This window comes from Wylensekiella montiformis, from assembly GCF_009697385.1.
Classification (GTDB): domain Bacteria; phylum Bacillota; class Negativicutes; order Selenomonadales; family Selenomonadaceae; genus Selenomonas_A; species Selenomonas_A montiformis.
Window position 1 is genome coordinate 1 of sequence record NZ_VUNL01000017.1, and the last position, 47,710, is coordinate 47,710.

The 47,710-nt window shown below is 57.1% G+C and carries 45 protein-coding genes and 1 other annotated feature; of the genes, 33 read left to right on the forward strand and 12 right to left on the reverse strand.

Features of this window, described 5'->3' with window-relative positions; translation table 11 throughout:
* Positions 1-324: 324 nt before the first annotated feature.
* The 6 genes from rpmE to FYJ78_RS11870 all read left to right on the forward strand — a co-directional run bounded on the left by rpmE (position 325) and on the right by FYJ78_RS11870 (position 5,501).
* A complete protein-coding gene (rpmE, locus tag FYJ78_RS11845; RefSeq protein ID WP_154621641.1) occupies positions 325-525 on the forward strand; it encodes a 50S ribosomal protein L31 in 201 nt (66 codons plus the stop codon).
* A gap of 134 nt (positions 526-659) precedes the next feature.
* Entirely contained in the window at positions 660-1,571 is a 912-nt protein-coding gene (locus FYJ78_RS11850) for a DUF1385 domain-containing protein (protein ID WP_154621642.1), read from the forward strand.
* 26 nt (positions 1,572-1,597) lie between these two features.
* Positions 1,598-2,665 (forward strand): peptide chain release factor 1, encoded by a 1,068-nt coding sequence (prfA, locus tag FYJ78_RS11855; protein WP_154621601.1) that lies wholly within the window; start codon positions 1,598-1,600, stop codon positions 2,663-2,665.
* A gap of 3 nt (positions 2,666-2,668) precedes the next feature.
* On the forward strand, positions 2,669-3,562 hold the full coding sequence (prmC, locus tag FYJ78_RS11860; RefSeq protein ID WP_154621602.1) for a peptide chain release factor N(5)-glutamine methyltransferase: 894 nt from the start codon (positions 2,669-2,671) through the stop codon (positions 3,560-3,562).
* 60 nt (positions 3,563-3,622) lie between these two features.
* On the forward strand, positions 3,623-4,684 hold the full coding sequence (locus tag FYJ78_RS11865; RefSeq protein ID WP_154621603.1) for an L-threonylcarbamoyladenylate synthase: 1,062 nt from the start codon (positions 3,623-3,625) through the stop codon (positions 4,682-4,684).
* 139 nt (positions 4,685-4,823) lie between these two features.
* Positions 4,824-5,501 (forward strand): hypothetical protein, encoded by a 678-nt coding sequence (locus FYJ78_RS11870; RefSeq protein WP_154621604.1) that lies wholly within the window; start codon positions 4,824-4,826, stop codon positions 5,499-5,501.
* Positions 5,502-6,234: 733 nt separating this feature from the next.
* On the opposite strand, the gene FYJ78_RS11875 is transcribed toward FYJ78_RS11870, so the two are convergent.
* Positions 6,235-8,067: a DUF8508 domain-containing protein gene (locus tag FYJ78_RS11875; protein WP_154621605.1), complete on the reverse strand. Its 1,833-nt coding sequence runs from the start codon at positions 8,065-8,067 to the stop codon at positions 6,235-6,237.
* A 535-nt stretch (positions 8,068-8,602) separates the two neighbouring features.
* Between FYJ78_RS11875 and FYJ78_RS11880 the strand changes: the two genes are divergently transcribed.
* From FYJ78_RS11880 to FYJ78_RS11890, 3 genes are all read left to right on the forward strand, one after another.
* The gene (locus tag FYJ78_RS11880) at positions 8,603-9,514 is read left to right on the forward strand and encodes a 5'-nucleotidase, lipoprotein e(P4) family (protein WP_154621606.1); all 912 of its coding nucleotides are present in this window, start codon (positions 8,603-8,605) and stop codon (positions 9,512-9,514) included.
* A 130-nt stretch (positions 9,515-9,644) separates the two neighbouring features.
* Positions 9,645-10,775 carry a hypothetical protein gene (locus FYJ78_RS11885; RefSeq protein ID WP_154621607.1) on the forward strand — a complete coding sequence of 377 codons (1,131 nt, stop codon included), beginning with the start codon at positions 9,645-9,647 and terminating at the stop codon, positions 10,773-10,775.
* Positions 10,776-10,864: 89 nt separating this feature from the next.
* On the forward strand, positions 10,865-11,659 hold the full coding sequence (locus FYJ78_RS11890; RefSeq protein ID WP_154621608.1) for a hypothetical protein: 795 nt from the start codon (positions 10,865-10,867) through the stop codon (positions 11,657-11,659).
* Between the two features lie 129 nt (positions 11,660-11,788).
* Here the strand turns inward: FYJ78_RS11890 and FYJ78_RS11895 are convergent, their stop codons facing one another.
* Positions 11,789-12,427, reverse strand: coding sequence for an HAD family hydrolase (locus FYJ78_RS11895; RefSeq protein ID WP_154621609.1), 639 nt, complete (start codon positions 12,425-12,427; stop codon positions 11,789-11,791).
* Positions 12,428-12,578: 151 nt separating this feature from the next.
* Between FYJ78_RS11895 and FYJ78_RS11900 the strand changes: the two genes are divergently transcribed.
* The 3 genes from FYJ78_RS11900 to aroF all read left to right on the forward strand — a co-directional run bounded on the left by FYJ78_RS11900 (position 12,579) and on the right by aroF (position 15,568).
* On the forward strand, positions 12,579-13,238 hold the full coding sequence (locus tag FYJ78_RS11900; protein ID WP_154621610.1) for a 3'-5' exonuclease: 660 nt from the start codon (positions 12,579-12,581) through the stop codon (positions 13,236-13,238).
* Between the two features lie 94 nt (positions 13,239-13,332).
* Positions 13,333-13,574 (forward strand) — a binding site (T-box leader).
* A 34-nt stretch (positions 13,575-13,608) separates the two neighbouring features.
* Positions 13,609-14,457: a prephenate dehydratase gene (gene pheA, locus FYJ78_RS11905; protein ID WP_154621611.1), complete on the forward strand. Its 849-nt coding sequence runs from the start codon at positions 13,609-13,611 to the stop codon at positions 14,455-14,457.
* Positions 14,458-14,536: 79 nt separating this feature from the next.
* Positions 14,537-15,568 carry a 3-deoxy-7-phosphoheptulonate synthase gene (gene aroF, locus FYJ78_RS11910; protein WP_154621612.1) on the forward strand — a complete coding sequence of 344 codons (1,032 nt, stop codon included), beginning with the start codon at positions 14,537-14,539 and terminating at the stop codon, positions 15,566-15,568.
* Positions 15,569-15,873: 305 nt separating this feature from the next.
* Here aroF and clpX read toward each other — a convergent pair whose 3' ends face one another.
* Positions 15,874-17,157, reverse strand: a complete 1,284-nt coding sequence (gene clpX, locus FYJ78_RS11915; RefSeq protein ID WP_154621613.1) for an ATP-dependent Clp protease ATP-binding subunit ClpX — start codon at positions 17,155-17,157, stop codon at positions 15,874-15,876.
* A 154-nt stretch (positions 17,158-17,311) separates the two neighbouring features.
* Between clpX and FYJ78_RS11920 the strand changes: the two genes are divergently transcribed.
* The 7 genes from FYJ78_RS11920 (at position 17,312) to FYJ78_RS11950 (ending at position 25,006) form a co-directional block, all read left to right on the forward strand.
* The gene (locus FYJ78_RS11920; protein WP_154621614.1) at positions 17,312-18,118 is read left to right on the forward strand and encodes a Cof-type HAD-IIB family hydrolase; all 807 of its coding nucleotides are present in this window, start codon (positions 17,312-17,314) and stop codon (positions 18,116-18,118) included.
* A 48-nt stretch (positions 18,119-18,166) separates the two neighbouring features.
* Complete coding sequence (gene rapZ / locus FYJ78_RS11925; RefSeq protein ID WP_154621615.1) at positions 18,167-19,102, forward strand: RNase adapter RapZ; 936 nt, start codon at positions 18,167-18,169, stop codon at positions 19,100-19,102.
* A gap of 6 nt (positions 19,103-19,108) precedes the next feature.
* Positions 19,109-20,425 carry a gluconeogenesis factor YvcK family protein gene (locus tag FYJ78_RS11930; RefSeq protein WP_154621616.1) on the forward strand — a complete coding sequence of 439 codons (1,317 nt, stop codon included), beginning with the start codon at positions 19,109-19,111 and terminating at the stop codon, positions 20,423-20,425.
* 21 nt (positions 20,426-20,446) lie between these two features.
* Positions 20,447-21,391 carry a DNA-binding protein WhiA gene (gene whiA, locus FYJ78_RS11935; RefSeq protein WP_154621617.1) on the forward strand — a complete coding sequence of 315 codons (945 nt, stop codon included), beginning with the start codon at positions 20,447-20,449 and terminating at the stop codon, positions 21,389-21,391.
* 22 nt (positions 21,392-21,413) lie between these two features.
* A complete protein-coding gene (locus tag FYJ78_RS11940; RefSeq protein ID WP_408014471.1) occupies positions 21,414-22,199 on the forward strand; it encodes a polysaccharide deacetylase family protein in 786 nt (261 codons plus the stop codon).
* 22 nt (positions 22,200-22,221) lie between these two features.
* A complete protein-coding gene (locus FYJ78_RS11945) occupies positions 22,222-23,502 on the forward strand; it encodes a copper amine oxidase (protein ID WP_154621619.1) in 1,281 nt (426 codons plus the stop codon).
* 241 nt (positions 23,503-23,743) lie between these two features.
* Positions 23,744-25,006, forward strand: coding sequence for an S-layer homology domain-containing protein (locus FYJ78_RS11950; protein ID WP_154621620.1), 1,263 nt, complete (start codon positions 23,744-23,746; stop codon positions 25,004-25,006).
* Positions 25,007-25,085: 79 nt separating this feature from the next.
* On the opposite strand, the gene FYJ78_RS11955 is transcribed toward FYJ78_RS11950, so the two are convergent.
* Positions 25,086-25,595, reverse strand: coding sequence for a Gx transporter family protein (locus FYJ78_RS11955; RefSeq protein WP_154621621.1), 510 nt, complete (start codon positions 25,593-25,595; stop codon positions 25,086-25,088).
* A 45-nt stretch (positions 25,596-25,640) separates the two neighbouring features.
* The gene (locus tag FYJ78_RS11960) at positions 25,641-26,027 is read right to left on the reverse strand and encodes a NusG domain II-containing protein (protein WP_235900053.1); all 387 of its coding nucleotides are present in this window, start codon (positions 26,025-26,027) and stop codon (positions 25,641-25,643) included.
* Between the two features lie 92 nt (positions 26,028-26,119).
* On the opposite strand from FYJ78_RS11960, the gene alr reads away from it, so the two are divergent.
* The gene (gene alr, locus FYJ78_RS11965) at positions 26,120-27,238 is read left to right on the forward strand and encodes an alanine racemase (protein ID WP_154621622.1); all 1,119 of its coding nucleotides are present in this window, start codon (positions 26,120-26,122) and stop codon (positions 27,236-27,238) included.
* 45 nt (positions 27,239-27,283) lie between these two features.
* Here alr and FYJ78_RS11970 read toward each other — a convergent pair whose 3' ends face one another.
* Complete coding sequence (locus tag FYJ78_RS11970) at positions 27,284-27,769, reverse strand: hypothetical protein (RefSeq protein WP_154621623.1); 486 nt, start codon at positions 27,767-27,769, stop codon at positions 27,284-27,286.
* Complete coding sequence (locus FYJ78_RS11975; protein ID WP_235900055.1) at positions 27,766-28,410, reverse strand: Crp/Fnr family transcriptional regulator; 645 nt, start codon at positions 28,408-28,410, stop codon at positions 27,766-27,768. Before FYJ78_RS11975 ends, FYJ78_RS11970 begins: the two co-directional genes overlap by 4 nt.
* A gap of 245 nt (positions 28,411-28,655) precedes the next feature.
* Here FYJ78_RS11975 and FYJ78_RS11980 point away from each other — a divergent pair, with 245 nt between their 5' ends.
* Both FYJ78_RS11980 and FYJ78_RS11985 read left to right on the forward strand, forming a co-directional pair.
* On the forward strand, positions 28,656-29,936 hold the full coding sequence (locus FYJ78_RS11980; protein WP_154621625.1) for an NCS2 family permease: 1,281 nt from the start codon (positions 28,656-28,658) through the stop codon (positions 29,934-29,936).
* A gap of 135 nt (positions 29,937-30,071) precedes the next feature.
* Positions 30,072-30,725, forward strand: a complete 654-nt coding sequence (locus tag FYJ78_RS11985) for an HAD family hydrolase (protein WP_328597721.1) — start codon at positions 30,072-30,074, stop codon at positions 30,723-30,725.
* A gap of 18 nt (positions 30,726-30,743) precedes the next feature.
* On the opposite strand, the gene FYJ78_RS11990 is transcribed toward FYJ78_RS11985, so the two are convergent.
* On the reverse strand, positions 30,744-31,016 hold the full coding sequence (locus FYJ78_RS11990) for a hypothetical protein (protein WP_154621627.1): 273 nt from the start codon (positions 31,014-31,016) through the stop codon (positions 30,744-30,746).
* 336 nt (positions 31,017-31,352) lie between these two features.
* Between FYJ78_RS11990 and FYJ78_RS11995 the strand changes: the two genes are divergently transcribed.
* The 4 genes from FYJ78_RS11995 to sucD all read left to right on the forward strand — a co-directional run bounded on the left by FYJ78_RS11995 (position 31,353) and on the right by sucD (position 35,912).
* On the forward strand, positions 31,353-32,420 hold the full coding sequence (locus tag FYJ78_RS11995) for an aldose epimerase family protein (protein ID WP_154621628.1): 1,068 nt from the start codon (positions 31,353-31,355) through the stop codon (positions 32,418-32,420).
* A 12-nt stretch (positions 32,421-32,432) separates the two neighbouring features.
* Positions 32,433-33,512: an iron-containing alcohol dehydrogenase family protein gene (locus tag FYJ78_RS12000; protein WP_154621629.1), complete on the forward strand. Its 1,080-nt coding sequence runs from the start codon at positions 32,433-32,435 to the stop codon at positions 33,510-33,512.
* A gap of 277 nt (positions 33,513-33,789) precedes the next feature.
* The gene (sucC, locus tag FYJ78_RS12005) at positions 33,790-34,983 is read left to right on the forward strand and encodes an ADP-forming succinate--CoA ligase subunit beta (RefSeq protein WP_154621630.1); all 1,194 of its coding nucleotides are present in this window, start codon (positions 33,790-33,792) and stop codon (positions 34,981-34,983) included.
* Positions 34,984-35,006: 23 nt separating this feature from the next.
* A complete protein-coding gene (gene sucD / locus FYJ78_RS12010) occupies positions 35,007-35,912 on the forward strand; it encodes a succinate--CoA ligase subunit alpha (RefSeq protein WP_154621631.1) in 906 nt (301 codons plus the stop codon).
* 136 nt (positions 35,913-36,048) lie between these two features.
* On the opposite strand, the gene FYJ78_RS12015 is transcribed toward sucD, so the two are convergent.
* Positions 36,049-36,513 carry an Hsp20/alpha crystallin family protein gene (locus tag FYJ78_RS12015; RefSeq protein ID WP_154621632.1) on the reverse strand — a complete coding sequence of 155 codons (465 nt, stop codon included), beginning with the start codon at positions 36,511-36,513 and terminating at the stop codon, positions 36,049-36,051.
* A 256-nt stretch (positions 36,514-36,769) separates the two neighbouring features.
* Between FYJ78_RS12015 and FYJ78_RS12020 the strand changes: the two genes are divergently transcribed.
* The 7 genes from FYJ78_RS12020 to FYJ78_RS12050 all read left to right on the forward strand — a co-directional run bounded on the left by FYJ78_RS12020 (position 36,770) and on the right by FYJ78_RS12050 (position 43,641).
* Complete coding sequence (locus FYJ78_RS12020; protein WP_154621633.1) at positions 36,770-36,979, forward strand: hypothetical protein; 210 nt, start codon at positions 36,770-36,772, stop codon at positions 36,977-36,979.
* A 172-nt stretch (positions 36,980-37,151) separates the two neighbouring features.
* Positions 37,152-38,426, forward strand: a complete 1,275-nt coding sequence (locus FYJ78_RS12025; RefSeq protein WP_154621634.1) for a sensor histidine kinase — start codon at positions 37,152-37,154, stop codon at positions 38,424-38,426.
* 35 nt (positions 38,427-38,461) lie between these two features.
* Positions 38,462-39,910 (forward strand): aminotransferase class I/II-fold pyridoxal phosphate-dependent enzyme, encoded by a 1,449-nt coding sequence (locus tag FYJ78_RS12030; RefSeq protein ID WP_154621644.1) that lies wholly within the window; start codon positions 38,462-38,464, stop codon positions 39,908-39,910.
* Positions 39,907-40,605 (forward strand): dTMP kinase, encoded by a 699-nt coding sequence (locus FYJ78_RS12035; protein WP_154621635.1) that lies wholly within the window; start codon positions 39,907-39,909, stop codon positions 40,603-40,605. Before FYJ78_RS12030 ends, FYJ78_RS12035 begins: the two co-directional genes overlap by 4 nt.
* The gene (gene rnmV / locus FYJ78_RS12040; RefSeq protein ID WP_154621636.1) at positions 40,602-41,150 is read left to right on the forward strand and encodes a ribonuclease M5; all 549 of its coding nucleotides are present in this window, start codon (positions 40,602-40,604) and stop codon (positions 41,148-41,150) included. The genes FYJ78_RS12035 and rnmV overlap by 4 nt, the downstream gene beginning before the upstream one ends.
* The gene (rsmA, locus tag FYJ78_RS12045; protein ID WP_154621637.1) at positions 41,147-42,049 is read left to right on the forward strand and encodes a 16S rRNA (adenine(1518)-N(6)/adenine(1519)-N(6))-dimethyltransferase RsmA; all 903 of its coding nucleotides are present in this window, start codon (positions 41,147-41,149) and stop codon (positions 42,047-42,049) included. The genes rnmV and rsmA overlap by 4 nt, the downstream gene beginning before the upstream one ends.
* Before the next feature lie 92 nt (positions 42,050-42,141).
* Positions 42,142-43,641, forward strand: coding sequence for a Na+/H+ antiporter NhaC family protein (locus FYJ78_RS12050; RefSeq protein ID WP_154621638.1), 1,500 nt, complete (start codon positions 42,142-42,144; stop codon positions 43,639-43,641).
* Between the two features lie 97 nt (positions 43,642-43,738).
* On the opposite strand, the gene FYJ78_RS12055 is transcribed toward FYJ78_RS12050, so the two are convergent.
* The 3 genes from FYJ78_RS12055 to FYJ78_RS12855 form a co-directional block, all read right to left on the reverse strand.
* Complete coding sequence (locus FYJ78_RS12055) at positions 43,739-45,355, reverse strand: pilus assembly protein TadG-related protein (RefSeq protein WP_154621639.1); 1,617 nt, start codon at positions 45,353-45,355, stop codon at positions 43,739-43,741.
* A gap of 209 nt (positions 45,356-45,564) precedes the next feature.
* Positions 45,565-47,445: a GGDEF domain-containing protein gene (locus FYJ78_RS12060; protein ID WP_195847966.1), complete on the reverse strand. Its 1,881-nt coding sequence runs from the start codon at positions 47,443-47,445 to the stop codon at positions 45,565-45,567.
* 76 nt (positions 47,446-47,521) lie between these two features.
* Positions 47,522-47,710 (reverse strand): hypothetical protein (locus FYJ78_RS12855; RefSeq protein ID WP_206671402.1); only part of this gene is annotated, 189 nt, incomplete at its 5' end.

The following is a 47,710-nucleotide window of genomic DNA, read 5'->3' on the forward strand; positions in this document are numbered from 1 at the left end:
GCCAACACCCTGCCAAGAAAAATACTCGGCTATAAGACACCCGAGGAGTGCTTTAGGGAAGAAATGCTTGCAGCACTTACTGCATAAAGGTTCGCCGGGTGTTCAACTTATTATTGCAATTCGGGGACGGCAAAGAATCATTGATTTTCCTTGCATGACGGCAGACAGCGTGATATAATAGACCGGTAATGGACGTACTGACGTCTGTTTCCAAGTCAAACATGACTGGCTTTACCCCGACGGGGAGCTAGGTCTAAACCAAGCCTGCGCATAGCGGGCTTGTATCAATTCCCAGTTTCTTGGGGGGAAAGCGAGGTGTATAGAATGAAGCAGGGAATCCATCCGGATTACTATGAGGCTACTGTGACCTGCGGCTGCGGCAATACGTTCAAGACGGGGTCCACGCAGAAAGAGCTTCGCGTCGATGTCTGCTCCAAATGCCATCCGTTCTTCACGGGACGTCAGCGCGACGTTCAGGCAGGCGGCCGGATTGAGAAGTTCAACAAGCGTTATGGCAAAAAATAATGCGGCGAGCGGTAAAGCAGAGCAGAGCGATTTGCTCTGCTTTATTTCATATAGAAGGCATTTAGAAGGCAATTCATAATATTGCAGCAGGTGGAAATCCCACATGAGGGGGAAGAACGGTGAGCGAGCGATTAATGGTTGGCGGCCAGGCCGTCATAGAAGGCGTCATGATGCGCGGCCCCGGGCTGACGGCTACGGCGGTGCGCGATCCGCAGGGCGCAATACAGTTGGAAAAAAAGCCGGTGCATTCGATCAGCGACCGGTTTCCTGTTTTGAAAAAACCGATGCTGCGCGGCAGCGTTTCGCTGGTCGAGTCGCTGGTGATCGGGATGCGCTCGCTTTCTTATTCGGCGAAGATGGCCGGAGAGGAAGAGGAGCAGCTTTCGGACCGGGAACTGGCGGGGACGATTGTCTTTGCGCTGGTACTGGCCAGCGTTTTGTTTATCGCGATTCCGACAGGAGCGGCAAAGCTGTTTCATGTCGTGACCGAGGATCCCTTTTTTCTGAATTTGATGGAAGGGTTCCTTCGTCTGGCGATTTTTCTTGCCTATATCTGGGGCATCTCCCGCATGAAGGACATCCGGCGCGTGTTTCAGTATCATGGGGCGGAGCACAAGACGATTCACTGCTACGAGGCCGGGCTGCCGCTGACCGTGGAGAACGTGCAGCGGTTTTCGCGCCTGCATCCGCGCTGCGGGACGAATTTTTTGCTCATCGTCATGCTGGTGTCCATTTTCGTCTTTGCCTTTTTGGGCTGGCCGTCCCTGGCGGAGCGCATTGCGAGCCGTATTTTGCTGCTGCCGGTGGTAGCGGGGATTTCCTATGAGATCATTCGCTTCGCCGGACGCAGTGACAATCGTCTGGTGCAGGCTGCGGTCCGTCCGGGGCTGTGGCTGCAGTATCTGACGACGCGCCCGCCGGAGGATGAGATGGTCGAGGTGGCGATTGAATCATTAAAAGCCGTCCTGCCGGAGGAGGAAATCGTTGCGGGCAGCGGCGAATACCGCAGGACGGCGGAGCAGGCGGACGAAATCGCTGTGCCGTAAAAGGAAACCGCAGAGAGGTGAATGTTTTGCTGGAGAAACTCCAAGCAGTAGAGGATAAATATCTGGAGCTGGAATCGCTCATCAGCGATCCCGCGACGATACAGGACATCGACCGCTGGCAGCACTACAACAAGGAACATGCGGGCCTGTCGCCGATCGTGGAGAAGTTCCGCTTTTACAAAAAGGTTGTGGCGGAGATTCGCGAGGATAAGGCGATGTTCGACGAACCGCTCGACGATGAGATGCGCGGGCTGGTCGAGGCGGAGCTGGCGGAGCTCATGCAGCAGAAGGAAGCGCTCGACCGGGAGCTTCCGATCCTGCTTCTGCCGAAAGATCCGAATGATGATAAGAATGTCATCGTGGAGATACGCGGCGGCGTCGGCGGCGAGGAGGCCGCGCTCTTTGCCGCCGACCTCTTCCGCATGTATTCGCGATATGCCGAAAAGCAGGGCTGGAAGACCGAGCTGATCAGCGCGAATATGACGGAAATCGGCGGCTACAAGGAGATTTCCTTTATGGTGTCGGGCTTTGGCGCATACAGTCGGCTGAAATATGAAAGCGGCACGCACCGGGTTCAGCGCGTGCCGGTGACGGAGTCGGGCGGCCGCATCCATACTTCGGCGGTCACGGTGGCCGTGCTGCCGGAGGCGGAGGAAGTCGAGGTCGATATTGCCCCGAATGATCTGCGCATCGATACATACTGCGCGTCGGGCGCCGGCGGGCAGTATGTAAACCGGACGGAGACCGCAATCCGCATCACGCATCTGCCGACGGGCATCGTCGTGCAGTGCCAGGACGAGAAATCCCAGCTCAAAAACAAGGAAAAGGCGATGAAGGTGCTTCGCGCGCGCATTCTGGACCGGGCGCGTCAGGAGCAGGAGCAGGCGGTAGCCGCTGACCGGCGCAGTCAGGTCGGTTCGGGGGACCGCAGCGAGCGCATCCGCACCTACAACTTCCCGCAGGGACGGGTTACGGATCACCGGATCGGGCTTACCCTGCACCGGATCGACGACATTCTCAACGGGGAGCTGGATGAGCTTTTGAATGCCCTGATCACCGCCGATCAGGCGGAGCGCTTGAAGCAGGTGGAGTAGTGTATGGCAGAAAACAATCCGATATGGACGGTCGGCCGCATATTGAAATGGACCGAAACGTATTTCCGGCAGAAGGGCATCGAATCCCCGCGGCTGGATGCGGAGGTTCTGCTGGCCCATGTGCTGGACCGGCCGCGCATCTATCTTTACGTTCACTTTGACGAGCCGCTGCAGCCGGATGAACTGGCCGCCTATCGCGGGATGATCCGCCGGCGTGCGGACCATGTGCCGGTCGCCTATATTCTGGGCGAAAAGGATTTTATGGGCCTGTCCTTTCATGTCACGTCCGACACATTGGTTCCGCGTCCAGATACGGAGATTCTCGTGCAGGCCGCGCTGGACCGCCTCGGCATGATCCGCGCGAAGAGCCGGACACCGGACGAAGTCCTCCGCTTCGCCGACATCGGCACGGGCTCGGGCGCGGTCTGCCTTTCGGTGCTGAACCATATGGAGCGCACGGAAGCGGACACGGTCGACATCAGCCCTGCGGCGCGCGCAGTGGCCGAGGAGAACGCGGCTTCGTTTGAGCTGGCAGACCGCGTCACCTTTTATACCGGCGATCTGCTGACCCCGCTGCGGGGCAGGCGTTATGCGGCGATTCTGTCCAATCCCCCGTATATCCCCGACGCGGAGATCGCGTCACTGGCGCCCGAGGTCCGTTGCCGGGAGCCGCGGATGGCGCTGGCCGGAGGAGAGGACGGACTGGACTTTTACCGGCGGCTTTGCCGCGAGGCGCCGTCCATGCTTTTGGACGGCGGGTTCCTCGCGGTTGAGGTCGGCGTTCATCAGGCGGAGCATGTCGCGGCGCTGGCCGGGGCTGACCCGCTCATCGTCCGGACCGAGGTGCTCAGGGATTATGCGGGGATTGAGCGCGTCGTCGTCGCCTGGCGGCAGTGACGCGCGGACGCGGGGACCGGGAGCCGGGAGGCAGGGCCGGCCGTACTCTGGGAGGATATTATGCAGACGAAGATAGTGAAAATCGATGATGTGAAGAAGCAGGACGCAGAGCTGCAGCAGGCCGGTGAGATTCTGCGCCGGGGCGGGCTGGTCGCCTTCCCGACGGAAACCGTCTATGGGCTGGGCGCCAACGGGCTGGACGGAGAAGCCTGCGCTGGCATCTATGCGGCGAAAGGGCGCCCCTCGGACAATCCGCTGATTCTTCATGCAGCCGGACGCGATATGGTCGATTCGATTGCCGCGGAGGTTCCGGAGCTTGCCGAGCAGCTCATGGCGGCGTTCTGCCCCGGCCCGATCACATTGATCCTGCGCCGCAGCCGGCTGGTTCCCGACCGCATCACGGGCGGGCTGGATACGGTCGGCGTCCGCATCCCCGAAAACGACATTGCCCGGGCGATGATCCGGGCGGCCGGCGTGCCGGTCGCAGCGCCCTCGGCGAATCTTTCGGGCCGTCCGAGCCCGACGACGGCGCAGGCGACGGCCCGCGATATGGACGGGCGCATCCCCTTGATTCTCGACGGGGGCCCCTGCCGGTTCGGCGTGGAGTCTACCATCGTGGACTGCACGGGCGAGCGGGCGGTCATTCTGCGTCCCGGCGCGGTCACGCGCGAAATGCTGGAAGAGCTGCTGGGCAAAGGACAGGTCGGGCTGGACCCTGCGCTGGTCGGCGCCAAAACCGTGCCAAAAGCGCCGGGCATGAAGTACACGCATTATGCGCCGAAAGCGCCGATGACCTTGATCGAAGGCGAGCCGTCCCGCATGGGACAGGCCTTTGCCTGTGAGATTCAGCGGCTCCGCGCCGAAGGACGCCGCGTCGGCATCGTGGCCAGCCGGGAGGTGCTGCAGGAGCTTGGCGGACTGATCCCCGCAGAGCTTGCGGCAGACTATGGCCATCAGGGCGATCTTCCGGCCATTGCGGCGAATCTTTACGAGGCGCTGCGCAGCTTCGACGACAAGCCCGCGGACGTCCTTCTGGGCGAAGGCACCGTCGGGACGGGACTGGGGCTGGCCATCATGAACCGCCTGCACAAGGCAAGCGGATTCCGCACGATACATGCCTGAGAAATCCTCCGGTGCAGGCAGGATTTCGCGGCCGGACTGTCGTATAATGGTCGTATACACACGTTGAAGCCGGGAAACAGGACATCTCTGCTCCCTGTTTTCCGGCGGATATGCGGATATATGGAAAGGATGAATGGTCATGGCATTATTCTCCCCACTGGCATCGGGCGTACTGCTGGTGCTGGCCGTCGTACTGGGCGTGCTGTCGCTGGTCGCCGCCTCCTACAGCTGGTCGGCGCTCCTCAGCAGCAGGAGCCGGCTCGATAAGATCGACACATTGGAACAGGAGCTGCGCAGGCTTCGTCAGGACGTCAAGGTGCTGCAGTCCAATCTGGCCGGCCTGCAGCTGCAGGCGGCGCCGGCAGCCGGAGAGTCGGAGAAAGAGCGGCCTGTCTGGCAGGATTTTATCGACGATTACAACAGTCTGGCGATCAGCATGAACGTGCCGAAGGCCGAAGAGGCCTGCGAAGCCTTCCTCCGCGCGTATGGACTGAGCCTGCTGGTCTGCGTAAATCCCGCGGCGCAGGAAGACGCAGGGGGGCGAAACGGCCCGAAATTCAGCGAAGTCGATCAGCTGCCGACGAGTACGCTCTGGGCATGGCCCATTCCGGAGCAGGCCGGAGCCTATGCCATAGTGCCCAATCCGCTGATTCCGTACGGCGCAAATCTGCACAACAAAGGCGGCATGAAGGAAACCTTCGCCTCAAATTATGAACAGGGCGAATACCGCAGCATTCAGGTTCGCCTACCGGCTCTGTTCCATCAGCAGGATCATCATTGGAAAATCGAACAGCCCGGCGTCATCCGGCTGAAATGAACAGTTCCTCTGCACCGTAAAAAACGGCGGGGAAAGCTCGCCGCTGAAAAAGCCCCTGAAAACCGACCGAAGTTTTCAGGGGCTCACCTTTATCCGATGCTAAGGGACACTGGGGAAGTTCGCTGCAGTGTTGATCTTGACTTATCCTCAGGGGATGCTATAATAAAGCATAAGAAGAGGACGAACCACAATGATGGTCGCCCAACGCCTTCCAATTCGGGAATTTGGATGGTTCATACCAAGCAAATGGCCTATCAGACGGCAATCTGATGGTCAGCAGAGTTCATGATCTGGCCGCCTCGGCAAGGGCGGCCTTTTTTCATGCTTGCTGCGAACTCTGGTCTGGTATAAACCGAAGAAATTATCCAAGAAACTTAGCTTTTAGCCAAGTATACAAGTCTTTGCCGAATTCCGACCAGAAGCCGGAAAGGATAGGCACTAGAACAAAAGTTCCAATAGCGTACAGCAAAAGCTGATATTTCACGGTATAATAAAGGGTAATGACACATCACCCTTTGGAGCTTTGATAAAGAGTTGGGAAGCTCGACCAGACTTACTTCGACCATCATTGTAAATCATCAATGTGAATACGGGAAATCCGTGTTCATCCTCTGCATGAGTATACCATAAGCATAGTTCAGCGTCAAAGGCAGGTGTGTGAACATAGGCATGGTTACTACGAAAAATGGCGCTGCTTGACAAATTGTTTCAAGCAGCGCCATTTTTTCGTTTTTTATTGCAGTTCCAGCTGGATGAGCAGCGGGTCGTGGTCGCTGACGCGGCCGTGTTCTTCCATGAACGAGGAGTTGACGTGGACGATGTCGAACTGATAGTGTCCCTTGAGCGCATCGCTGACCAGGATGTTATCGAGAATCTGATCATTGCCCTGATAGAAGTACGCGTAGCAGTCGCCCGGATCGTAGCCGTGGATGACGCTGGTCATATTGTTTCCTTCCAGCGTGCGGATGACCGGGGAAAACTCGAAGTCGTTGAAGTCGCCGGTCAGCAGAAGGTTCATCCGGGGGTTCTGCGCCAGCCCCTCGTCGACGAACTTCCGGATATCGGCGGCCAGCTGCAGCCGCTTCTTTTCCGAGCGCAGGACGACCGGCTGATGCTTCCCGTAGAGACTGTCGTCGCCGATTTTAGAGTTCAGATGATTGGCGATCATCATGATGTCTTTTCCCCTGAACGTGAACGCAGCCGCCAGAGATTTGCGCGTGTGGTCAAAGAGAGGATTCTTCGGATCGACGCGCCCCGGATTCAGCGTGAGCTGTCCGTTTTTCCATCCGTTGGCCGCATTGGCGGTTCCAGCCGTGCCGGGCTTGAGCTGGACGCGGTCCGGGCGATAGAAATACGCGACCCGGATATTCGCGCCGGGCTGGCCGCCGTCCTCGTTATCGTTCGGATTGATATTGACGCACTCGTAGCGGGTACCCGAAACCTCCCGGATGGCGTCGATGAGCCGCGCCGCGCTTTTTGACGCGTCCGTGTTCCCGCTGTCAACCGGCCCGTCGTTGTCCTGCAGCTCCAGCACCGTGATGATGTCCGGCAGCTTCAGATCGTTTGCGATGGACTGCGCCAGACGGCGAACCTTGCTGTCGGAGGTGCGGGAAGGATTCGCCGAGAAGTTTTCAATATTGTAGGAAGCCACGAGCAGCTTCTCCGGATCCGGGACGATGGTCGTGGCCTCGGGCTTCAATCCGCCGTCGACGAGCGCGGGAAGCTGATTCATGCGGGTCAGCACCTTATAAATGCCGAAGCCGTAAGAAACGACGCCCGTCACCTCGCCGTCCAGCCGGTCGCCGGCCTTGGTCACGAAGCTCTTGGCATTGGCGTCCTGCAGCGCGAGGCAGATATGTTCCGGGTGCATATCGTCGGCTGTGATCGAAAGGCCGCCGGAGTGATTGAACGGGCCTTCATGCGAAGCGGGGACGACGAAAATCTCCCCGTAGCGCTGGGGGCCGAGAATCTTCGGCTGACGGACCGTGACGCGCATCCCTTCGAGCGATTCCCAGAAATCCAGCGCATCATGATCCGGATTGAACACCGTCATGCCGTCGCTGTCGATGACCTTGCGCGGGATTTTCCGGTCCTGATCGAGAACGACGGGCGCGGGCAGCTCACCCTTGCCGAGCTGGCGCACCTTGCTGGCGCGAATCTCCGTGACCGTCAGATCGGTTTCTTCCTTATTCCGATAGCCCGGCCCGTAATACTCGGTCACTTCGCCGTCCACGGATACCAGATCGCCGACGCCCGCGCTGGTATTCGGCGCATAAACCATGATGCCGTCCGATGTCTCGTCCCGGCCATCGCCGCTGTCCTGAATGAAAAACACACTCTCGCTCTGCCGGAATGTGACGACGCCGCGCACATCCCGGACTTTTTTGCCGGCGTAAGGAGACTGATGCGAGGCGCCCTGAATATCGCCGATATGCAGAACGGTCTGCTGCTGTGCGGCCAGCGCATGCCCCGGACTCCATGGAAGCGGCGCCGTACTCCAAAGCCCCGCGCCGGTCAGCATCATGGCAGCCAGACCTGCCCGCAGCCAGACATGTTTCTTTCGCATAAAAAAACCACCTTTCTGACGAATGCTTATTGTTTTATATCATTTTAGTAGAAAACGCGCAAAACGGACAAGGACACATGACTCTTTTTTTCGCGGCGGAATTCCTTGTTTTGTCGTACTGTCAAAAAAAGGGCAGGAAAGCCCGACAGGACGGGGGCAAAAGCGAAACGATGCGCGCTGCTTTGCCGGGTAAAGTTTTGGTGAAAAAGAGGTAAAACCTGAAAAAAATATGAAATAATGGTAAAGGAACCTGAACTAATCAGGACACATGACCTTTTTTGCCCTGATGAATTATGATAATCTAAGACCTGTAAGCGATAAATCGTCTGAAACTTCGAAACAGATTCAACAATCACGACGAAACACGAAGGCGAACAAGAGCATACCGGGACAGGCTCCTGTCATACGGACAGGGAACAAGGAAACTGCCGCAGCGGCAGGACCTGTCATGGGAACGATTGTTTAAACAAGCAACTATTCACACATCGTTGGATGATGTCGAGGGTTCAGGGAGTTGTTTAGGGGGAATGTGTTTATGATGTTTTTGAGCAAGAAGAAGAGTCTGCTGATCGCTGCGGCCATGAGCGTCTCCTTCCTCGCTGCCCCGCTGACGCCGGGCTATGCGGCGGAACCGGCGGCCCAGACCTACACGCAGAAGGACCTCAACGACGAGATGATTATGGCGGCAGCCTGGATGCAGAACTCGGCCGAGTACCGCGAGCTTTGCTATCAGGCGTACAATGTCGCTCTCGATCAGGTCGTGAAGGCTGTCGCGCATCACAAGAAAGGCGACAAGCCGCTGGCTATCGTCCTCGATGCCGATGAGACGGTCCTCGACAACAGCGCCTTTGAAGCCGGACTGATCGGCACGGGCAACAGCTACAGCAGCAAGACCTGGAAAGAATGGTGCGATGCCGGCGTAGCGCGTGCGATGCCGGGCGCGGCGGAGTATCTGCAGGCTGTCGACAAGCTCGGCGTCGAAATCTTCTACGCGTCGAACCGCAACGTCAAAGATCATCTCGAAGGCTCCATGCGGAACTTCAAGGCCATCGGCTTCCCGCAGGCAGACCGCAAGCACATGATCTTCAAGACGGATACGAGCAACAAGCAGGTCCGCTTCGATCAGGTCATGAAAGACTATGACGTCGTTGTATTCATGGGCGACAACGCCGGCGACCTCCCTATCGGCACGTATCACAAGGGGCAGGAAGAGCGCAACGCGCTCGTCGATCAGCACAAAGCCGAGTTCGGCAAGCGCTTCATCGTATTCCCGAACCCGACCTACGGCGACTGGGAACCGGCTCTGAAGAAAGACGGCAAATTCGGTTCGTACTGGGGCCTCACGAATGAGCAGAAGAGCGAAGTTCGTCAGAAATCCCTGCGCACCTGGCGTCCGGTAAAAACCGCTCAGGACCCGAACACGAAACCGGGCAACGAGCAGAAGTAAGCTCTCCAACAACGCCTTCCCCTTGGGGGGAAGGTGGCCCGGAGGGCCGGAAGAGGGGGACGGCAGAAGCGAAAAGGCTTCACCCCGGAGCATATGATGTGTGAAGAATAGAGAGATAGGAGAAATAATCATGAAGAAATCTGCAAAACTTTCCCTTGCCCTTGCTCTGATGATGGGTACTACGGCCGGCGTAAACATGGTAGCACCGAGTTCCGCTAGCGCAGAGATTTCTGATAAGTTCAAACTGGAAGTCAACGGTGTAACGTCTTATTATCATGATACGGCTCATAACTACTATGGTATGACTCGCACGGATAACACCCGTCAGGGAAAAGGCTGGAATAACTATACGCGTGTTGTCTTCAACTACTATGTAGACAAAGACCTCAGCATGCATGCTCGTTTGCACAGCAACTATGATGCTGCCGGTGATTTTGCGGGCAACACGAATAAGACGGGTGCGTATTTCGACCAGTCCTATCTGCAGTATCATGACAGAAAAAATGATCTGCACTACATCCTTGGTAAAAAGGGTATGACTCTTGGTCAGAGCATGGTCTACAACTCCACGGGTAATCTGACGGGTGCTCAGGTATCCTGGGGTAACTGGTACGATCCGCGTTGCGTACAGCTGACTTATGGTGATACGAATCCTGTAAACACTAATTACAATAAACCAAATAATGGTGGCGGCGGTAACCGCGTTTGGTCTGCACAGTGGACGCAGGCAACTTCTAAAGCTACGCAACTGAATGCAACGTATCTGCGTGGTGAGAAACTCACTGAGAAGGGTATCAAAAATCATAGCAGCTTTATTGATTTTGGTGGCAAAGTTAAAATGCATGGTTGGACGATTGTTGGCGAGTGGGCACGCAATCAGGCTGGCCGCAACATCAACGGAACGAATCTGGTAAAACGTAACCAGGAACGTCAGGCCTGGTATGCAGAAATTTATACGGGTCCTACCAATGACTTTGGTTCTGGCCTGCCAAACCAGAAAGTTGGTACTCATGCCTTTGCTGTTCGCTGGCAGGATCTTGGTGCTGATGGTACTTACGTACATAACAACACGTTCTATGATGATAAAAAAGGTCTGCGTTTAGACTACGGTATGGTTGTCAAAAAGGGCCTTTCCATTGACTTCGTTTATGGTCGTATGAAGGATAAAGGTACGTCCACTTACAACGATAAAAAATATGGCAACTACAAAGGTCAGTACAGCAACATCTTCGTTGTATCTGCCAACTACAAATTCAAATAATCCACAATTATACAATACATCAGCATCAAGATTCGGGGAGCTGTGAGGTTCCCTGAGTTGGTGCTGGGTGAATTGGAGGAACGATTAGAATGAAATTCGGTAAGAAATCGAAACTTTTGATTATCCCGGCTATGCTGGCTTCGTTTGGGACGATTACCGTCGCTCCGATTACGGCGCAGGCATGGACGGATCAGACGCATATGGCGATTGAGCGTGCGGCAGGTCTTTCGAGCTATCAGAATGCCTGCGCACCGGACGTTTCCAAGACAGTATCGGCTATCAATAAGCTCAAGAAAAACGACGGTCAGGGCCACTTCTTCGATGCCAGCAAGCCGCCGACGCGCAAGGATGTCGAGGAGCAGCTGGAACTGATTGGCATGAGCCGCGACGATGCGCCGGACGGCTGGATTCTCGGCGGTATCATCAATGCCGTCCGCAAGTCCAAGGCATGGACGGAGATGGGCCGCTTTGATGATTACAATTACGCCATCCTCGGCCATTACTGCGGCGACCTTTCGATGCCGCTGCATATGTCGGTCTATGACGACTTCAACCGCAAGCATCATCTGAACGTCGACCAGACACTGAACCGTAGCGATGTGAAATGGGATGTCGACGCAGTGCCGCTCATCACGAAAGAGATGACGGTCGACGACAGTGTGAAGTTCGAGAATGAGGATCAGATCATCGACTACATGCTCAAGATCGCGAATGAGTCTTATGATCTGGCGCAGGTCATGCGCAAGGAAAACCGCGAGCTGACGCACGAGGAGGCCATCCAGCGCGTCAACCGCTCGGCGACGTTCTTCCGCGCGCTCATGAAGTACTGCGGCAAGAAGATTAATAATGATGAAGCGGTTCACTATGTGACCGCAGCGAAATAACCGGCGTTTGCCGTTTATTTACCCCCCTTAAAAAAAACCTACATCCCCAGACAAGCCCCGGGACGGCGCTTTGCGCGCCATGCCCGGGGCTTGTTCTTTGCGTGATGATGGGGAGAGGATGTCTTGCCGTCAGGGCAGCAGGCCGCTGAGACGGGGGAGGATGGCTACATGAGGGTAGGACTGAAAGGTTTCGGTTCCGGTCGTTCCGGTGGTGACGGCGGCAAAGTCGACGCCGGCGTTTTGCGCGGCTCCGGCGTCGACGTAGCTGTCGCCGGTGTACAGCGTTTCGCTGGCCGGGACGGCGAACCAGTCGAGCGCCTTTTTGATTCCTTCGGGGTCTGGTTTGTGCGCGGCGACGTCTTCGCTGCCGATGATGCGGTCGACGAGTCCGGCGCTGTCTCCCTGAAAGGTTTCCTCGATGCGGCTGCGCGTTTTGCTGGATATGATGCCGATTTTTGCGCCGTGGGCGCGCAGGGTCTGCAGGGTGCCGACGGTGTCGGGGTAGAAATATGTGCCGGCCGTCATGTAGCGGTCGGCTTCTTTTTTGTAGACCGCAAGAAAGCGGCGGGCCAGCGCGTCGTCGGAGGAATGGATGATGCGCTTGATGGCGTCGAGCATGGGCAGTCCGATCGTCCGGCGAATCTCGTCGTCGCTGCGAGGCGGCAGGCCGGTCTTTTCGAGTGTGATATGGAAGCATTTTAGTATCGCCGCTTCGGAGTTGACGAGGGTATAGTCGAAGTCGAAGAGATAAAGACGGTAGGATTTCATGTGCGGTTCCTTTCTTTCTGGTCGTTTTTTGTCGCTGATTGTTATGATAGCATAGAATCGGCGGGATTTCTATTGAAGAAAGGGCGCGAATCACGTAGAATAAATAAGATAAGAAAGAAAACATTCGGAAAGAAAGCGCGGGGATTTTGGCATGAATTATGTAGTAGTAGATTTGGAGATGAATCCGGTGGACCGGATGTTCCGCGAGGTGCGGCGCAGGATGAATGAGGAAGTGATCGAGTTCGGCGCGGTCCGGCTGGATGCGTCGTTCCGGCAGGAGGCGACGTTTCAGTGCTATGTGGAGCCGGAGTACGGGCCGATCCGGAAGCATATCACGAGTCTGACGGGCATCACGCAGGCCATGGTGGCGGGCAGGGATCATTATGCGGACTGCTTCCGGCGCTTTGTGGACTGGGTAGGCGGTGCGGAGACGCGCATTTATTCTTGGAGCATGTCGGATATCAAGCAGCTCAAGAAGGAATGCCGCTATAAGATGCCGTCGTTTGATGTGGGCTGGCTGGAAGAGCGCTGGGTGGATCTGCAGCAGGAGTTTGACGATCGGCTGGGCCTGCACAACAGTCTGGCGCTCAAGCATGCGCTCGGGGCGATGGATCATCAGTTTGAGGGGACGCAGCATACGGCGCTGGATGATGCGATCAATACGAGTGCGATTCTCGTGCTGATGCAGGATGATGCCAAATTCCGCGCGACGATGCAGCCGGTGCTGGACATCCTGCAGCCGCAGGAGGATTTGTCCAGCTCAATCGGCGATCTCTGTCCCGATCTGTTGAAATGGAAGCAGGAAGAGTGAACAACAATCCTCTTGGAAGAAACAAATTTGTAACATGGGAAAATAATGCTTGCATTGCATCCGATACCGTGTTATGATAGTAGCAATTTCAAAACACATGACGATGAACAGGAAAAGTAGTCATGCCGAGGTCCTTTTCAGAGAGCCGGGGGGCTGTGAGCCGGTGAGGACGGGGATGGTGAAGTTCACCTGGGAGTTGCCCGCTGAGCGGACGGTGGTCCGGTAGGTGGCGCCGGAGCCTTGACCGTTATCCGAAGGAGCCTGTCACGACAGGCATAGAGCGTCCTCCGCCGGGGGACAGTAAGGTGGTACCGCGAGCATAGCCCCGTCCTTTCAGAGGACGGGGCTTTTTGAGTGAGGAGGAAAATATATGCCGAAGACGATGGGGGTCCTGGGGCCGCGGGGGACGCACAGTGAGGCGGCGGCGTCGTATCTGAACGGACGATTGCCGGAGTCCTGCGAGCTGGTCACGGTGCCGGATCTGTTCGACTGCCTGCAGGAGGTGGAGGACGGGGTACTCGATACGGCGCTGGTCCCCGTGGAAAATTCGCTGGAAGGGGCGATCCATATCACGCTGGATATGCTTGCGCGAAGCAAGTCGCTCTGCGTGCTCCGCGAGCTGATTTGGCCGGTGCATAATCAGCTGATGGCGAAGTGCGGCGCGGCGGAGATTCGCCGCATCTATTCGCATCCACAGCCGATTTCCCAGTGCCGGGCGTATATTCAGTCGCATTATCCCCGGGCGGAGATCATCAAGACGAGCAGCACGGCGCGGGCCGCCGAGCTGGTGGCGGCGGAGCCGGCCTCCTCGGGCTGGGCGGCGATCTGCACCGAGCGGGCCGGAGCGCTGACGGGGCTTCGGACCGTCGCGGCGGAGATACAGGACAATATGGCGAACTGCACGCGGTTCTTTCAGGTCAGCCGCCGGGGGTCGGCGGAGCAGGCCCTGCCGAAGGAAAAGGTGCTGATTATCTGTCAGATCAACGGGCGGAAAGCTGGTGCGCTGTACGAGGTACTCAAGGAATTTGCGCAGCGCGGCATCAATCTTACCCGCATCGAGTCCCGTCCGGCCCGCACGGAGCTCGGCGACTATATTTTCTTTTTTGATCTGGAATATACGCCGGACGAGCGGCTCCTGCAGGAGTCCATACAGGCGGTGGCAGAAAAGAGCATCTGGCTGAAAAATCTGGGCGTTTTTCCTGTCTTGACGGTATCTTAACCCCGGTTATCGACGTGAAGCATGGTATTTTTGGTAGTTATAAGGAAGTCGTTATAAGGAAAAGAAAGAGGGAGAAAACATGGTTATTATTATGAATCCGGACGCAACGGCAGAGCATATCAAGGGTGTGATCGAGGCAATCACGAACGCGGGGCTGGAGGCCAAGGTCATGGAGGGAAGCCAGCAGAAGATCGTCGGCGTGATCGGCGACAAGACGAAGCTGGCGTCTGTGCCGGTCGACGCGCTGCCCGGCGTGGAAAAGTCGGTGGCGATTTCCAAGAGCTATAAGCTGGCGAGCCGCGAATTTCATCCGCAGTCCAGCGTCATCGACGTGGCCGGCGTGAAGATCGGCGGCGATGCGCCGGTGATCATGGCCGGGCCATGCGCCGTGGAGTCGAAGGAACAGCTCTTTGAGGCGGCGGACATCGTCAAGGCGGCCGGCGCACAGTTCCTGCGCGGCGGCGCTTACAAGCCGCGCACCTCGCCGTATTCCTTTCAGGGGCTGGAAGAAGAGGGGCTGAAATATCTGGCCGAAGCCAGAGAGCGCACTGGGCTGCGCATCGTCACCGAAGTGACGACGGTCGAAGCGATCGGCCGCGTGGCGGCTTATGCGGATATGCTGCAGGTCGGCGCCCGCAACATGCAGAACTTCGGCCTGCTCAAGGAAGTCGGCAAGTGCGGCAAGCCGGTCCTTCTGAAACGCGGTCTGGCGGCGACCATCGATGAATGGCTCAACGCGGCGGAATATATCATGAACGCGGGCAATCCGGATGTCGTGCTGTGCGAGCGCGGAATCCGCACCTATGAAACGTATACGCGCAATACGCTGGATCTCAGCGCGGTAGCGGCGGTCAAGCATCTTTCGCACTTGCCGATCATCGTCGATCCGAGCCACGGCACAGGCAAATGGCGGATGGTCAAGCCGATGGCCTTTGCGGCCATTGCCGCCGGAGCGGACGGCCTCATGATGGAAGTTCATCCGAATCCGGCCAAGGCCCTGTCCGATGGCCCGCAGTCCCTGACGCCGGAGCACTATCAGGAAATCATGGACGGCATCCGGAAGTTGTCCCGATTCATGAAGCAGGAACGCATCCAGCCCATGGAAGTCTGAGGAAGGGGAAGGTCTTCATCTGCCCCCTCATCCGCCTCACTTCGTTCGGCACCTTCCCCCCAAGGGGAAGGCTTAATGGCCGGTATAGCGAGCCTTCCCCCTCGGGGGAAGGTGGGTGAGCACAGCGAACCCGGAAGAGGGGACGGTGTTTGCCGTTTTATTGCGGAAGAGGGGACATCTTGGCATGAAAAAAAGGCATGGCCGTAAGCGCTGGCTTGCGGTCATGCCTTTTCGGGTTCTGCGTTTGCCCTGAACTTGTTCAACCGGAGTCGGAAGGAGTCGAAACCTTCCCGGATTAAGTTTTCTTATGCGCTGGTTTTGACGATTTCCGGCTTGGCGCCGTCTTCGATACATTCCTTGGTGATGACGACTTTGCGCGGTTCGTCCGATTTGGGGATGTCGAACATGACGTCGAGCATGACGTCTTCGATGATGCCCTTGAGCGAGCGGGCGCCGGTCTTTCGCTGGATGGCTTTGCGGGCGACGGCGCGCAGGGCGTCTTCCTGAAATTCGAGCTGGACGTTGTCCATGGCCAGCAGTTTTTCGTACTGCTTGACCGGCGCGTTTTTCGGCTCGGTCAGGATGCGCAGCAGGGCATCTTCGTCCAGAGTTTCGAGGGTGCAGATCACGGGCAGCCGGCCGATGATTTCCGGGATGATGCCGTACTGCATGAGGTCTTCCGGGCGTACCTGATGAATGAGTTCATCGAATTTTGGCTTTTCGTCTTTTCCCTGCACCTCGGCGCCAAAGCCGATCGAGGAGGATTTGGACAGGCGCTTGGCAATGACGTCCTCGATGCCGACGAAGGCGCCGCCGACGATGAACAGGATGTTTTTCGTGTCGACTTTGATCGTCGGGGCTTCGGGATGCTTGCGCTGTCCGCGGGAGGTGAATTCGACGACGCTGCCTTCAAGCATTTTCAGCAGCGCCTGCTGGACGCCTTCGTGTCCCGGATCGGCGGTGATGGAGTTGTTGGCGCCGGATTTGCGGGCGATTTTGTCGAATTCATCGAGGTAGATGATGCCGTGTTCGGCTTTCTCGACGTCTTTGTCGGCCGCGTAGTAGAGGTTGCGGACGGCGACTTCGACATCGGCGCCGACGAAGCCGGCTTCGGTCAGGCTGGATGCGTCGGTGACGGCGAAGGGGATGTCGAGAAGCCGGGACAGGTGGGAGAGCAGAGCGGTTTTGCCGCAGCCGGATGGGCCGAGCATGATGACGTTGGATTTTTCGATTTCGGTTCCGTCGTTGTTTGTATAGCCGTATTTCATGCGCTTATAGTGGTTGTATACGGCGACCGAGAGGATTTTTTTGGCGCGGTCCTGATTGATGATGTATTCGTCGAGATATTTTTTGATGATATGCGGTTTGTTTTTTGCCAGAATATCATCGAGCTGTTCCGCGAATTCGTGTTTTTCTTCCTGATGGACGGCGCTTTCGTGTTCGTCGAGGAAGTGGTTGATTTCGCGGACGCAGTTTTTGCAGATCGCAAAGCCGGTGTTCGGGTCGTAAATCGGCAGATCGTATTGGTCGCGGACCGTGATGACACGCTTGCAGAAGCTGCATTGGTGCTGGATTGTCTGGTTAGCCATAAAAAACGTCCTTTCTGACATAAAGGGTTTCCCGTTGATTCTGTTGCCTTCTATTATCTTATATCGGGCGGCTTTTTTCAAGCAATGCTTGCAATTTCCCGGCGATGTGAGAAAATAGAACCGTCGGAAAGATGTTGCGGATTGGAGGGGCATTATGAGCGTAAAACTTTTTGTGACGGATCTGGACGGCACGCTTCTGCCGGGAGGGAAAACCGTATCGCCGGAGAATATCCGGGCTGTCCGCGAGGCTGTCCGGGCCGGCGTCACGGTGACGATCGCTACGGGCAGGATGTATCGGGCGGCGCTGCCGGTGGCCGAGGCGCTCGGCGTGGAGGTTCCGATCATCACGTATAACGGCGCGCTGATCCGCTCGACGTCCGGCCGGGTTTATTATCGCAGCGATATTCAGCCCGGGACGGTCCGCCGCGTGGTGGAGTTCTGCCGGATGCGGGGCTGGCATGTTCAGACGTACAGCCGGGATGAGCTTTACTTTGCCGAATACGACGATTATGCCCGGGCCTATGAGCGCGATCAGCAGATTCGGGGGCATGTCGTCGGTTGGGACGGCCTCATGGAGCATACGGAGGAGGTCAGCAAGCTGCTGTCCATCACGGACGGCGCGGAGCAGACGGAGGCCCGCCTGCATGAGCTGCGGGAGGCGTTCGGCCGGGAGGTGTCGCCGGTCCGGTCCAAGGCGAATTATGCGGAGATCATCAATCCGGGTGTCAGCAAGGCGGACGGGATCCGCCGTCTGGCGGAAACGCTGGGCATTGCGGCCGCCGATACCATGGCGATCGGCGATGCGGAGAATGATCTGCCGATGCTGAAGGCGGCCGGCCGCTCCGTGGCGATGGGCAATGCGGTGCCAGAGGTGCGGGAAGCCTGCGATTATGTGACGTCAGAGTGTGAGCAGAACGGCTTTGCCGTCGCTGTTTACCGCTATGTTCTGGGGCGGGAGTGAGTCCCGCCGCCGGGCGACGTATGGACTATCGATATAGAAGGTGAGAATATGCTGGAAAAGATACAGGACGGTCAGAAAACAGGGCAGAAGGAAGATAAGTTCCGTCTGGTTATTGTAACGGGAATGTCGGGCGGCGGCAAAACACAGGCCTGCCGGTATATGGAGGATCTGGGGTATTTTGTCGTGGACAATCTGCCGCCGGTCTTTATCCCGAAGTTTGTGGAGCTTTGCAAGCACGCGGGCGGCCATGTCGGCAAGGTCGTGCTGGTGGTCGATACGCGGAGCCGGGAGTTTTTCGATACGTTTGTTCATATTCTCGAGGATATGAACCGCGATGATGTACCGTATGAGATGCTGTTCATGGATGCGTCCGATCCGGTGATTATCCGCCGCTACAAGGAAACGCGGCGGCGCCATCCGATGGCGCCGTCCTCGCGCATTTCTGAGGGCATCGCCCGGGAGCGTGAGCGCCTCGCGCCCGTGCGGGCAAAGGCTACTTATATTATCGATACGTCAGAGCTGCGCAAGGCGGATCTGCGGGATAAGATTCACCGCATTTTCGGCACCGGCGAGGGCGAGCAGATGAATATCAACGTATTGTCGTTCGGCTTTAAGTTCGGCATGCCGCTCGACGCGGATATGGTGCTGGATGTGCGGTTCCTGCCGAATCCTTTTTATATCGAATCGATGCGGCATAAGAGCGGCGCGGTGCCGGAGGTGGCGGATTATATCGCGCAGTGGCCGGTCACGCAGGAGTTTCTGCGCCATCTTGACGGGATGATTGATTTTCTGGTCCCGCAGTATATCAAGGAGGGGAAGAGCCAGCTGGTCATCGCCGTCGGTTGTACGGGAGGCATGCACCGCAGTGTGTTTATCGCGAAGCATATTTTTGACCGGCTCGGCGCCAAGGGGTATCCGGCCAAATTGGAGCATCGCGACCTCATGAAGAATGATGTCCGCGAACATGTGCGTGAGGAGTGCTGATTATCCATGCATTTATTGAAGTGGCTTTATCCCGGCATGAAGTTCAAGCGATGGCTGTTGCTGTTTTCGGCAGGCGTCATGCTGGTAAGTCTGGGACTGGCCTTGGTCTTTAACTATAAATATCTGGATTATATCGAGGAAGCCATTTTCCGGGCTGTTTATCTCTGGAAAGGCAGTTATAATTATACGTTTTCTACGCTGATCGGCATTGCCGTCGTGGCGTTGGGCGTCGTGCTGATGCTGGTCGCGACGCGGTTCGTCATCCGTTCGGTGATCACGGTCCTGCTGCCGGACAATTCGGAGCGGCTGGTCGATATTATTTATGAAAAGCGCCGGCTGGGAAAGGGGCCGACTGTGGCGGTGGTCGGCGGCGGCCATGGGCTTTCCGTTCTGCTGCGCGGTATCAAGTCGGCGACCAGCAATGTTTCCGCGGTGGTGACGGTGGCGGATGATGGCGGCTCGTCGGGACGTCTGCGCGAGGAGCTGGGCATCATCCCGCCGGGTGATCTCCGCAACTGTCTGGTCGCGCTGGCGGATACGGAACCGCTGATGGAGAAGCTGTTTCAGTACCGCTTCAAGGGGACGAGCGAGCTGGCCGGACACAGCTTCGGCAATTTGTTCATCGCGGCCATGACGGAAGTCACCGGCGATGTGGAAACGGCGCTCAAGGAGTCGTCCAAGGTACTGGCTGTCAAGGGGCAGGTACTGCCCGCCTCCAAGGATCATGTGCGTCTGGACGCGGTCATGGAGGACGGCACGGTGGTCGAGGGCGAGTCGCATATCCCGGAGGTGCACAAGCGGATTCGCCGGGTGCGCCTTTTCCCCGAGCATGCGCAGCCGGTTCAGTCGGCGCTGGACGCCCTGACTACGGCGGACGCCATCATTCTCGGCCCGGGAAGCCTGTATACCAGCATCATGCCGAATCTTTTGGTGGACGGCGTGGCGGAGGCGCTGCGCAAGAGCAGAGCGGTCAAGATTTATATCTGCAATGTCATGACGCAGCCCGGCGAGACGGACGGCTATACGGCATCCATGCACGCCAAAGCGATCATCGACCACGGCGGCAAGGGCGTGATCGACTATATGCTGGTCAATGCGGCGCCGATCTCCCGGGAGATGCAGGCGTATTATGCCGAGCGCGGAGCTTATCCGGTGGAAGTCGACGAGGAGGCAATCAATGCGCTGGGAATCGGCTTTGTGAAGGCGGATATCATCAGCGAGACGGATTTGATCCGTCATGACCCGGACAAGCTGTGCCGGAGCGTGATGCAGATGGTTTACCGCTTTCAGCCCGGTGGCATGGACGGCAAAGACCGGCTGTGACGGTGGAAGGAGGTTGCGTCCATGCCGTCTTTTGCGACAGAAGTAAAAAATGAACTGGCAAGGCTGAATGAGGAGTCTGCCTGCTGTCGTCTGGCGGAGCTGGCGGCCCTTCTGCGTATGAGCGCGGCCATCACGATTGGCCTACATCATACCTTTGGTCTGAATCTCACGACGAAGAACGCGGCCGTGGCCCGCAAGGCGCTGCTGCTGCTGAAAAAGGAGGGCGGCGGCATCCGCACGGAGATCACGGTGCGCCGCTCCCGTCAGCTGAACAAGAATAACGACTATACGGTCCGCGTCATGCCTTCGCCGGCGGTGAATGATCTGATGAAGAAGCTGGGGTTCCTGCAGGGGGACCGTCTGAATATGGAAAACGATATGGGCCTGTTGAAGAAGAACTGCTGCCGCGTGGCGTATTTGCGCGGCGCGTTTCAGGGCGGCGGCAGTGTGAACCGGCCGGAGGCGAGCTATCATCTGGAACTGGTGACGGGGAGCTACGAGCTGGGCAAGCTTTTGCATACCCTGCTGAAGCGCATGAATTTTCCCGCCGGGTTTACGGACCGCAAGGACGTTTATCTCGTTTATCTGAAAGAATGTGACGCGATCATTGACTTTCTGTCCATGATCCGGGCCGCGAAGGCGGCAGAAGCCTTTGAAGTCGCCCGCAATCTTAAGGAGGTGCGCGGGCAGGTCAACCGTCTGGTCAACTGCGAGACGGCCAATCTGCAGAAAACCGTCGATGCGGCCGGCCGTCAGCTGGCGGCGATCCGGGTGCTGGCCCGGACGGGCTGCCTGTCCCGCCTGCCGCAGAAGCTGCAGGCAGCGGCCCGGGTCCGGCAGGAAAATCCGGATGCGAATCTGACGGAGCTGGCCGGGATGCTGGGGATCAGCAAGCCCGGCATGAGCTACCGCATGCGCAGGCTGCAGGAAGAAGCGGCCGCGCTGCCGCAGATGGAACAACGATAATATGAGGAAGAAGGATTCATTTTTGAAGAAAATCAGACGAATTGCGCTGGCAGCAGGATTTCTGCTGCTGGCTTTTCTTTGCGGGCTGGCGTTCCTTCCGGCGCCGGAGGGGATTCCTGTTCTGGAGTATCACATGGTTGCCGATACTTCGCCGGAGGATGGCTGGGCCTATAATGTGCCGCCCGAAGACTTCCGCGATCAGCTGGATTATCTGAGGGAGGAAGGGTATACGGCCATCAGCATGCTCGACTATATGAAGGCGAAAAAGGGCAAGGCCGAGCTGCCGCCGCGGCCGGTGATTCTGACGTTTGATGACGGCTATGAGAGCAACTACACGACGCTCCTGCCGATTCTGGAATCGTACGGCATGAAGGCGACGGTCTATATGGTTACCAACGATATCGGCCTGCCGGGGTATCTGACCTGGGATGAGCTGCGCGATATGCAGGAGCGCGGCATCGAGATCGGCAGCCATACGGCGAACCATCAGCCGCTGACGGAGATGGACCGCAGCAGGCAGGAGGAAGAGATGCGGCTGTCCAAGCTCCTGCTGGAATGGAACGGGATTCATACGGTGTTCAGCTTTTCTTATCCCAATGGCGCATACGACAGCGGCATGCCGGAGCTTTTGGCGCAGAACGGCTATCTGACCGCCGTGACCGGGGATGCCGGACTCAATACGTTTCAGACGGATCCGTATCTGCTGCAGCGCATCAATATCCCGCATCCGCGGTTTGGGCGGATGGAGTTCCGGCTGCGTCTTTTCAAGGCAGCCGTCATGACCCGGTTGGGGATTCGTCAGCATTAAGCAGGAAGCGGAGTGGAGTCAAATGAACAAAGCGAAATATAAACCATGGTTTTTCGGGCTGGCAGCCGGCGTGCTGTCGGCCTGTCTGATGAACACGGCGGCGGCGTCCCGCCATGAGGCCGCGGAGCAGGGAAAGACCGTGGTTCATACGGCGCCTGTGCCGCAGGATAAAGCCCGGACGACGACCTTTAAGGAGCGCATTCAGGCGATTCTCATGGAGGGGCGCAGGAAAACGCGCCCGAGCGGCGAGGTGTGGCGGGAAACGTCGCGGGTTATGCACCAGCTGCCCATGACCTCGCGCGATGAGGGCGGTACGCTGCTGTTTTCGGACAGTCCGGAGTATGTCACGGAGGACGGTGTGCTGTACCGGGACACGGTGCAGGGCGATGCGCGCGTGTTTTACTATCATCTGAATCAGACCGATGTGCCGAAAAAGGTCGCTGTGGTGCTGGATAATGCCTATGACGGGCTGACGACGGTGCGCATCACCAAGGGCGGCTGCGGAGCGCCGGACGAAGATTATTTGAAAGTAGGCAGGACGGTTCAGATGCAGTATTTCGCGCGGGATATGTCGGAGGTTATCGTCCTGCCGCGGGGGATGGGGCGGCTGCTGCGGCCGCAGATGAATGAGATCCTTCTGCAGCCGGGGCAGCTGGTGGCCGGCATGTACGATTTTCATGCCGATCATCCGGTGACCGTTTCGGTTTTGATGCTGCCGGCTGACGGGGATCCGGTCACGGCCTCGCGGAGTCTGCCGGTTTTGCCGAAGGATGCGATGCGCCTGCGGGGGACGTTTGCCGGAATGAACCGGGTGGTGACGGCGGCGAAGACGTACTGCACCGATGAGGACGGTATCATGTATTTCCCGCTGGCGGACAATCTCACGGACAAATACCGCGAGGGGATCGACGCGACAGACGGCAGCCGGGTCGTCAACGAGGGAAATTACGGGATTGTGTATACGATCCGGGTGCCGATGTCCGGTTCACTGGCCGCGCAGTATTATCTGAGTCCTTTGGGCGGAGTCTATGCGGGCGCGATGCAGGTACGGGACGGCGCTGTCGGGCCGAATCTTTTGCCTACGCCGCAGAGCCGCCCGTATTTCGGCGACCGCACGCCGCCGGAGCCGGCCAATGTGGAGTGGGCCAGAGAGCACGGCACGGCCATCCTGGCGAGAAACACCGAGCTGACCGATCTGGGGCTGTATCATACGAGCCAGAAGCCATGCTTTCTGTTTTCTCCGCCCGGAGCGTCCAATCTGCCGGTGAACTTCATCCTCATGCCGGCAAGGGATTCGAAATAAAGGGAAAAAATCCGAAATCGCAGGAAGAAAAAGAAGAAACCGTTGCTTAAGCAAACTTTAATTTGATTTTGATAATTATTTTCAAGAAATTGCTTGCAAAGGATGTTTTTTTATGATAATATTAGCTGTGCCTTGAGAAACGGTTAGAAGCGAGACTGAGGAAACATGGACACTCATGAGGAGCTTCGGCCGGAAGATTAAGGAACCGATTTACTTCTATTTTTTAAAGGAGGAGTTCTTCATGAAAAAGACTCTCGTATCCGCACTGACGACGGCGCTCGTTGTCGGCGCAGCCAGCACGACGTTTGCTGCCGCCAATCCGTTCTCTGATGTACCGGCTGACCACTGGGCTTATGATGCAGTAAGCCAGCTGGCCGCTGACGGCGTCATCGAAGGCTATGGCGACACGACCTTCAAGGGCGACAAGAACATCACGCGTTATGAGATGGCTCAGATGATCGCCAAGGCGATGGCCAAGAACACGGCGACGGGCAACGACAAGGCTCTGCTCGACAAGCTGGCCGCTGAGTTCTCCGATGAACTTAACAACCTCGGCGTTCGCGTGGCGAACCTCGAGCGCAATGCCGACATGGTAAAATGGAACGGCAAAGCGGAGTATACGGCTACGCGTTTCCGTGTGACGGAAGGTGAGAAGAGCGATGTCCGCGACTACAACCTCAAGCTGCGCCTTGAGCCGAGCGCGGAAGTCAACGGCAACTGGCATGTCAATGCCCGTCTCGATGCTGACACGAAGCTCAACACGGATGCTGGCGATGACGACGGCAGCGATAAGGTTACGCTGAAGCGCGTCTGGGCGCAGGGCGACTACACGAACTTCCAGACGAAGCTCGGCAAGTTCGCTCCGATCGACGACGACAGCATCTTCGATACCGAGTTCTCCGGTGCGGAGGTTTCCTTCGGCAAGGCAGCCAAGCTGACGCTGGGCGCAGGCCGCATCCATGCCGCACAGGAGGTCAATACGCCGGTTGATACGGCAAACTACCAGTATGCAGGCCTCGGCTATGCGGCTGGCAAGCTGTCCGTCGGTGCTGACTATCATCACCTGAACAGCGAGGATATCAAGACGGCTTATGGCAACGCCGACACGAACTATAAGAAGGCCGCTACGGATGAGGCCAATATCTGGCTGCTCAAAGGCGCTTATACGTTTGACAAGAACTTCGGCGTGAACGGCTTCTATGCGGAAAACCATGATGCGGATTCCTATGAGAAGGCCGGCAGCGCTGAGCTGACCTACAAGGGCGGCGAGACGGAGAACAAGGGCACCTGGGGTACCTGGGTCGCTTACCGTCACCTCGGCCAGAACGTCGACTTCTACAACACGTTTGATGCGGTAGATGCCGGCCAGAAGGCATGGGAGGTCGGCGCGAACTACGTTCCGTTCAAGAACGTTCTCGCTACGGTTCGCTATGCACAGGGCAAGGAACTGCAGTCCAACAATCAGGTTAAGAACATCTTCGGCCGCGTCGAGCTGTTCTTCTGATTCGAATCCGATTACACAAAAAAGAGAGGTCTGTACCGGGTACAGACCTCTTTTTTGCGTTCGGAAAAAAGAAACGCGGTCAGTGCTGCTCCCGCAGGAAGGCAGGCAGGCGCAGCAGGGTTCGGGAGGCGGCGAAGCCGATCAAAAAGCCGGTGACGAGGCCGCAGGGGCCGAGGACAGGCAGATAGAGGAACAGGCCGGGACTTCCTGTGATGAGGACGGCGAGGGCGAGCTGCCCGATGTTGTGGGCGAAGCCGCCGGCGCAGCTGACGCCAATGAGCGAGAAGCGCGGGCTGCGCCGCAGCAGCGCCATGACCGCGAAGCTCAGCAGGCCGCCGGCTATGCTGTAGATCATGATGCCCGGCCCTCCGCCGAACAGCGAGGCCAGCAGGATGCGGAGCAGCAGGACGGTCAGCGCGTCCTGCCAGCGCGGCAGGATGTACAGGGCCAGCACAGTGATGAGATTGGCCAGCCCGAGCTTGGCGCCCGGCGCGAGAAAGGGGACGGGGATCATTCCTTCGAACAGGAACAGGGCGAGAGACTGCGCGGTCAGCAGGGCAATCCAGATTCGTTTGCGGGTCGGTTTCATCAATATCCTCCGAATCATCAGGGCAGAATGGGTACGGCGCCGTGGTTAGCGCATGCGGATGAGGTCCGGTTCTTCATTGCCGGCATCTCCCTTCACTTCGATGATGAGCCGGTGGGGCAGGCAGGCGATGATGTCGCCGGGACGCGAAGCGCGGCCGGTTTCGACGCAGATTTCGTCCGGGCAGTCCGCTTCGGTCACCGCGATGGTTTCTCCTTCGACGCATATGGTATTGCTGCCGTCCGGGGTCCGGACCGTGAATTCCTCGCGGCCGTGGCGGCCGGAGAGCGGGACGCGGCGGTAAAGATGCCCGTCTACCGTGATGTCGGCGTAGACCGCGCCGCTCCGGCCGCTGAGAAAGAGCAGCGGCGCAAAGGAGAGGCACAGCAGGGTGAGAATGAGCAGGAGATCCGCTCGTTTCAGCAGTTTCGTCATGGTGATGGTTATAGACTTTCCGAAGGGCTTTTGCTATACTTGACAAGAAGACCTTCTAACAGGATCAATGATTGGTAAAGGGAGCGACTATCATGCCAAATCGTGCCGTCTGGGCCGAGATCGACCTGGGTGCTTTGGAAAAGAATTATGAGCAAATCAAATCGCGGCTGAAACCGGAGGTGAAGCTGTGCGCCGTCGTCAAGGCGGATGCCTATGGCCACGGCGCGCTGGCTGTGGCCCGGGCGGCCGTGGCCGCCGGCGCGTCGTATCTGGCCGTGGCGACTTTGTCCGAGGGGATTGCGCTGCGGCAGGCCGGTTTTACGACGCCGATTCTGCTGCTGGGGCTGGTCATGCCGGAGGAGGCGGCAGATGTCGTTTCCTTTGGGATCACGCAGACGGTCTGCAGCGCGGAGCTGGCGGCGGCGCTTTCCCGTGAGGCGGTGCGCCAGAAGAGAACGGCCTGCGTTCATTTGAAGGTGGATACGGGCATGGGCCGGATTGGTGTGCGCCCCGGGGAGATCGGCGCGCTGGCTGCGCAGATTGCGGCGATGCCCGGAATCCGCATCGAGGGGATTTTCTCGCATTTCGCGATGGCGGACTGCCGGGACAAGAGCTATACGGAAAAGCAGCTGGAGGCGTTCCGTCAGGCTGTCGCCGCCGTGGAGGCACAGGGGGTCCATCCGTCCATCCGCCATATCGCGGAATCCGCGGCGATCCTTGAGATACCGGAGGCGCAGTTCGATATGGTACGGGCCGGCGTGATTCAGTATGGCCTGTGGCCGTCCGATGAGGTCACGCATCCGATTGCGCTTCATCCCGTCATGAAGCTTCAGGCGCGGGTGGTCTGGCTCAAGACGCTGCATAAGGGCGAAAGCATCGGCTACGGGCGGGCTTTTGTGGCAGAGCGGGAAAGCCGCATCGCGACGCTTCCCGTCGGTTATGCTGATGGCTACATCCGCGCTTACGGCCCGAAGGGCTGCGTGGAGATACGGGGCCGCCGCGCGCCGATCGCGGGGCGAATCTGCATGGATCAGGTTATGATCGATGTCACGGATATTCCCGATGTGAAGATCGGCGATACGGCGGTGCTGTTCGGCAGCCCGTCGCTGACGATTGACGAGGCTGCGGGATGGCTGGGAACGATCAATTATGAGGTTCCGTGCCTGCTGTCCCCGCGCGTTCCGCGGGTCTATGTGCATCATGCGGAATGATCGTATGGCCGAAGGCGCGGCAGGAGCCTTGGCGTATTCGGCCCGTCAGTTGAGCTGACGCTTCCAGTATTCCAGATCGGGGGCGTTGAGCGGCAGATCGATGGTTTGCCCATTGTCATAATAAAAGCGGAAGCGGACACTGTCCGCTTTTTTTATTGCGGGAAGGCTGGCGCGCGGCAGCTCGACAAACAGCTTGTTTTCTTTCTGCCACGGATGGTCTTTGTCCGTTCCGGCCGGCGATTGCTTTACGGCGGCTTTCATCTCCCAGGCATCGCCGTCGGTGTATAAAATGGCGTCAGGCTTCATGCGGGCGCTGTCGTAGCGCCAGTCCCACAAGGTGAGTATCGCGCCTTCCAGATAGCCCTGTTCGTTATGGGAGGATTGGAAGTCGATGCGGCAATAGGAGGAGAGGCTGTCTGCGCTGCGGTGGTCGATGCTCCAGATGAAGGAGAGGCCGAAAATGCCGGCCATCATGCAGAAAAGGCCGATGGACAAAAGAATATTGCGAAAGGTGAATGGTATGGTTTTCATGCGTCCTCTTCCTGTCTGAATGTATCGCGGAGCGCCTGCTGCTGCTCTTCGTTGATGGTAATCTTGCCGCGGTTCAGGCTGATCAGGCCGGCTTCCCGGAGCTTGGACACGCCGCGGTTGACGGTCTTGACGCTGGTGCCGATGTCGTCGGCGATCTGCTGGCGGCTGGTGTGCAGGATGAACAGATCGGTCTGAATCGTGCCGAGGCGCTTGATGAGATAGGCGTGCAGCCGATCAAGACTCGGCAGGAACTTGACGCGTCCCGCTTCGTTGGAGGTCGGGTACATTTTCGCCGCCAGCAGCTGGGCGACGGCCAGAGCAAATTCATTGTCGGAGCGCATCCACTGCAGGAAGGTTTCCGCGCTCATGGCGATGACCTCACAGGCGGAGACGGCTTCATTGGAGGCCGCATAGCTTTTCTGTCCGGCCAGCACCTCAAGGTCGCCGATGAGGTCGGGGACTTCGAGTGAGCCGAAGGTGAATCGCTGTCCGCTCGCGAATTCATTGCTGACGCGCAGACTGCCTTTGGTCAGCAGAAAGACGTGGTCGGCTAGTTCTCCCTTGCGGACGACGGATTCCCCGGGCAGGAAAACGCGCCGGGTGGTCTGCCGCCGGATGGAGTCGGGCATGTGATCGAGCATATAGTCGAGCTTCATGGTAACAGGATGTCCTTTCTTTATGATTGTTCACTGCGTTGCATTGCTTCTGTATCTTTATATATTTGACTTCGGGGGCGGATTTCCCTGCCGATTTTGTCTGAAGCGTGTTCAGAATAATGGAAAAAGAAAAAAACAGGGACAGGTAAGACAGATGTCCTTTTCTTTTTTTGCCGGAATGTGTAGACTAAGTGATGTAAACAAGAAGAAATGGGAAGGAGACCGGAGGAATGAAGCGATGGTTCGATGGCGCACTGGCGGACCGCAGGGCCTGTCAGCGTGAGGTAATTGCGGGAATCACTGCATTTTTTGCCATTTCCTACATCATCATTGTCAATCCGCTGATTCTGGCCGACGCGGGAATACCGGCGGAGCTTTCGGTCTTTGCGACGATTTTTTCTTCGGTGATCGGCTGCCTGCTTATGGCTTTCGTGGCCGATGCGCCGATTGTCCTGACACCGGGAATGGGGATCAATGCGTTCTTTACGTATACGATCTGCGTCAGCATGGGCCTGCACTGGCAGGAAGCCATTGCGATTTCGCTGGTGTCCGGCCTGATCTTCGTGTTTGTGGCCTGTACGAAATGGTGCATCCGTCTGAGTCAGGCGGTGCCTTCCTCGCTGAAATGTGCCATTACCGCCGGTATCGGATTGTATCTCGTGGAGATCGGTCTGGAGAAGGCGCAGCTCATTCAGCGCGGGACGAATTCCATCATCGAACTGGGCAGCCTCACGAATCCGGTGGCTCTGCTGGCCTTGTTCGGTCTGATTCTGAGCCTTGCGCTTTATCTGCGCAATGTGATGGGGAGTTTTTTTCTGGCAATCATTGCGACCAGTATCGTCGGCTATTTTGCCGGCATCCATGATGCCGCGCCGATGGAGCTGAATCTCGGCAATCTTGCCTTGTACCCGCAGCTTTTGCTGCAGGCGGATTTCACGCATCTTTTGAGCATCCCCTTCCTGCTGGCGGTATTCTCCATGTCCATGATTATGATTTTTGAGACCATGGGCCTGTTGGAGGGCATCTTGCCGGATCAGAGCAAATTCAAGAAAACCTTCGAGGGCTCGGCGTTTACGACGATGTTCTCGGGTCTTCTGGGCACCAGCCCGACAGTGGCTGCCGCCGAGAGCGCGGCAGGCATTGCGAGCGGCGGCCGTACCGGGCTTATGGCCCTGACGGCGGCTGTGCTGTTTGCCCTTTCTCTTTTCTTTATCCCTCTTCTTTCCTATGTACCCCAGGCTGCCATCGCGCCGGTCATTATTATCACGGGCGCCATGATGATGCAGCAGCTGCAGTATGTGGAGTTTAATGACTTCTCGGAGTGGTTCCCCGCCTTTCTGGTTGTCGTGCTGATCCCCTGGTCGGGCAGCATTTCCACGGGTCTTGCCTTTGGTTTTACAGCATATCCCCTGTTGAAGATCATGAACGGGCGGATTCGCGAGGTCCACGTACTGGGGTACGGGTTAGGCTTTCTTTTCCTTTTGAACCTTGTTTTCCAGTCAGGGTTCTGAAAGCAATTAACATAAAGCTTCTTGACAAAAGGCTTCGGCTGATTCCTCCAAAATCGCCCGAAGCCTTTTGTCGTATATTGTTTTGTAGTATAATAGCAGGGAGCCGGCGCAGAGAGCATGAACAGGAGGAATTTTGTGAAGCACGATATAGGCGCATTTCTTTTCGATATGGATGGCGTGATCATCGACAGTGAGCCGATTCATTCCCGCGTGAAGATGGATACTTTCCGTCATTTCGGGCTGTCGTTTGATGAACGGGATCTGGTCCGGTATATGGGGCGAACCAGCGAAGCGATTTTCAGCGAAGTGCTCGCCGCATCGGGGCGCAGGGATCTTTCGGTCAGCGATTTGACGGAGTATAAGCATCAGCATTATCTGGAAGTGCTGAAGAGCGGGGAGATCGAACCCGTCCGCGGGGCGGTCGAACTGATCCGCGCTCTCCATGCGGCGGGGATCCCGCTGGCGCTGGCGACTTCTTCCTGGTCCGTCGTGATGGAGACGGTGCTGGACCGTTTCGGTATACGGTCTTGCTTTCAGTCGGTGCTCTCAGGCGGGGATCTGCCCAAGAGCAAGCCGGATCCGGCGATTTACCGCATTTCGGCCCGGCGGCTTGGCGTGGAGCCTGAGCGGTGCGTTGTGCTGGAGGATACAAAAAACGGCATTCTTGCTGCCAAGAATGCCGGAATGTACTGTATTGCCTATCGCAATCCGCACTCCGGTCAGCAGGATCTTTCTCTGGCCGACCGGATCGTGGAGGATCTTGCGGAACTGCGGTTGGACACATTGTGACGGGGCGGTTTTGCCGGGTCAGATGATGGGGAAACGCTCGACGGCCCCATAGCAGATATACGCGCTGGCTTCTGTGGGATCGCCTTCCAGAACAGCCTGACGCACGGCCGGAAGATCGCTTTCCTGTATCCGGATCCGGCCTTCGGCCTGCTCCTGTTCGATTTTTGCGAGCAGCGCACGGCGCGCTCCCTTCAGATCGCGGTAGATTTCCTGATTGTAAAACAGATTCATGGATTGCTGGCTTTTTTCTTCGTCGCAGTTGAAGAAAATGTAAGCATACTTCTCTTTCATGATAAATCCCCCTCGCTGATGATGTATACCTGAGGACTGCTTTTACGGCGGTTCCATCGGTACGATAAGACCCTGTTTTACGGGCCGGTTTCCAGCGGGCGGGGGAAGGATGTTTCCCTTCGCCCCGCCTGCTTATGCGGAAACCTTTTTTTATTATACCACAGTTGTTCTGTCTTGATAAATCGCGCCGGCATTGTCGGATAAGCCGGATACAATGATAGATAATAATAAAAACGAAATCGGTTGACAAATAAAATCGGATAGAGTAAAGTGAAAACCGTATAGAGTTGTTTGAAATTCATAGCAATTCACAACGAAATGCGGGAGGGACAGGTCATGGCGATTATCAGAAAGGAACCGTTCGGCAGGCTCAGCGACGGTCGGGCGGTTGATCGGTATACGCTTCGGAATACGAAGGGGACAGAGGTCGGAGTGATCACTTATGGCGCTCGGTTGGTCAGCTGGCGTATTCTGGGGCCGGGCGCAAAGTTTCTGGATGTCGTACTCGGTTATGCCAATGCCGCATCCTATGAAAAGGACGATACGGCGATGGGCGGGGTGGTCGGCCGTCATGCCAACCGCATCGCCGGAGGGCGGATTGTCTTGAACGGCAGGACGTATCAGCTCGAACGCAATACGGGCTCACATGGGCAGAATCATATTCACGGCGGGTTCCACGGGTTCCATGATCAGCTTTGGACGGCGGAAGAAGCGTATGAGGGCGTACTGCTGACGTATCACAGCCGGGACGGCGAGGGCGGCTATCCCGGGAATATGACGGTGAAGGTACTGTATTCGCTCTCCAATGACAATGAGCTTTCCATTCAGTATGAGGCCGTGAGCGATCAGGATACGATTTGCAACCTTACGAATCATACCTATTTCAATCTGGATGGGTATCAGGCCGGGCCGGTGCTGGACCAGAAGATACAGATTTTCGCTGACCGCTATACCTGGGCGGATGCGGAGTCCCTGCCTGACGGGCGCATCCTTCCCGTCGACGGGACGCCGATGGATCTGCGTCGGCTGACGCGCATCGGCGATCATATTGACGATGATTTTGACGAGTTGCAGATGGGCTGCGGCTACGACCATAACTGGTGCATCAAGGATGAGCCGGCCGTGTCCGGCCTGAAAAAAGCGGCCTATGCGGCGTCCGGGCGCAGCGGACTGACTCTGACCTGTTATACGACGCTGCCGGGTGTGCAGTTTTATACGGGCAATTTTCTAAAAGGCGGGATACCGGGAAAGCATGGCGTGGAGTTTCAGCGCCGCACCGGTTTTTGTCTGGAAACCCAGTATTATCCGAATGCACCGGCCAATCCGGGGTTTCCGCAGCCGATCCTGAAAAAAGGCGATACCTGGAAGGCGCAGACGGTCTATGTCCTGCGGCCGGAAGATTGAGGAGGAATAGAGATGGAAGGCAGATATACGATGACATTTCCCGACTATACGATCGGGGTGGAGGCCTATGAGAAGGTCCGGGAGGTTTGCCCGCGCTATGGGAAAAGCGTGGTCGTCATCGGCGGGCGGCGCGGCATCGAAGCCGCGCAGGAGAAGCTGACCAAGGCGGTGGAAGGCGTCGGCCTTGAGTTTACGGGATTCCTGCTGGCCGGCGGGGAGACTTCCTATGAGAATATTGATAAGCTCCGGGAGGACCGTGCGGTGCAGGAGGCGGATATGATCTTTGCCGTGGGCGGCGGCAAGGCGATAGATACCGCCAAGCAGGTGGCGCACATCCAGCATAAGCCGTTCTTTACGTTCCCGACGGTGGCGGGCAGCTGCGCAGCTGCGGACAGCATCGCGACGATTTACTATGAGGACGGCAGGTTCCGGGAATATGCGTATTCCAATAAGCCGCCGGTTCATGTATTCCTCTGCACGCGCATGCTGGCTCAGGCGCCGGTGGAGTATCTGCTGCGCGGCATCAGTGATACCATGGCCAAATATTATGAGGCGCAGATCGCCGCGCGCGGCAGGAAGGTGTGCCACCGCGACGGAATGGGACTGGCGCTCTCCCGCATGTGTCTGGAACCGCTTTATGCCTATGGCGAACAGGCTGTGGCGGACAACCGGGCGCATGCCGCGACGCCGGCTTTCGAGGAGGCTGTGCTGTCCATCGTCATGACCAGCGGACTGGTGTCGAATTTTGCCGCTCCGCAGTATAACGGGCATATCGCGCATACCTTATTTACGGAACTGACCAATTTGTCGGCCGGGGAGCAGTGCCATCAGCACAGCGGGCTGGCCGCTTACGGCATTTTGCTGCTGCTGCTCTGCGACGGACAGCAGGAGGAGTTCCGGCGTTTCTTCGATTTCTGTCAGAAAATCGGTCTGCCAACCTGCCGCAAGGACATCGGAGCCAGCGAAGAGGACATTCACCGCGTGTTTCAGGCAACGGAGAAGCATCAGGATGTCAAAGTCATGCCCTATAAGATCACGCAGGATATGCTGCATGAAGCAGCGGAAAAGCTGGAAGCCTGTCAGGAGAAATAAAACGCGGGGAAACAGGTAAAACGGTTTCCATTGGATCGCTCCTCAATCAATAATCCGCATCTATTGAAACAATAGGTGCGGATTATTGATTTTTGCGGAAAAAGGGACAAAAGGACAGAGTTAGCACAATTTGGGATAATTTATGACAATAATAAAATCAACCGAAAATAGTAGACAAAAAAACGAAAAAAGTATACAATGTACTTGTCGAACGGGAAGAAGCAATAGCGAATAATAGCGTTTTCCGTTATCCTAAACCAGTCAGGGAGGCAAGACAATGAACATTCATGAGTATCAAAGTAAGGCGATCCTGAAATCCTATGGGGTAAACGTACCGAACGGGATGCCGGCCTTCAGCGTCGAGGAAGCCGTAAATCATGCAAAGGAAATCGGTTCCCCTGTCGTGGTCGTCAAGGCACAGATTCATGCCGGCGGCCGTGGAAAGGCCGGCGGTGTCAAGCTTGCCAAGAGCCTGGATGAAGTCAGGCAGTACGCGGAAGAATTGCTGGGAAAAACGCTGGTCACGAAACAGACGGGCCCGGCAGGGAAGAAAGTCAACCGTTTGCTGATCGAGGAAGGCTCGAAGATCAAGAAAGAATATTATTTGTCCTTTGTCATCGACCGTCAGACGGCCCGCGTCGTCATGATGGGCTCCGAAGCGGGCGGCATGGAGATCGAGAAGGTCGCGGCGGAAATGCCGGATAAGATCATCAAGGAATATATCGATCCGGCCATCGGACTGGCTCCGTTCCAGGCAAGCCGCATGGCGTATGCGATGCATTTCCCGCAGCCGGCGATCCGCAAGGTGACGAAGCTCATGGGCTGCCTGTATCAGGCGTTTGTCGGCAAAGACTGCTCGCTGGCGGAGATCAATCCGCTCGTCGTTACGGAAGATGACGATGTCGTTGCGTTGGATGCCAAACTGAACTTTGATGACAGCGCGCTGTTCCGCCATCCGGATGTGGAAGCGCTGCGCGATGAGAGTGAGGAGGATCCGAAGGAGCGCCGCGCGGCGGAGGCGGGCCTCAATTATGTCAATCTCGGCGGCGATGTGGCCTGCATGGTCAACGGCGCGGGACTGGCGATGGCGACAGTCGACATCATCAAGTATTATGGCGGTGAGCCGGCGAACTTCCTCGATGTCGGCGGCGATTCCACGCCGGATAAGATCGCGGAAGCGTTCAACATCATGCTGGACGGCGGACAGGCCAAGGGCATTTTTGTCAACATCTTCGGCGGCATCAACAAATGCGATCTGGTGGCGGAAGGCATCGTCGAGGCGGCGAAGATGATTTCTTCGGACGGCAAGAGCCTGCCGGTTCCGGTTGTCGTTCGTCTGGAAGGCACCAATGTCGAGCGCGGCCGTGAGATTCTCAAGAATACGCCGATCGAGAACGTCATCATGGCGCCGACGATGGAAGGCGGCGCAGAGCAGATCGTCAAGCTGGTTAAAGAAGCGGAACATGCGTAATTTTGCCTGAGGAGGCCTGAATCATGGGAATTTTAGTCAATAAAGATACGAAAGTCATTGTCCAGGGCATCACGGGCAAAGCTGCGACTTTCCATACCAAGCAGATGCTGGCATACGGCACGAAGATCGTGGCCGGCGTCACGCCGGGCAAGGCCGGGCAGAAGGTTGAGGGTGTGCCGGTATTTAATACGGTCCGGGACGCAGTGGACGCAACAGGCGCGACGGCATCCGTCGTCTATGTGCCGGCAAGGTTCGCCGCTGACTCCATCATGGAAGCCGTTGACGCCGGCCTCGATCTGGTCGTCTGCATCACGGAGCATATTCCGGTGCAGGATATGGTCAAGGTCCGCCGCTATATGGAAGGGAAAAAGACCCGCCTCATCGGGCCGAACTGCCCGGGAATCCTTACGACGGATGAATGCAAGCTGGGCATTATCCCCGGTTATATCCACAAGAAGGGGCATGTCGGGGTAATTTCCCGCTCCGGAACGCTGACGTATGAAGCGACCTTCCAGCTGTCGGCGGCCGGAATTGGCCAGACGACGGCGATCGGCATCGGCGGCGACCCGGTCAAGGGAACAGATTTCATCGATGCGCTGAAGCTGTTCAAGGACGATCCGGATACGAAGGCTGTGCTCATGATCGGTGAGATCGGCGGCAATGCCGAGGAGGATGCAGCCCGCTGGATCAAGGAGAACATGCCGGATAAGCCGGTCGCGGCCTTCATCTCCGGCCGTCAGGCGCCTCCGGGCAAGCGCATGGGCCATGCCGGCGCCATCATCAGCGGCGGCAAAGGCACTGCGGCCGATAAGATCAAGGCGCTCAATGCCGTTGGCATTGAAGTGGCGGACACTGTGGCGCATATCGGAGAGACCGTAGTCAATACGCTGAAAAAAGCGGGCATCTACGACGAATGCCATACCTGCTGACTGCAGGCCCTGCACATCCTGCGGCAAAACGCGGGAAGCCGGATGTTCCGGCAGATCATATGAAACCACACCAAAAGAAGGCGCTGCCCGGATGGACAGCGCCTTCTTTCTTTTTATGTGAGGGGGGAGCTTCAAATTATGCAATCGAATGAATCGGAATCTGCTTTGGCGCTTCTTCTTTCGGCGCCGCAGCCTTCGGCATGGTGACGGTCAGAATACCGTCCTTGAAGGTTGCGTCGCATTTCGATTCATCGATGTTGTCGATGTAGAAGGAACGGCTCATGCTGCCGTTGTAGCATTCACGGCGGATGTAGCTTCCTTTTTCATCTTTTTCTTCCTTGACATCTTCTTTCTTTGTGGCAATGGTCAGATAATTATCCTTGTAGGAGAGACTGACGTCGTCTTTTGTCAGGCCCGGCAGTTCTGCTTTGAGTTCATAACTTGCGCCGTTGTCTTTGACATCGACGTGGAAGGACCTGCCAGTGAATCCGGCGTCGCTGAACAGACTGGAAAGCGGCCGGTTCATGAAATCGAAGAGGCGATCGAAGTCGTCTTCTGCTGCCAACTCATTTCTCATACCAAACGGAACTAACCCAAACATAAAATCGATCCCCTTTCATAAGATTTGTATCGGATGGGCGAAGCTTCGGAGCCCGCGCCCCGGTGTTCTTTCCGGGGGGCTTTCCCTTGCTTCAATTCTTATTATACTCCTAAAGGTCAAAAAGTCAATAGGTTAAAATATCAAAAATAATTTTTTTTTGCCGGAAGCGCAATGCTTATCTGCCCCGGGATTGCTTGACTTCCTCTGATTCAGTCAGTACAATTTAAGAGGAATACTTTCGGCTTTTGCCGGGGAGGTGAGGAAAATTTCTTTCTGGAAACAATATGGGAAGAAGATTTCCAATGCAGGGATCGTGCTGCTGGTTGCTTTGGCCGTATGGGAAAAGGCGCGAAGCGGCGGAGCGGATTCGTTGTTCCGGGAACAGGATTTGTATATTCTGATCGGGGCAGTGCTGGCGATGGTTCTGCTGCGCTGGTTTGCCCGGCGCCATACTCATAAGAAATAGCGCATTCTTTTGCAGAAGGGATGCAGTTTGTCCGAGGCTGACGGGAAGGCTCGGATTCATTTAACCAGAGTCAGGAGGAGTCTGAAACTTTTCCTGATCCGGTTTTATTTTATGCGCAGTCGGGGAAGTCAGGGAGCAGTAATCCGTGTGCCGCGCAGAATGGAGGACTTGCATGTCAGAGCTGGACGGTCAATCCGTGGTGGATGAAAATGGCAATCTGAAAGAGGGTTCGCTAAAACAAATCCTGACGAATACGATTCATACCATTGAAGACAATAAAACGCAGATTTTTGAGATTTACGAAAGCGCCCGCCGCGAGGTGGAAAACAGCAAGAAGGTGCTGGCTGACCTGAAACTCAAGGCGCATCAGACCATCGACCGCGTGGACGAGCTGACCCGGAAGGAGCAGCAAGAAAAGCAGCATCTCGTGGTGGTCAGCAGTAATTTTCAGGATTATTCGGAGGAAAAGATTCGGGAAAGCTATGAGGCGGTCCGGGATGTACAGGTGGCGCTGGGCGTTGAGCGCGAAAAGGAGCAGAATCTGCGCCATCAGCGCGATAAGCTGGAGCTTCGCCTGCGTCATCTGCAGGTCATGCTGATGCAGGCGGAGCATCTGGTTCTGGCTATCGGCTCCGTGCTGTCTTATTTGAGTTCGGAGGTCAGCGGCGTCGTCTGGAAGATCGAGGCGGTGCAGAAGGATAAATTTGTCGGAGCCCGTATCATCAAGGCGCAGGAAGAAGAGCGCTATCGGGTTTCCCGCGAGATTCATGACGGCCCCGCGCAGGATCTGGCCAATCTGATCTTCCAGACTTCGATTGCAGAAAAGCTGATCGATTACGATCCGGAGGAGGCCAAGCATACCCTGCAGGAGCTCCGGCAGCAGATTCGCGAGTGTCTGGCGAGCGTGCGGCAGGTCATTTTCGATATGCGTCCGATGGCGCTCGATGATCTGGGGCTGGCGCCGGCGCTTAATCAGCTGGTCGGAAGACTGTCCTCGCGGGGCATCCTTTCCACGGAACTCAGCGTGGACGGCCGCTCCTATGAGCTGCCGAAGCATGTGGAGATTGCGGTGTTCCGCGTTGTTCAGGAGGCGCTGAATAATGTGGCCCATCATGCGGGAACGGATAAAGCGCGCGTCCGGCTGCTGTATACGCGGGCGGCGCTTTCCGTTCTGATTGAAGATGAAGGCGTCGGCTTTGATCCGGATGCGGAGCCGGAATTGCCGGGACTCTCCGAGGATGGGAGTGAAATGGTCGAAGAAGGGGCGGATCATGTCGGGCAGTTCGGCATTGTCGGCATGAAGGAACGGGCCAAGATCATCGGCGCTGAACTGAACGTCCTTTCCGCACCGGGAAAGGGGACCCGCGTTCACCTTCGAATCAATAACCGGTGGAACCAGCGGGAGAAAAAGAAAGAGACGCCCGCTGCGAAAAAGGAAAAGAAATGAGCAGGAAACCGGAAACGAAACAACGGAAACAAAACATGCACAGAGCGCCGGTTGCGGAGGCTATGAGGGCTTACGCGCGAGACGGCGCTCTCGCTTTTCATACGCCCGGCCATAAGCAGGGGCTCGGCGCTCATCCGCTGCTGCGCGCGCTGATCACGCCGGAGGGGCTGCGCGAGGAAGTGTCGCTGATGGAAGAGCTGGATGATCTGCACGAGCCGTCCTCCTGCATCCGGGAGGCGCAGGAGCTGGCGGCGGAGCTGTATGGAGCGGATGCCGCCTATTTTATGATCAATGGGACGACCGGCGCGGTGCATACCATGCTGATGGGGGCGCTTTGCCCCGGCGATACCGTACTGATGCCGCGCAATGCCCACCGCTCGATGATCGGGGGCGTGATCCTCGCCGGAGCGCGGCCGGTATTTATTCAGCCGGAGGTTGATGCGCGTCTCGGCATTGCCATGGGGCTGCGGCTTTCGGATATCCGGCGGGCTGTCGAGGCTCATCCGGAGGCGCGGGCTCTGGCGCTGGTTTATCCGACTTACTATGGCGTGACCGTAGATCTGGCCGCGATTGCCCGGGAGGTTCATGCGCATGGCATGCTGCTGCTGGTCGATGAGGCGCACGGGTCTCATCTGAAATTCAGCGGCAGACTTCCGCGTCAGGCCATCGATGCCGGGGCGGATATGGCGGCGCAGAGTACGCATAAGATTCTCGGCTCGCTGACCCAGACGTCGATGCTGCTGGTCCGGGGGCCGCGGGCCGACCGGGAGCGGGTGCGTCAGGCCGCGAGCCTGCTGCAGTCCACGAGTCCGAATCAGCTGCTGCTGGCGTCGCTGGATATCGCCCGTCTGCAGATGGCGGAGTCCGGCCATGCGCTGGTGGATCGGGCGGTCTGCCTGGCGGAGCGGCTTCGCATGGAGATCAACCGGATCGACGGACTGTGGTCGTTTGGCCCGTCTTATCTGAAGACGGAGGGGGCTTCGGGGCTGGATCTGACCAAGGTTACGGTAAATGTCCGCGGCATTGGCCTGAGCGGCCCGCAGGCCGAGCATATCCTGCGCCATGTCTATAAGATACAATGCGAGCTGTCAGACGCCAACAATCTGCTGTTCATCCTTTCGTATGCCGATACGGAACGGGAGGCGAAGGCGCTCCTTGACGCGCTGGCGGGACTGGCCCGGGATCATCGGGGCAGCAGCGGGGACATACCGGTTCCGTCGCTGCCGGAGGTCCCTCGTCAGGGCATGGATCCGCGGACGGCGTTTTTTGCCGCGGCGGTATCGGTGCCGTTTTGGGAGGCGGAAGGACGCATCGCGGCCGAACAGGTCATGTTTTATCCGCCGGGCGTGCCGATTTTGGCTCCGGGCGATGTGATCAGCCGGGCCGGGCTGGAGTATATCGCTGCGATGCAGCGGCTGGGATTGAAGGTAGTCGGGCCTCAGGATGCGGGGCTGAATACATTGAAAGTAGTGAGCGAGTTATGAAGCGGGGAAAACTGATTATTATCGAAGCCGGTGACGGATCCGGCAAGGCTACGCAGACCAGAGCGCTGTTTGACCATCTGTCCCGCGACGGATATCCGGTGCGCCGGATCGAGTTTCCGGACTATGCGTCCGATTCTTCCATGCTGGTCCGGATGTATCTGCGCGGCGATTTCGGCGGCCATGCGGAGGATGTCAATGCCTTTGCCGCATCGACGTTTTTCGCTGCGGACCGGTATGCCTCGTTCCGGATGAAGTGGAAGGAGTTTTACGATGGCGGCGGCATCGTTCTGGCTGACCGCTATACGACCAGCAATATGGTGCATCAGGCCGTCAAGCTGACCGATCCGCAGGAACGGGAAGCGTTCCTTTCCTGGCTGTGGGACTTTGAGTTCTGCAAGCTGGGGCTTCCAGTACCGGACCGGGTGGTGTTTCTGGATATGGATCCCGATACGGCTGACCGGCTCATCGCTGCCCGGGCCCGGGCAGCGGGAACCGGGCCGGATATTCATGAGGCGGACAAAGCCTATCTGCACCGCTGTCATGCCGCCTATCTGGAGCTGGCGGAAAAATACGGCTGGATCCGGGTGATCTGCAGCCGGGACGGCCGGCCTCGCGGCATACAGGAAATTCATGAAGAGGTATATCAGGCGGTCCGGCCGGTGCTGGACCGCAGGCAGGAAGGAACAGGCGAATGATAAAGGAAGTATTGGTTGTCGAGGGCAAGATGGATGTAGTGGCCGTGAACAAGGCGGTCGAGGCGGACTGCATCATTACCGAGGGATTTAATCTCAAGCCGCAGGCGCTTCAGAGCATCGAGCAGGCGTATAAGAAACGGGGAATCATCATTCTGACTGATCCGGACTCGGCCGGCGAGCGGATAAGGTCCTATCTTTCGCGCCGCTTTCCGAAGGCAAAGCACGCCTTTGTGCCGGCGGAGGAAGCTTCGGCCAATGAGGATATCGGCATCGAGCAGGCGAAGCCTGATGCGATCCGCCGGGCATTGGAAAAGGTGCGCACGATGGACTGGACGCCGGCGGAGCGTTTCAGTGGAGCCGATCTCATTTTGCATGATCTTTCTGGCGCCGCCGATGCCGGAAAGCGGCGCGCGAAGCTCGGTGCCATGCTCGGAATCGGCTTTGCCAATGCCCGGACCTTCCTCAAGCGACTCAATCATTACGGTGTCACACGCGAAGAGTTTGCCGCGGCAGTCAAGCGGCTCGGTCAGGAGGAAAACGCATGAACCAGCAGGACGAAAAGATACTGCAGCCGAAGATCGCCAGCCGTCAGGTTACGACGCATATATTGAAAGCCTTCGGGCTGCACATGAGCAAGAAGCTCGGTCAGAACTTTCTCATCGATGCCGGTATTGTACAGGGAATCGTTGACGCGGCGCAGATTCATCCGGGCGATCACGTTCTGGAGATCGGGCCGGGCATCGGTACTCTGACGCAGGGGCTGGCCGAGGCGGGCGCCGATGTCACCGCGGTCGAGCTGGACAAGAAGCTGCCGGCGGTTCTGGCAGAGACGCTCAAGGCGTACGATCGCGTCCGGATTGTGCCGGGGGATATTCTCAAGGTCGATATTCCCGCGCTGATGGGGCAGGAGCCGTTTAAAGTGGTGGCAAATCTCCCGTATTACATCACGACGCCGATTCTCATGACGCTGCTGGAACGCCGTCTGCCCATCACCATGATGGTCACGATGGTTCAGAAAGAGGTCGCTGAGCGCATGACGGCCCGGCCAGGGTCGCGGTCGTATGGAGCGCTTTCTGTCGCGGTGCAGTATTATACGGAGCCGGAGATCGTTTTGAATGTGCCGCCGCGTTCGTTTATCCCTGCGCCGGAGGTGGACAGTGTCGTCATTGCCTGCCGGGTCCGTTCCGTGCCGGCCGTCAAGGTGTCTGAGGAAAAAATGTTTTTCCGGGTCGTCCGCGCGGCTTTCGGCCAGCGGCGCAAGACGCTGGCCAATGCACTGCGCGGCGGCGGCTTTCCCAAGGAGCAGGTGCGCGCTGCGATGGAACGGGCGCAGATGGATCCGCAGCGGCGCGGCGAGACGCTGTCGCTGGAGGAATTCGGCCGCCTCGCCGATGCCTTCGCGGAACTTGCAAAAAATGCTGAAATTCATATTGATACTATGTAAAAAATGTTATACAATAAGGAACAGATATTTTGCTGGCGGACAATTTTTTGCCGATGTACAACCTTGAAGTATAACAGAAAGTAGGTATGATAATGGCGCAGACTGCCTGGTCGGTCCTGCCGCCGGTCATTACGATCGTGCTGGCTCTTTGGACAAAAGAAGTGTATATGTCTCTGATTATTGGAATCTTTTCCGGTGCGATGCTTTTTACCGGCGGCAGCATCCTCGGTTCGATTCTCACGATGTTTGCTGTCATGGAAGAAAAGGTCGGCGGCAACGTCAATATTCTCGTGTTTCTGGTGATTCTCGGTATTCTCGTGGCGGCGATCACGCGCAGCGGAGCGACGCGGGCCTATGGCGAATGGGCGGCGCGGACCATCCGCGGCAAGCGCAGCGCCCTTTTGGTTACCGCCCTGCTGGGCATCGTCATCTTCATCGACGATTATTTTAACTGCCTGACGGTGGGAACCGTCATGCGGCCCGTTACCGATAAATTCCGGATTGCCCGCACCAAGCTGGCCTATATTATCGACGCTACGGCGGCGCCGGTCTGCATCATCGCGCCGGTATCGAGCTGGGCGGCGGCGGTCGGGTCTTCGCTGCCGGAAGGATCGGAAATTGACGGGCTTTCGCTCTTTCTGCAGACGATACCGTTCAATCTCTACGCCTGGCTGACGATGCTGTTCATGGTGTTTCTTATCTGGACCGGACGCGATTATGCGGCGATGAGAAAGAGCATCCGGGAGAGCAACGAGCATTTTGTCATTCCGAAGGAGTATCAGGACACGACGGACATTCGGAAGGAAGAAGATGGAAAGGGAAAGATCATCGATCTGCTTCTGCCGCTGTTGGTGCTCATTGCAGCCTGCGTCTACGGCATGCTCTATACGGGCGGCATTCACGAAGGCAAGGGAATCGCTGAGGCGTTTGCCAACTGCAATTCGGCCAAATCGCTTGTCATGGGCTCCTTTATCGCGTTTGTTTTCACCGGCTTTTTGTATCTGCCGCGCAGGGTGATTTCCTTTAATGCGTTCTGCGACAGCTTCGGCTGGGGGTTCAAGGCGATGACGCCGGCCATCTTTATCCTGTGTCTGGCCTGGACGCTTTCCGGTATTTGCAGCGATAAATATCTGAATCTGGGCGGATTCGTCGGCGGCCTTGTCAGCGCACATGCCTCTCTGATCCTGTTCCTGCCGCCGATCTTCTTCCTCGTGGCCATCGGACTGGCTTTTGCTACGGGAACGTCGTGGGGAACCTTCGGCATCCTGATCCCGATCGCGGTTGCGGTTGTCGGTGCGGACCCGAATATGCTCGTACTCTGTGTGGCCGCTGTCCTGTCGGGAGCGGTCGGCGGCGACCATGCTTCGCCGATTTCGGATACGACGATTCTGGCCTCGGCCGGGGCGCAGTGCCATCATATTGACCATGTCAATACGCAGCTTCCTTATGTCCTGACCGTTTCTTCCTGCTGTATTATTGGCTATGTGGTCGACGGCATCACGGCCAGCGGCTGGGCCGGGCTGGCGGTGTCCCTGCTCTGTCTCGGCGCCGTCATGGGCGTGATCCGCATGAGGGTTTCTTCTCTGGACTGAGCGTATCTTTGACCGGATGCTGGCCAAAGATCGAATATAGAAGGCGTCAGCCTGTCGAAATGACGGGCTGACGCCTTTTTTGTCCTATGGTTAAAGTTCAAAGCGATTCCAGACGTATCACCGTTGTGGTGCGGCTGTTCAGATGGGGAACATGCTGGTAGTTTTTCTGCGTGAGGAAGGGACCGGCTTCTACATCGTAGTCCTGATTGTCGATTTTTACGCGCTGGCCGACGATATTTCCGTAGATCCGGTCATAGGCATCGAGCCAGATCTCGCCCTCCGGCGCGAAGATGATGCCGCGGAACTTGGAGTAGTTGTGCATGCGGATGTTGCCGTGCAGGGAGATGATTACGGCGTAATTTTCATGATCTCGTCCGTCGCCGTCCTTGTCGCAGTACATCTCGTTCATATCCCAGCCGTGCAGTTTGTCGCCGTTCGTGGTCTTTTCCATATTGATGGTCACATCGCCGTTGACGATAATGACGCGGAACCGTTCCTGATCCGGCGTGAGATTGGCGGAGTGCTTATAAATGTTGTTGCTGTTGCACTGCACGCCGAGCGGGTTGAGATCCTGTCCCCAGCGCAGGTTTCCCTGATACCAGGTCAGCCCGCCGGCATCAAACTGATACGATTCGCTGGCGGGCGTTGTGTCGTCACAGTACCAGCCCTTCTGCTCAGCGGCGGCCAGATCGGACTGGCAAAGCGCCCGGACTTCCTGATAAAAGGCGTAGAGGTCTTTGGTGACGGGATTTTGCGCGTTAAAGGAGATGTCGAGCGGCGGGTTATTGATGCGCGTGTTGTAGGAGGAATTTGTCGGCCCGCATGAAGCGCCCTGCGGCGTGGAGAACAGGAAGCTCTTATCCTTGTCGGTGTTGTATCCGTCGGCGTTGGCCGTCCCATAGAGACTGCTGGTATCGATGCGGGATATGCCGTCCTCATTGATGCCGTTTGCGCCGGTTAGCTGAAAATTGTATTCGGTGCTATTGGCATTGTTGAGGCCGATGCGTCCGTTGCCGCCAATGTTTCCGCTCAGCCTGTAAGGATGATGCGGATTCCCTTTGAAGATGACGGAAGCCCGCTCCGGATTGTTCGCCGGCTGGTCGGCGCTGCCGGACGGATCGTACTGCCTGCGGCCGGCATTGCCTCTTTCGTCGTTTTTGGTCCAGCGGGAGGTTGCGGCGCCGAATACGGTATAATCGAAGGGGCCTGTTCCCCCCGCAGTGACCAGATGGGCGCGCGAGGCGGCCTGAATATCCATGAAGCGGAGCGAGTCGATATTCAGCAGACCGCCGAGCATGCCGAAGAACGGCAGCTGCACCTTCTGGCGCAGGCGGACATCTACATAGTCGTCATGCGCGTCTGTATCGATATGGATGGATGCGGCGCCGTCCGGAAAAGATTCGGAGCTGCGGACCTCTTTGAGCCTGGTCGTATGTCCGTACTCCGTGCGGCTGTAGTTCATCTGCGCAGATCTTTTGGCGCTGTCCTTTGTGCTGCGGACGTTGCGCCCCGAATCCAGATATTCGTGTCCTCCGGCCAGCGCCGCGGCATCCGCCGCGTTCTGCAGCGTGGATTTTGCCAGATAGGCGCCGCCGAAATCCACGGTGATTCCGCCGAGAAAAAAGAGGACCGGCAGAAGAAATGCCGTACATATCAGAACATTGCCCTGCTGGCCCGGATGGCGAAGCCAAGTCTCTTTGCTGAACCTGCGCATGTGATTCCCTCTCCCTTTCCAATAAGCCTCACTTTATCTGTGATGAAGATATGTTCCCTGCTATCGTATCATGCAAATTTTCTCAAAACAATGAGTTTTGAAAAATCAGGTATAAGGTACGGAAAAAGAACTTTGTAAATAAAAGAAGAGACTGTTGCAAAGTCCTGTGGCATGACTTTGCAGCAGTCTCTTGGAAAGAAAAAACGGTGTTAGAACGGCTCCTGAATCACGAGGGCCAGCGGCCGCCCGTTGGTATCGTCCCAGAAGAGATTGCAGGCGCGGCTGCAGATTTTTGCGCCGCTGTTCCAGTTATCGATCTCACACTGGATGTATTCGCTGCCTTCTCCCGAGAGTTTCTGCACGGGACAGTTCGGGCATGGCGTCTGGCGCTTGTGGAAAAGCTGATAGCAGGGCTGTTTGGCCATGCCGTCCGGCAGCGCCTGACGAATGGTGCGGTTGAAATAAACGGGATGCATGGTGATTTTGTCGATGACGTAGACGATTTCCTGCATGTGGTCGAGCAGATCGCGCAGGTGCGCGTTTTGCTGACGCAGCTTATTGTCGTCATGCGGCGTCAGGAGGATGTTGCCGAGAATGACGGCAAAGATGCTGAGCTTGCGAATCGCTTCCTCCTTGAAGACATGCGGAGCCGTGCTTTCGAAGCCGATGCAGCCGAGCGTGTCGGAGCCATGGGAGATCAGGCAGTGCGCAAAGGCGCCGATCTGGAAGAACTGGATGCATTCCTGATATTTTTCTTCTTTTTCTGCCGTATCTTCGCAGATGGACATGACGCCGTAGGAGGTGGCTTTGTAGCCGGAGAGCACCATGTTGTTGCGCAGGCAGAGAAGGCGGGAAATGTCTTCTCGGTGTTCCTGCGGCTTCAGGGAGACGCCGTTCGGGCTGAGCCATTCAAACGCGGTGCTGTACTGATTGGTCGCCGGATTGAAGCGGTCTACGGCCACGCGGTCCAGATTGAACTGCTTGCCGAACATGCCGAGGGACAGGGAGATGGTGGCCTCCGGACTGTTTGTCTCGTAGAGCAGCCGGAAAATGAACTCGATCATGTTGTCTTTGAAGGCTTTCTGCTGCAGTCCCTCAAAGTCGACGGGTGCGCGGTGGTTTGTGATAGAGGCCTGACCGATGAGGCTGGGATGGTAGATCATGTACTGGTTTTTGCCCTGACTTTTGGCTTCGTACAGCGCACGGTCTGCATGCTTGAAGAGCTCCGTGTAGCTTGTCCCGTGCTCCGGATAGAACGACGCGCCGATGCTGATGGAAAAGGGAAGCTCCTCGTTTCCGTTTTTGTATTTGCGGTTCAGGTTGTGAATCAGGCGATCGCAGCGCTCCTTGAGAACCGGGACGTTTGTCATGTTGCGAAACAGTACGATGAACTCGTCGCCGCCGATGCGTCCCTTGATGTCGGAATGACGGAAATTATGGAGGATCGCATTGCCCATGTCCGTGAGGACAGCATCGCCGAAGAGGTGGCCGAAGGTATCGTTGATTCCCTTAAACCCGTCGGCGTCGATCAGCAGCATGGCCGCCTGATCGATGTCCCGGGAAAGGCCGGCCAGATAGTCGATGATGCGCTTTTTGCAGGCGTCCTTGTTCAGCAGTCCGGTCAGCTTGTCATGCGCTGCCTCGCGTTCCACGCGCTGCTGCCAGAGCTTCTGGGCCTGGATGTTGCGGATGTTGCCGTAGGCGACGACCGGCTTCAGTCCGTCGTAATAGGTGATGATATGGATTTCAGACCAGAGATAATCCATCCGGCTGCGGTCGCGGAGCCGCAGCTTGCAGGAGGCGTTGCGGGTCCGGTTGCGATACCGTTCAAGATGGCGGAAAATGGTATGAAGATAAACGCGCAGCAGATGCGTCTCATCGGGATGAATGAGCGCAGAGTGCCAGAGCATGCTGGAGGCGCAGGCTATCTTCGATGGGATATCGTAATTGTTTTGTGGAACCGGTTTGTTCAAATCGATGGTATCTGTGGTCAGGTCCCAGCGGAAGTAGAGACGCCGGTCAAAGTCCTCCAGCGCAACATACACATCGTTGCCGAATTCGGTCGGTATCCGGTGGCTGACTGCCCTCATAGTGAATCCCTTCTCCATGAAACATGATAAAAATATGACAACATGGCAGCTGTCAACATATGTCGTCAGACTCCAATTACTTTCTAGTATAACGGATATAGGACATTTTTACCAATAAAATTTCATACTTTTTTAAAGCCCGAATTGCAATAATAAGTTGAACACCCGGCGAACCTTTATGCAGTAAGTGCTGCAAGCATTTCTTCCCTAAAGCACTCCTCGGGTGTCTTATAGCCGAGTATTTTTCTTGGCAGGGTGTTGGCCC

What these genes read in the sequence shown, in the direction of transcription:
- FYJ78_RS11900 (WP_154621610.1), top strand. Translation starts at nt 12,579, where the DNA reads ATGAATTATGTAGTAGTAGATTTGGAGATGAATCCGGTGGACCGGATG.
- FYJ78_RS12030 (WP_154621644.1), top strand. Translation starts at nt 38,462, where the DNA reads ATGCACAGAGCGCCGGTTGCGGAGGCTATGAGGGCTTACGCGCGAGAC.
- FYJ78_RS12050 (WP_154621638.1), top strand. Translation starts at nt 42,142, where the DNA reads ATGGCGCAGACTGCCTGGTCGGTCCTGCCGCCGGTCATTACGATCGTG.
- FYJ78_RS12035 (WP_154621635.1), top strand. Translation starts at nt 39,907, where the DNA reads ATGAAGCGGGGAAAACTGATTATTATCGAAGCCGGTGACGGATCCGGC.
- FYJ78_RS11880 (WP_154621606.1), top strand. Translation starts at nt 8,603, where the DNA reads ATGATGTTTTTGAGCAAGAAGAAGAGTCTGCTGATCGCTGCGGCCATG.
- prmC (WP_154621602.1), top strand. Translation starts at nt 2,669, where the DNA reads ATGGCAGAAAACAATCCGATATGGACGGTCGGCCGCATATTGAAATGG.
- FYJ78_RS11895 (WP_154621609.1), bottom strand. Translation starts at nt 12,427, where the DNA reads ATGAAATCCTACCGTCTTTATCTCTTCGACTTCGACTATACCCTCGTC.
- FYJ78_RS11980 (WP_154621625.1), top strand. Translation starts at nt 28,656, where the DNA reads ATGAAGCGATGGTTCGATGGCGCACTGGCGGACCGCAGGGCCTGTCAG.
- FYJ78_RS11945 (WP_154621619.1), top strand. Translation starts at nt 22,222, where the DNA reads ATGAACAAAGCGAAATATAAACCATGGTTTTTCGGGCTGGCAGCCGGC.
- whiA (WP_154621617.1), top strand. Translation starts at nt 20,447, where the DNA reads ATGCCGTCTTTTGCGACAGAAGTAAAAAATGAACTGGCAAGGCTGAAT.
- rpmE (WP_154621641.1), top strand. Translation starts at nt 325, where the DNA reads ATGAAGCAGGGAATCCATCCGGATTACTATGAGGCTACTGTGACCTGC.
- FYJ78_RS12015 (WP_154621632.1), bottom strand. Translation starts at nt 36,513, where the DNA reads ATGTTTGGGTTAGTTCCGTTTGGTATGAGAAATGAGTTGGCAGCAGAA.
- FYJ78_RS12025 (WP_154621634.1), top strand. Translation starts at nt 37,152, where the DNA reads ATGTCAGAGCTGGACGGTCAATCCGTGGTGGATGAAAATGGCAATCTG.
- FYJ78_RS11960 (WP_235900053.1), bottom strand. Translation starts at nt 26,027, where the DNA reads ATGACGAAACTGCTGAAACGAGCGGATCTCCTGCTCATTCTCACCCTG.
- aroF (WP_154621612.1), top strand. Translation starts at nt 14,537, where the DNA reads ATGGTTATTATTATGAATCCGGACGCAACGGCAGAGCATATCAAGGGT.
- FYJ78_RS11850 (WP_154621642.1), top strand. Translation starts at nt 660, where the DNA reads ATGGTTGGCGGCCAGGCCGTCATAGAAGGCGTCATGATGCGCGGCCCC.
- FYJ78_RS11890 (WP_154621608.1), top strand. Translation starts at nt 10,865, where the DNA reads ATGAAATTCGGTAAGAAATCGAAACTTTTGATTATCCCGGCTATGCTG.
- pheA (WP_154621611.1), top strand. Translation starts at nt 13,609, where the DNA reads ATGCCGAAGACGATGGGGGTCCTGGGGCCGCGGGGGACGCACAGTGAG.
- sucD (WP_154621631.1), top strand. Translation starts at nt 35,007, where the DNA reads ATGGGAATTTTAGTCAATAAAGATACGAAAGTCATTGTCCAGGGCATC.
- FYJ78_RS11950 (WP_154621620.1), top strand. Translation starts at nt 23,744, where the DNA reads ATGAAAAAGACTCTCGTATCCGCACTGACGACGGCGCTCGTTGTCGGC.
- rapZ (WP_154621615.1), top strand. Translation starts at nt 18,167, where the DNA reads ATGCTGGAAAAGATACAGGACGGTCAGAAAACAGGGCAGAAGGAAGAT.
- clpX (WP_154621613.1), bottom strand. Translation starts at nt 17,157, where the DNA reads ATGGCTAACCAGACAATCCAGCACCAATGCAGCTTCTGCAAGCGTGTC.
- rnmV (WP_154621636.1), top strand. Translation starts at nt 40,602, where the DNA reads ATGATAAAGGAAGTATTGGTTGTCGAGGGCAAGATGGATGTAGTGGCC.
- FYJ78_RS11955 (WP_154621621.1), bottom strand. Translation starts at nt 25,595, where the DNA reads ATGAAACCGACCCGCAAACGAATCTGGATTGCCCTGCTGACCGCGCAG.
- FYJ78_RS11885 (WP_154621607.1), top strand. Translation starts at nt 9,645, where the DNA reads ATGAAGAAATCTGCAAAACTTTCCCTTGCCCTTGCTCTGATGATGGGT.
- FYJ78_RS11975 (WP_235900055.1), bottom strand. Translation starts at nt 28,410, where the DNA reads ATGCTCGATCACATGCCCGACTCCATCCGGCGGCAGACCACCCGGCGC.
- FYJ78_RS12055 (WP_154621639.1), bottom strand. Translation starts at nt 45,355, where the DNA reads ATGCGCAGGTTCAGCAAAGAGACTTGGCTTCGCCATCCGGGCCAGCAG.
- FYJ78_RS11970 (WP_154621623.1), bottom strand. Translation starts at nt 27,769, where the DNA reads ATGAAAACCATACCATTCACCTTTCGCAATATTCTTTTGTCCATCGGC.
- FYJ78_RS11920 (WP_154621614.1), top strand. Translation starts at nt 17,312, where the DNA reads ATGAGCGTAAAACTTTTTGTGACGGATCTGGACGGCACGCTTCTGCCG.
- FYJ78_RS12060 (WP_195847966.1), bottom strand. Translation starts at nt 47,445, where the DNA reads ATGAGGGCAGTCAGCCACCGGATACCGACCGAATTCGGCAACGATGTG.
- alr (WP_154621622.1), top strand. Translation starts at nt 26,120, where the DNA reads ATGCCAAATCGTGCCGTCTGGGCCGAGATCGACCTGGGTGCTTTGGAA.
- FYJ78_RS11875 (WP_154621605.1), bottom strand. Translation starts at nt 8,067, where the DNA reads ATGCGAAAGAAACATGTCTGGCTGCGGGCAGGTCTGGCTGCCATGATG.
- FYJ78_RS11995 (WP_154621628.1), top strand. Translation starts at nt 31,353, where the DNA reads ATGGCGATTATCAGAAAGGAACCGTTCGGCAGGCTCAGCGACGGTCGG.
- FYJ78_RS12000 (WP_154621629.1), top strand. Translation starts at nt 32,433, where the DNA reads ATGGAAGGCAGATATACGATGACATTTCCCGACTATACGATCGGGGTG.
- sucC (WP_154621630.1), top strand. Translation starts at nt 33,790, where the DNA reads ATGAACATTCATGAGTATCAAAGTAAGGCGATCCTGAAATCCTATGGG.
- FYJ78_RS11990 (WP_154621627.1), bottom strand. Translation starts at nt 31,016, where the DNA reads ATGAAAGAGAAGTATGCTTACATTTTCTTCAACTGCGACGAAGAAAAA.
- rsmA (WP_154621637.1), top strand. Translation starts at nt 41,147, where the DNA reads ATGAACCAGCAGGACGAAAAGATACTGCAGCCGAAGATCGCCAGCCGT.
- FYJ78_RS11865 (WP_154621603.1), top strand. Translation starts at nt 3,623, where the DNA reads ATGCAGACGAAGATAGTGAAAATCGATGATGTGAAGAAGCAGGACGCA.
- FYJ78_RS11930 (WP_154621616.1), top strand. Translation starts at nt 19,109, where the DNA reads ATGCATTTATTGAAGTGGCTTTATCCCGGCATGAAGTTCAAGCGATGG.
- FYJ78_RS11870 (WP_154621604.1), top strand. Translation starts at nt 4,824, where the DNA reads ATGGCATTATTCTCCCCACTGGCATCGGGCGTACTGCTGGTGCTGGCC.